Source organism: Shewanella sp. AC91-MNA-CIBAN-0169 (genome assembly GCF_040310165.1).
GTDB lineage: Bacteria > Pseudomonadota > Gammaproteobacteria > Enterobacterales > Shewanellaceae > Shewanella.
In genome coordinates this window covers 1-57,671 of record NZ_JBEOPM010000014.1, presented here as the reverse complement: position 1 = coordinate 57,671, position 57,671 = coordinate 1, and the positions used below count along the sequence as shown (strand labels likewise).

Annotated in this window: 54 protein-coding genes and 4 tRNA genes (1 of these 58 running past the window's edge); 29 read left to right on the top strand and 29 right to left on the bottom strand. The window is 41.3% G+C overall.

What is annotated here, in order from left to right; genetic code table 11:
• The 6 genes from surA to AAEY98_RS13175 form a co-directional block, all read left to right on the top strand.
• On the top strand, positions 1-84 hold the end of the coding sequence (gene surA / locus AAEY98_RS13200) for a peptidylprolyl isomerase SurA (RefSeq protein WP_101088757.1). The gene continues 1,221 nt to the left of window position 1, outside the view; only the last 84 of its 1,305 coding nucleotides appear in the window; its start codon lies beyond the left edge, outside the window; its stop codon occupies positions 82-84.
• A gap of 9 nt (positions 85-93) precedes the next feature.
• Complete coding sequence (gene pdxA, locus AAEY98_RS13195) at positions 94-1,077, top strand: 4-hydroxythreonine-4-phosphate dehydrogenase PdxA (RefSeq protein ID WP_162023751.1); 984 nt, start codon at positions 94-96, stop codon at positions 1,075-1,077.
• Positions 1,078-1,086: 9 nt separating this feature from the next.
• Entirely contained in the window at positions 1,087-1,893 is an 807-nt protein-coding gene (gene rsmA, locus AAEY98_RS13190) for a 16S rRNA (adenine(1518)-N(6)/adenine(1519)-N(6))-dimethyltransferase RsmA (RefSeq protein WP_182744170.1), read from the top strand.
• Positions 1,894-1,941: 48 nt separating this feature from the next.
• Positions 1,942-2,322, top strand: a complete 381-nt coding sequence (apaG, locus tag AAEY98_RS13185; protein ID WP_101088754.1) for a Co2+/Mg2+ efflux facilitator ApaG/CorD — start codon at positions 1,942-1,944, stop codon at positions 2,320-2,322.
• 3 nt (positions 2,323-2,325) lie between these two features.
• Positions 2,326-3,144, top strand: a complete 819-nt coding sequence (locus AAEY98_RS13180) for a symmetrical bis(5'-nucleosyl)-tetraphosphatase (RefSeq protein WP_351017463.1) — start codon at positions 2,326-2,328, stop codon at positions 3,142-3,144.
• A 153-nt stretch (positions 3,145-3,297) separates the two neighbouring features.
• Entirely contained in the window at positions 3,298-5,319 is a 2,022-nt protein-coding gene (locus AAEY98_RS13175; RefSeq protein ID WP_351017460.1) for a methyl-accepting chemotaxis protein, read from the top strand.
• A 481-nt stretch (positions 5,320-5,800) separates the two neighbouring features.
• Here the strand turns inward: AAEY98_RS13175 and AAEY98_RS13170 are convergent, their stop codons facing one another.
• The 7 genes from AAEY98_RS13170 to rplU all read right to left on the bottom strand — a co-directional run bounded on the left by AAEY98_RS13170 (position 5,801) and on the right by rplU (position 9,985).
• Positions 5,801-6,187 (bottom strand): DUF3718 domain-containing protein, encoded by a 387-nt coding sequence (locus tag AAEY98_RS13170; protein ID WP_101088751.1) that lies wholly within the window; start codon positions 6,185-6,187, stop codon positions 5,801-5,803.
• A 97-nt stretch (positions 6,188-6,284) separates the two neighbouring features.
• On the bottom strand, positions 6,285-6,767 hold the full coding sequence (gene folA, locus AAEY98_RS13165; protein ID WP_101088750.1) for a type 3 dihydrofolate reductase: 483 nt from the start codon (positions 6,765-6,767) through the stop codon (positions 6,285-6,287).
• 19 nt (positions 6,768-6,786) lie between these two features.
• Positions 6,787-7,257, bottom strand: coding sequence for a threonine/serine exporter family protein (locus tag AAEY98_RS13160; protein WP_101088749.1), 471 nt, complete (start codon positions 7,255-7,257; stop codon positions 6,787-6,789).
• Positions 7,257-8,015: a threonine/serine exporter family protein gene (locus AAEY98_RS13155; protein ID WP_101088748.1), complete on the bottom strand. Its 759-nt coding sequence runs from the start codon at positions 8,013-8,015 to the stop codon at positions 7,257-7,259. The genes AAEY98_RS13160 and AAEY98_RS13155 overlap by 1 nt, the downstream gene beginning before the upstream one ends.
• A gap of 20 nt (positions 8,016-8,035) precedes the next feature.
• Entirely contained in the window at positions 8,036-9,202 is a 1,167-nt protein-coding gene (gene cgtA / locus AAEY98_RS13150) for an Obg family GTPase CgtA (RefSeq protein ID WP_011638530.1), read from the bottom strand.
• Between the two features lie 200 nt (positions 9,203-9,402).
• Complete coding sequence (gene rpmA / locus AAEY98_RS13145; protein WP_011638531.1) at positions 9,403-9,657, bottom strand: 50S ribosomal protein L27; 255 nt, start codon at positions 9,655-9,657, stop codon at positions 9,403-9,405.
• A gap of 16 nt (positions 9,658-9,673) precedes the next feature.
• A complete protein-coding gene (gene rplU, locus AAEY98_RS13140) occupies positions 9,674-9,985 on the bottom strand; it encodes a 50S ribosomal protein L21 (RefSeq protein ID WP_101088747.1) in 312 nt (103 codons plus the stop codon).
• A 403-nt stretch (positions 9,986-10,388) separates the two neighbouring features.
• On the opposite strand from rplU, the gene ispB reads away from it, so the two are divergent.
• On the top strand, positions 10,389-11,360 hold the full coding sequence (gene ispB / locus AAEY98_RS13135; RefSeq protein WP_162023753.1) for an octaprenyl diphosphate synthase: 972 nt from the start codon (positions 10,389-10,391) through the stop codon (positions 11,358-11,360).
• A gap of 133 nt (positions 11,361-11,493) precedes the next feature.
• On the opposite strand, the gene ung is transcribed toward ispB, so the two are convergent.
• Positions 11,494-12,156, bottom strand: a complete 663-nt coding sequence (ung, locus tag AAEY98_RS13130) for a uracil-DNA glycosylase (RefSeq protein ID WP_351017456.1) — start codon at positions 12,154-12,156, stop codon at positions 11,494-11,496.
• 89 nt (positions 12,157-12,245) lie between these two features.
• Here ung and AAEY98_RS13125 point away from each other — a divergent pair, with 89 nt between their 5' ends.
• A complete protein-coding gene (locus AAEY98_RS13125) occupies positions 12,246-12,797 on the top strand; it encodes a prepilin-type N-terminal cleavage/methylation domain-containing protein (protein WP_392342428.1) in 552 nt (183 codons plus the stop codon).
• Positions 12,798-12,868: 71 nt separating this feature from the next.
• Positions 12,869-13,195: a DUF3144 domain-containing protein gene (locus AAEY98_RS13120; protein WP_101088743.1), complete on the top strand. Its 327-nt coding sequence runs from the start codon at positions 12,869-12,871 to the stop codon at positions 13,193-13,195.
• A gap of 195 nt (positions 13,196-13,390) precedes the next feature.
• Here AAEY98_RS13120 and AAEY98_RS13115 read toward each other — a convergent pair whose 3' ends face one another.
• A complete protein-coding gene (locus tag AAEY98_RS13115; RefSeq protein WP_351017453.1) occupies positions 13,391-14,008 on the bottom strand; it encodes a LysE family translocator in 618 nt (205 codons plus the stop codon).
• 134 nt (positions 14,009-14,142) lie between these two features.
• Here AAEY98_RS13115 and AAEY98_RS13110 point away from each other — a divergent pair, with 134 nt between their 5' ends.
• On the top strand, positions 14,143-14,676 hold the full coding sequence (locus AAEY98_RS13110; RefSeq protein WP_101088741.1) for a thioredoxin family protein: 534 nt from the start codon (positions 14,143-14,145) through the stop codon (positions 14,674-14,676).
• Positions 14,677-14,813: 137 nt separating this feature from the next.
• Here the strand turns inward: AAEY98_RS13110 and AAEY98_RS13105 are convergent, their stop codons facing one another.
• Positions 14,814-17,420 carry a TonB-dependent receptor plug domain-containing protein gene (locus AAEY98_RS13105; protein WP_162023757.1) on the bottom strand — a complete coding sequence of 869 codons (2,607 nt, stop codon included), beginning with the start codon at positions 17,418-17,420 and terminating at the stop codon, positions 14,814-14,816.
• Between the two features lie 459 nt (positions 17,421-17,879).
• Here AAEY98_RS13105 and AAEY98_RS13100 point away from each other — a divergent pair, with 459 nt between their 5' ends.
• Entirely contained in the window at positions 17,880-19,478 is a 1,599-nt protein-coding gene (locus tag AAEY98_RS13100; RefSeq protein ID WP_351017450.1) for an AMP-binding protein, read from the top strand.
• Between the two features lie 239 nt (positions 19,479-19,717).
• On the opposite strand, the gene AAEY98_RS13095 is transcribed toward AAEY98_RS13100, so the two are convergent.
• The gene (locus tag AAEY98_RS13095; RefSeq protein ID WP_351017447.1) at positions 19,718-21,538 is read right to left on the bottom strand and encodes an ABC transporter transmembrane domain-containing protein; all 1,821 of its coding nucleotides are present in this window, start codon (positions 21,536-21,538) and stop codon (positions 19,718-19,720) included.
• Positions 21,539-21,698: 160 nt separating this feature from the next.
• Here AAEY98_RS13095 and AAEY98_RS13090 point away from each other — a divergent pair, with 160 nt between their 5' ends.
• Entirely contained in the window at positions 21,699-22,181 is a 483-nt protein-coding gene (locus AAEY98_RS13090; RefSeq protein ID WP_351017445.1) for a prepilin-type N-terminal cleavage/methylation domain-containing protein, read from the top strand.
• Between the two features lie 28 nt (positions 22,182-22,209).
• Here AAEY98_RS13090 and AAEY98_RS13085 read toward each other — a convergent pair whose 3' ends face one another.
• A complete protein-coding gene (locus AAEY98_RS13085) occupies positions 22,210-22,620 on the bottom strand; it encodes a hypothetical protein (protein ID WP_101088737.1) in 411 nt (136 codons plus the stop codon).
• 331 nt (positions 22,621-22,951) lie between these two features.
• Here AAEY98_RS13085 and AAEY98_RS13080 point away from each other — a divergent pair, with 331 nt between their 5' ends.
• On the top strand, positions 22,952-24,130 hold the full coding sequence (locus AAEY98_RS13080) for a methyltransferase (RefSeq protein ID WP_351017443.1): 1,179 nt from the start codon (positions 22,952-22,954) through the stop codon (positions 24,128-24,130).
• A 993-nt stretch (positions 24,131-25,123) separates the two neighbouring features.
• Here AAEY98_RS13080 and AAEY98_RS13075 read toward each other — a convergent pair.
• Positions 25,124-25,864, bottom strand: a complete 741-nt coding sequence (locus tag AAEY98_RS13075; RefSeq protein WP_101088735.1) for a FadR/GntR family transcriptional regulator — start codon at positions 25,862-25,864, stop codon at positions 25,124-25,126.
• 847 nt (positions 25,865-26,711) lie between these two features.
• Between AAEY98_RS13075 and AAEY98_RS13070 the strand changes: the two genes are divergently transcribed.
• The 6 genes from AAEY98_RS13070 to AAEY98_RS13045 all read left to right on the top strand — a co-directional run bounded on the left by AAEY98_RS13070 (position 26,712) and on the right by AAEY98_RS13045 (position 34,849).
• A complete protein-coding gene (locus tag AAEY98_RS13070) occupies positions 26,712-29,003 on the top strand; it encodes a chondroitinase-B domain-containing protein (protein ID WP_351017441.1) in 2,292 nt (763 codons plus the stop codon).
• A gap of 32 nt (positions 29,004-29,035) precedes the next feature.
• Positions 29,036-31,282: a heparinase II/III domain-containing protein gene (locus tag AAEY98_RS13065; RefSeq protein ID WP_351017543.1), complete on the top strand. Its 2,247-nt coding sequence runs from the start codon at positions 29,036-29,038 to the stop codon at positions 31,280-31,282.
• 31 nt (positions 31,283-31,313) lie between these two features.
• Positions 31,314-31,661: a cupin domain-containing protein gene (locus AAEY98_RS13060; RefSeq protein WP_162023764.1), complete on the top strand. Its 348-nt coding sequence runs from the start codon at positions 31,314-31,316 to the stop codon at positions 31,659-31,661.
• A complete protein-coding gene (locus AAEY98_RS13055) occupies positions 31,658-32,944 on the top strand; it encodes an MFS transporter (RefSeq protein WP_101088732.1) in 1,287 nt (428 codons plus the stop codon). The genes AAEY98_RS13060 and AAEY98_RS13055 overlap by 4 nt, the downstream gene beginning before the upstream one ends.
• 2 nt (positions 32,945-32,946) lie before the next feature.
• Positions 32,947-33,888, top strand: coding sequence for a sugar kinase (locus AAEY98_RS13050; RefSeq protein WP_351017439.1), 942 nt, complete (start codon positions 32,947-32,949; stop codon positions 33,886-33,888).
• A gap of 187 nt (positions 33,889-34,075) precedes the next feature.
• Positions 34,076-34,849: a class I SAM-dependent methyltransferase gene (locus AAEY98_RS13045; RefSeq protein ID WP_351017437.1), complete on the top strand. Its 774-nt coding sequence runs from the start codon at positions 34,076-34,078 to the stop codon at positions 34,847-34,849.
• A 30-nt stretch (positions 34,850-34,879) separates the two neighbouring features.
• Here the strand turns inward: AAEY98_RS13045 and AAEY98_RS13040 are convergent, their stop codons facing one another.
• Entirely contained in the window at positions 34,880-35,758 is an 879-nt protein-coding gene (locus AAEY98_RS13040; protein ID WP_351017435.1) for a sterol desaturase family protein, read from the bottom strand.
• A 223-nt stretch (positions 35,759-35,981) separates the two neighbouring features.
• Positions 35,982-37,007 carry a DUF2804 domain-containing protein gene (locus AAEY98_RS13035; RefSeq protein ID WP_350979180.1) on the bottom strand — a complete coding sequence of 342 codons (1,026 nt, stop codon included), beginning with the start codon at positions 37,005-37,007 and terminating at the stop codon, positions 35,982-35,984.
• Positions 37,008-37,288: 281 nt separating this feature from the next.
• On the opposite strand from AAEY98_RS13035, the gene AAEY98_RS13030 reads away from it, so the two are divergent.
• The 5 genes from AAEY98_RS13030 to AAEY98_RS13010 all read left to right on the top strand — a co-directional run bounded on the left by AAEY98_RS13030 (position 37,289) and on the right by AAEY98_RS13010 (position 42,400).
• The gene (locus AAEY98_RS13030; protein WP_011638554.1) at positions 37,289-37,855 is read left to right on the top strand and encodes a YajG family lipoprotein; all 567 of its coding nucleotides are present in this window, start codon (positions 37,289-37,291) and stop codon (positions 37,853-37,855) included.
• A 60-nt stretch (positions 37,856-37,915) separates the two neighbouring features.
• Positions 37,916-38,500: a peptidylprolyl isomerase gene (locus tag AAEY98_RS13025; RefSeq protein ID WP_182744290.1), complete on the top strand. Its 585-nt coding sequence runs from the start codon at positions 37,916-37,918 to the stop codon at positions 38,498-38,500.
• Between the two features lie 390 nt (positions 38,501-38,890).
• Complete coding sequence (locus tag AAEY98_RS13020; protein ID WP_180957210.1) at positions 38,891-39,223, top strand: hypothetical protein; 333 nt, start codon at positions 38,891-38,893, stop codon at positions 39,221-39,223.
• A 128-nt stretch (positions 39,224-39,351) separates the two neighbouring features.
• Positions 39,352-40,716, top strand: a complete 1,365-nt coding sequence (locus AAEY98_RS13015) for an AmpG family muropeptide MFS transporter (RefSeq protein ID WP_101088725.1) — start codon at positions 39,352-39,354, stop codon at positions 40,714-40,716.
• 412 nt (positions 40,717-41,128) lie between these two features.
• Positions 41,129-42,400, top strand: a complete 1,272-nt coding sequence (locus AAEY98_RS13010) for a GGDEF domain-containing protein (RefSeq protein ID WP_192114334.1) — start codon at positions 41,129-41,131, stop codon at positions 42,398-42,400.
• A gap of 271 nt (positions 42,401-42,671) precedes the next feature.
• Here AAEY98_RS13010 and AAEY98_RS13005 read toward each other — a convergent pair whose 3' ends face one another.
• On the bottom strand, positions 42,672-43,157 hold the full coding sequence (locus AAEY98_RS13005) for a YajQ family cyclic di-GMP-binding protein (RefSeq protein WP_101088723.1): 486 nt from the start codon (positions 43,155-43,157) through the stop codon (positions 42,672-42,674).
• A gap of 337 nt (positions 43,158-43,494) precedes the next feature.
• On the opposite strand from AAEY98_RS13005, the gene AAEY98_RS13000 reads away from it, so the two are divergent.
• On the top strand, positions 43,495-43,851 hold the full coding sequence (locus AAEY98_RS13000) for a VanZ family protein (protein ID WP_101088722.1): 357 nt from the start codon (positions 43,495-43,497) through the stop codon (positions 43,849-43,851).
• A 6-nt stretch (positions 43,852-43,857) separates the two neighbouring features.
• Positions 43,858-44,835 carry a ketopantoate reductase family protein gene (locus tag AAEY98_RS12995; protein WP_351017431.1) on the top strand — a complete coding sequence of 326 codons (978 nt, stop codon included), beginning with the start codon at positions 43,858-43,860 and terminating at the stop codon, positions 44,833-44,835.
• Positions 44,836-44,929: 94 nt separating this feature from the next.
• Here AAEY98_RS12995 and AAEY98_RS12990 read toward each other — a convergent pair whose 3' ends face one another.
• The 8 genes from AAEY98_RS12990 to hemA all read right to left on the bottom strand — a co-directional run bounded on the left by AAEY98_RS12990 (position 44,930) and on the right by hemA (position 52,815).
• A complete protein-coding gene (locus tag AAEY98_RS12990; RefSeq protein ID WP_162023772.1) occupies positions 44,930-45,802 on the bottom strand; it encodes a DMT family transporter in 873 nt (290 codons plus the stop codon).
• A 169-nt stretch (positions 45,803-45,971) separates the two neighbouring features.
• A complete protein-coding gene (kdsA, locus tag AAEY98_RS12985) occupies positions 45,972-46,823 on the bottom strand; it encodes a 3-deoxy-8-phosphooctulonate synthase (RefSeq protein WP_011636211.1) in 852 nt (283 codons plus the stop codon).
• Between the two features lie 17 nt (positions 46,824-46,840).
• The gene (locus tag AAEY98_RS12980) at positions 46,841-48,088 is read right to left on the bottom strand and encodes a DUF819 family protein (RefSeq protein ID WP_101088719.1); all 1,248 of its coding nucleotides are present in this window, start codon (positions 48,086-48,088) and stop codon (positions 46,841-46,843) included.
• A 193-nt stretch (positions 48,089-48,281) separates the two neighbouring features.
• Positions 48,282-49,070, bottom strand: a complete 789-nt coding sequence (locus AAEY98_RS12975) for a transglutaminase family protein (RefSeq protein WP_101088718.1) — start codon at positions 49,068-49,070, stop codon at positions 48,282-48,284.
• A 10-nt stretch (positions 49,071-49,080) separates the two neighbouring features.
• Positions 49,081-49,476, bottom strand: a complete 396-nt coding sequence (locus AAEY98_RS12970) for a SirB2 family protein (protein ID WP_011636208.1) — start codon at positions 49,474-49,476, stop codon at positions 49,081-49,083.
• Positions 49,477-49,600: 124 nt separating this feature from the next.
• Positions 49,601-50,455 (bottom strand): peptide chain release factor N(5)-glutamine methyltransferase, encoded by an 855-nt coding sequence (prmC, locus tag AAEY98_RS12965; protein WP_059744790.1) that lies wholly within the window; start codon positions 50,453-50,455, stop codon positions 49,601-49,603.
• Positions 50,456-50,464: 9 nt separating this feature from the next.
• On the bottom strand, positions 50,465-51,550 hold the full coding sequence (gene prfA, locus AAEY98_RS12960) for a peptide chain release factor 1 (protein WP_101088717.1): 1,086 nt from the start codon (positions 51,548-51,550) through the stop codon (positions 50,465-50,467).
• Between the two features lie 14 nt (positions 51,551-51,564).
• Positions 51,565-52,815 (bottom strand): glutamyl-tRNA reductase, encoded by a 1,251-nt coding sequence (gene hemA / locus AAEY98_RS12955; RefSeq protein ID WP_182744293.1) that lies wholly within the window; start codon positions 52,813-52,815, stop codon positions 51,565-51,567.
• Between the two features lie 237 nt (positions 52,816-53,052).
• Between hemA and lolB the strand changes: the two genes are divergently transcribed.
• From lolB to AAEY98_RS12940, 3 genes are all read left to right on the top strand, one after another.
• Positions 53,053-53,664, top strand: a complete 612-nt coding sequence (gene lolB, locus AAEY98_RS12950; RefSeq protein ID WP_162023774.1) for a lipoprotein insertase outer membrane protein LolB — start codon at positions 53,053-53,055, stop codon at positions 53,662-53,664.
• 46 nt (positions 53,665-53,710) lie between these two features.
• A complete protein-coding gene (gene ispE, locus AAEY98_RS12945; protein ID WP_351017428.1) occupies positions 53,711-54,583 on the top strand; it encodes a 4-(cytidine 5'-diphospho)-2-C-methyl-D-erythritol kinase in 873 nt (290 codons plus the stop codon).
• A 90-nt stretch (positions 54,584-54,673) separates the two neighbouring features.
• Positions 54,674-55,621: a ribose-phosphate pyrophosphokinase gene (locus AAEY98_RS12940; protein WP_011636202.1), complete on the top strand. Its 948-nt coding sequence runs from the start codon at positions 54,674-54,676 to the stop codon at positions 55,619-55,621.
• 266 nt (positions 55,622-55,887) lie between these two features.
• Here the strand turns inward: AAEY98_RS12940 and AAEY98_RS12935 are convergent, their stop codons facing one another.
• The 5 genes from AAEY98_RS12935 to AAEY98_RS12915 all read right to left on the bottom strand — a co-directional run bounded on the left by AAEY98_RS12935 (position 55,888) and on the right by AAEY98_RS12915 (position 57,670).
• Positions 55,888-56,913, bottom strand: a complete 1,026-nt coding sequence (locus AAEY98_RS12935; RefSeq protein WP_351017425.1) for a patatin-like phospholipase family protein — start codon at positions 56,911-56,913, stop codon at positions 55,888-55,890.
• A 299-nt stretch (positions 56,914-57,212) separates the two neighbouring features.
• Positions 57,213-57,287: transfer RNA gene (locus AAEY98_RS12930), tRNA-Gln, on the bottom strand.
• A 48-nt stretch (positions 57,288-57,335) separates the two neighbouring features.
• Positions 57,336-57,420 (bottom strand) — tRNA-Leu (locus AAEY98_RS12925).
• A gap of 93 nt (positions 57,421-57,513) precedes the next feature.
• A tRNA-Met gene (locus tag AAEY98_RS12920) sits at positions 57,514-57,590 on the bottom strand.
• Between the two features lie 5 nt (positions 57,591-57,595).
• Positions 57,596-57,670: transfer RNA gene (locus AAEY98_RS12915), tRNA-Gln, on the bottom strand.
• Position 57,671: the final 1 nt, after the last annotated feature.

The window sequence follows — 57,671 nt, the reverse complement described above, 5'->3', positions numbered from 1 at the left end:
AATGAAGAGCTACAAAACTGGTTAGACGAAATGCGTTCAGAAGCGTATATCGAAATCGTTGAGCCAGAAAGCAAACGAGGCTAAGCAAAATTAATGACTAAACGTATTGCCATCACTCCCGGCGAACCAGCAAGTATTGGTCCCGACTTAGTCATCAAACTCGCTCAACAGGCCTGGCCTGTTGAGTTAGTTGTTTGTGCCGACCAAAATTTGCTCATGACACGAGCAAAAATGCTTGGACTGCCTTTACAACTCAGGCCTTATCAACCATCGCAACCACCGAAGCCGCAAACAGCAGGCACATTAACCATTGCTCCTTTTGCAGTAGCAGAAGAAGTTGAGTGTGGTGTACTGAATGAAGCTAACAGCGCTTATGTAGTAGAAACTTTGCGCTACGCCGGTGAAAAAAATATGTCGAATGAATTCGACGCGGTCGTTACCGGTCCTGTGCACAAAGGCATTATTAACCAAGCAGGTATTCCATTTAGCGGTCATACCGAATTTTTTGCACTACAAGCTAATTGTGCAGATGTCGTCATGATGCTTGCAGCTCCAGGGTTACAAGTGGCACTAATGACCACACATATTCCATTAGCTTACGTTGCAAAAGCCATTACCCGCGACAGACTACATCACATTATTAGCATTTTGCATCGTGAATTGGTCAGTAAATTTGGTTTAGGCTCACCCAAAATTTATGTGTGTGGACTCAATCCACACGCAGGAGAAGACGGCCATTTAGGCCGTGAAGAAATCGATACCATCATACCTGCGCTCAACGAGTTACGAGAACAAGGCATGGATATTGTTGGCCCGTTGCCAGCCGATACCTTATTCCAGCCTAAGTATCTCGAACAAGCTGACGTGGTATTAGCTATGTATCATGACCAAGGATTACCTGTGCTTAAATCATTAGGTTTTGGCAAGTCGGTCAATATCACCTTAGGTTTACCTTATATTCGCACCTCAGTCGATCACGGCACCGCGCTAGAATTGGCCGGCAGTGGTAAAGCGGATTGCGGCAGTTTTACCTGTGCATTAAACAAAGCCATCGAATTGGCCTCAAAAAGTAAGTAACCCATTTTAATGAGTAATAAAGTACATTTAGGCCACACGGCCAGAAAGCGTTTTGGACAAAACTTCTTAACCGACCAAGGCGTGATTAGCAGCATCGTAGGCGCTATTGCACCTGATAATGATCATGTAATGGTTGAAATTGGACCTGGTTTAGGTGCATTAACTGAACCTGTTGCAGATATGATTGATAACTTAACCGTTGTTGAATTAGATCGTGACTTGGTGAAACGCTTACAATATCACCCAATACTTAAAGACAAACTGACCATTCACCAAGGTGATGCATTACAGTTTGATTTTGGTCAGTTGCAACAGCCTGGCAAGAAAATGAAAGTGTTTGGTAACCTTCCTTACAATATTTCAACGCCACTGATGTTCCATTTGTTTGAGTTTGCTGAACAAATAGAAACGATGCATTTTATGTTGCAAAAAGAAGTGGTTTTGCGCTTATCAGCAAGTCCTGGCACCAAAGCTTATGGCCGTTTAACGGTGATGGCACAATATTATTGCCAAGTGGTACCCGTTTTAGAAGTGCCACCAACAAGCTTTACTCCTGCTCCGAAAGTCGATTCTGCAGTGATAAGATTATTGCCTTTTGAAGTCAAACCTTGGCCGTGTAAAAATGTCGATGTATTAAGACACTTAGTCACGACAGCATTTAATATGCGCCGTAAGACTTTGCGTAATAATTTAAAAACCTTAATCTCAGACGAAGATTTTGCAACACTGCAAATTGACGCAAGTCTGCGGCCAGAACAAATTAGTGTCCCACAATATGTGGCAATGGCTAATATGCTGTGTGATAAAAAAGATTAATTATAAGGGCATGCATATTGAGCATGCCCTTTTGCTTTAGGACATAACATGACCCAAGTTGAATCGCCTATTAAGATTAAAGTCGACACCCAATATTTAGAACAACAATCCGATGCTGCCGATAATAAATACCTTTTTAGCTATACCATTACCATCATCAACTTAGGTGATAATAAGGTGACTCTTAAAGACCGTCATTGGATCATCACCGATGCTGACGGCGAACAGAATGAAGTAAAAGGCCCTGGCGTTGTTGGTGAAACCCCCACTATTGCACCCAATACTGCTTACCAGTATACCAGTGGCACTGTGATGGAAACGCCGGTGGGCTTTATGCAAGGATCTTATGGTATGGAAAATCATAAAGGCGAGCGCTTTTTAGCGACCATTCCACCTTTTCGCCTTGCTGTTCCTGGGATATTTCAATAACCCATGGCACACTATTTTGTCGGCGATGTTCAGGGATGTAACTCCGAGTTACAACTATTGCTACAAAAGGTGGCCTTTAACCCATCCAAAGATCAACTTTGGGCGGTTGGCGATCTTGTGGCCAGAGGTACTGAATCGTTAGCAACACTTCGCTTCTTCCAATCATTACAAGATTCAGCAAAAGTGGTACTGGGCAATCACGACTTACATCTTTTGGCTCTGCACGGGAAGCTAAAACGAGCCAATCCACATGATCATCTTGATGAATTACTCAACGCTCCTGATATTGATAATTTAGTCAATTGGCTCCGCCAACAGCCTTTAGTCAGAACCTTACCTGAACATAATATCATCATGACCCATGCGGGAGTGCCTCCACAATGGGATATAGCAACCCTTGAACATGAAGCAGAGCAAGTCAGCTTTGCATTACAGCAAAATGATTATCTAAGTGCATTAATTGCCAAAATGTACACAGAAGATTCTGAGCACTGGTCTCCATCTTTGCACGGTATTGACAGACTACGTTATTGTATCAATGCATTAACACGTATGCGTTTTTTACACCTTGATGGCCGTCTTGATTTTAAATGTAAATCACCACCCAGCGAACAGCATTCTGCCGAGTTACGTCCATGGTTTGAATTTGAATCAAAAACAGTACCGCAAAACACCATCATATTTGGGCACTGGGCGGCCTTAATGGGCCAAACTAGTAATCCGCACGTTCTCGCATTAGATACTGGCTGCTGCTGGGGAGAGCATTTAACACTATGGCATCTTGAAAAGAATGAAAAAATTACCCAAAAAAAGTTAATTTAACGTTAAACTAAAGTACCATTTAGCCGATAGCTAAATGTAGAATTTATTACGCTTGCCTGAGAAACAATCGCCCTTTAATAAATTCATATCGTGGTATGCGATAGCACATACAAGATAAAAATCAGGATCAAATAATAATAGCCGGAGTACTGTATGAAAATTAATGTAGCGACCAGGGTCATTGGCGGTTTTACCGTGGTGACACTGTTATTGATGGTCCTCGGTGGCGTGACCATGCTGAGCAACAACAGTATTAAAGACGGGACGACTATTCTTAAGACGATCAGCCTACCGGCACTTGAATCGACGAGTATTTTAAGTGAAAACTTAAGCACCCAGCAAATTGAAGCGTTACTCGCTTATTACAGTGCTCATTCATCAAAGATTCCAGCGATAGAAAAGAAGCTCACTGATTTAGATAACGCATTCGAAAAAGATCTTACACGCTTAAATAATTTAGTAAGCAAACAGAATCAGCTTACTGCGCCATTAGCTGCGTTAACGAAAAGCTACACAGTGTATGAAACGAGTGCAAAAAAAATGATCGTAGAGCGTGAGAGTGCTCTTAGCTTGCAAGAGAAGTTACTCAAAATGCGCAGTAACCTGGAAAATGCAGCAGATGACTCTTCATCTATTTTATTAGACATCATCGATCTAGAAACCAGCGAAGATGAAACTGAACGCAGTTTGGCTGCGTCAGCCAGCTTAGTTGATGGTACATTCATCAATATCATTACCACAATTTATGATTTGGTGGCCTCAACCGAACAAAGTAAATATGACCTGATCATTAAAGAACTCGATTACATGGTCAGCGAAGCTTCATCAAAATTAGATCATATTGGTCGTCAGGGCAGTGGTATTGTCAGCAGTTCAGTTTTAGAAGATTTAACCGCTGAAAGTGCAAAAGTATTTAAGTTGCTAAAAGGCAGCGGTTCAATTATCGAGCTAAAACAACAACAATTAAATCACGAGTTTACGGCCGCTAAACAGTTAATCGATACACAAAGCGAAGCAAAAGACGTCAACAAGAAAATGACTGTTTTGGCAAAAGCCATCGACACTTTCGCGAGTGATATCAGCACCACAGCCTTAGAAATCATTGATTCAGCAGCCATTAAAACGTTACTGGTAGTATTAACTGCCATTATCGTTGCCATTATTGTCAGTATTGCTGTTGTTAAACCATTGACCCGCTCGTTAGAGAAAGTCAATAAAGCGTTAAATGTGCTAGCTTCAGGTGATTTAACCCATAAATTAGATGACACTGGCCATGATGAATTCGCAGAATTAGCCAAAAACTGCAACCGGTTAGTCGACAGCCTACGAAGTCTTATTATTGGAATAGTTGATCGCTCAAATCAGTTAGCTGCTGCAGCAGAAGAAACCTCTGCAATTACCTCGCAAACCACTATCGGTATTCAAGAGCAAAAGAGCCAAGTGGACCAAGTTGCTGCTGCAACCACGGAACTGAGCTCGAGTGCACAACAGGTATCAATGAGCGCAGATCAAGCACTGAATGAGATTAAACAAGCTGACCAAGAAACACAGCATATGCGTACGCTTGCAGAAGAAAGCAAAAATACCATCATTGCCCTTGCTGAAGAAGTCGCTAAAGCCGGTATTGTTATTAATAAAGTCCATTCCGATAGTGCGTCAATCGGCTCTATTTTAGATGTGATCCGTGGGATTGCAGATCAAACTAACTTACTTGCGCTAAACGCGGCTATTGAAGCTGCAAGAGCTGGAGAACAAGGACGAGGCTTTGCTGTTGTGGCTGATGAGGTGCGTAACTTAGCATCACGTACCCAACACTCAACCAGTGAAATTCAGCAAATGATTGAAGTATTGCAACTTGGTACGCAAGAAGCCGTTGCAGTGATGGAATTGGGTCGTACTCAAGCACAGAGCTGTGTTGAAAAGAATGAACAATCAAATCTTGCCTTAGAGACCATTAGTAAGTCAGTTCACAGAGCCTTTGATTCTGGTAACCATATTGCCCAAGCAGCCCAAGAGCAAAATATCGTTAGCCAACAAGTTTCAGAAAAGCTCGAACATATTGCCTCTATTTCAGAAGAAACCTCAATAGGTGCGGATCAAACGGCACAATCAAGTCAGCAAGTTGCGATGCTTGCTGAAGAACTACAAGCGTCGGTACGCGAGTTCAAGGTTTAATCTATACAATATAAGTTAGTATTCACAAAAGGCCCTTAGTGGGCCTTTTTTATTGCCTGTAATATTTGATTACGAGTAACTGACACTCTGATGGTAAATGAAATAAATCGATTTATAACAAGCAAAATATTATGCCTAAACTAGTCGCTGAACAGCCACAGAGCACGCTTTCAACTATCAACTCATGCGTGTGGTAACCTTGATTGTAATTGGTAACGCCAGCCAGAAACCAATGGCTTGTCTGGCATTAATAGAACATGGATTTTAGACTCAAATTGATGTGCAGATAGGTCGCCGTAAGTAGCAAGTTATCAGTAAGCAGGCTGAAAGTTGAAAGCAAACAACAAATAAATATAAGGCGAATGTAATCCGTCATTGCTAATCAACCTAATGGGTAAATTATCGACATAAAAAATGCCGATAATTACTTATCGGCATTTCTAATTACATTGACTGACTCAACGATGACACATCGCCAGAATTAGCCACCAACTCGGTCTTTAATCGCGGCAGTAATCGGGCTACCGTCATGACCATTAGCAGCTGCCCAATCTAGAATGGTTTTGCCATCAGCCTCAGGAATAGCTAAATCACTTGAAGGTAGACGCTTTGCGATAAACTCACCGACATCATTAGCATTTGAATTGTAGGCAGTACGCAATAAACTGCTGCCATCACAAGAAATGCCTGAATAAACATTACGTAATTTAACACGACTTTCTTTCATCTTCTTACGTAAACGGCTTTTGTCGTCTGATTTCACATAATCACAAATATTTGCAACTAATTGATCTGTATCGGCGATAGCAGGGGCTGACACAAAAGATGCTGCAATCAGGGCTGCAATAGCTACAGGCAATAGACGCATCTGACACTCCTTTATATTTTATAGTTATATAACTATGTATAGAGATCATGCTTTAGATCACTTTTACATATTAATTTCAGGGGTAAACCCGACTAATTTAACACTTTTTAACTAAAGTGTTAAAGCTATATTGCAATCCTTTGTCGTTTGTTGCAGTTACTGAGTTCTGTAAATCCCAAGAACCATCATCCCAGGCAGGAAATACCGTGTCACCCTCTACATCGACATCAATTAACGTTAGATATAATACGTCAGCTTGAGGCAATAGTTGTTGATAAAGTTGACCACCACCAATCACCACCATTTCTTCACAATCACCCGCGGCAGTGATAGCTTCATCGAAACTTTTTACACAGGTAACACCTTCAATACTCAACTGACTATTACGGCTAATCACTATATTGTGGCGCCCCGGCAATGGTCGACCAATTGACTCATAGGTTTTGCGCCCCATAACAACAGGTTTTGACAAGGTCATCGCTTTAAAGTGACGTAAATCTTCAGGTAAATGCCAAGGCATTTTATTGTCTTTACCTATAACTCTATTGTTGGCCATTGCGGCAATCATTGCGATACGCATTGAAGCAAAATCCTTATGGTTAAATAATTGGTCTGTTTCGGTAGTAAAGCAAACTTGGTAACGCTAACCCTACCGCCAGCGCACCTAAGATAAATACTGTTTTTAAACCGTTGACGATGACCTGAGCTGTGAGTTCGGGACTAACCTGACTCTGTGCTGTGAGTTGAATTAATGCGATGACAGTATTGAATGCATACGTTCCTGGTACCATTGGAATAATGGCAGCAACAGCGTACATCAATGGTGGAGCAAGGTGACGTTTAGCAAACTGAATAGTAATCAAACCAACAATAGCTGCGGCGATAAATGTCGCCCATTCAATTGGCATTGAAAAATGTAATAAGAAAGTTCTTGAGCTGTGGCCAATAGCACCTGCGATGGCACAATAAATTAAATAGCGTTTAGGGACATTAAACACCATCGCAAAACCGACCGCAGGTATCGCCGAAAAAAAGGCATCATGAAGCAATAAACTTAGAAAGGATAACATTAAAATATCCCTCCCATTTGCATCGCAATGGTAATACCAATAACCGATGCTAAAGTTAATAGGGTTGCATGACCCCAGCGGGAAATACCCACATTCATGTGACCTTTGACCATATCCGAAATTGCATTAATCAACGGAAACCCTGGTACTAGCATCAACACGCTTGCCGCCATTGCTGCTTGAGGAGTTTCGGAGATAGATCCAAGATAGCCGATTTGAGCTATAGCCGTGATCACAAATGCAGTCAGTGAGAAGTTAACCAATAAATTGAAATGTCGAGATGCCAGAAAAAGCCGTACTATCATTCCAACCGCTGAGGCAAAAAATGTGATCAAGCATGCCATCATGTCGCCATCAAATAAGTGACAGAAACTTGCGCACGACAAACCTATCATAGGAACTACGGCAATTGCGGGGTATGTTTTAGGAGAAATATGAGCGAGGCGTCTACGAACTTCATTGGCACCATAAATACCTTTTTCGGCTAGTATGCAAATTCGTTGAAGCTCACAAATCACCATCATATTAATGCCATGAGCACGAATACGACGGGTTGTGGTAATGCATCTACCGTGTACCAAGCTAGTTAATACTAATGCATTGGATGATATTGATAATTCAATGCTAGCAATACCGAGTGCTTTACCAAGGCGCTGACTAATCTCTTCAACGAGATCAGACTCAGCACCATATGCCAGTAGTAGCTGCGCACAGCGTACTACAAGGCGGGTAATTTCATTTTGGCTATCTTCGTACACGACGTCCTCAAATGAGCTCTTTAACGTTGATAGATAACTTCTACATCATAGTCATCATCATCAAAATCTTCGTCAAAGTCATCATCATAATTTTCATTAGCGTTTTCATCTTCAGCGCTATGGTAATTATCCCATTTAAACTCAACGTCAGCATCAGCGGTAATTTCTTCCACAATAGCCGGTAAACTTCTAATGTAGTCAAGCATCTTAATGCTTAGCTCTTCAGTACCAGTTCGATTGTAAGCTGACATAGTATAAACATCACCCTGCCAATCTAACTCTTTGACAATACGATCGATTTTAGCTTGTATCTCTTCATCTAGCAGTAAATCAGTTTTATTAAACACTAACCAACGCGGTTTTGCCGCTAGTTTTGGAGAGTATTTTTCAAGTTCACCGACAATTGCACGAGCAGAATAAACTGGGTCTACGCCATCAATAGGTTCGATGTCGATAATGTGTAACAACATACGGCAACGTTCAAGATGCTTTAAGAAACGAATACCTAAGCCGGCACCTTCAGCAGCACCTTCAATTAGACCTGGGATATCGGCAATTACAAAGCTTTGGCCTGGACGCGGATTAACCACACCAAGGTTTGGCACTAAAGTCGTAAACGGATAATCCGCAACTTTAGGTGTCGCACGTGATACCGAACGGATAAAGGTTGATTTACCTGCGTTTGGCATCCCTAGTAAACCCACATCAGCAAGTAACAATAACTCAAGTTTAATTGAGCGTACTTCACCAGGGGTACCTAATGTCTTTTGGCGCGGAGCACGGTTAGTACTACTTTTAAAACGGGTGTTACCTAAACCGTGGAAACCACCTTTAGCAACAAGCAGCTTTTGTCCATTTACAGTAAGATCGCCAAGTGACTCTTCTGTTTCTTGATCGATAGCACGAGTACCTACTGGTACTTGCAGAACCAAATCACTACCACCATGTCCGGTACAATCACGGCCACGACCATTGGTGCCACGTTCAGCCATATGAAAACGAGTAAAACGATAATCAATCAGCGTGTTCAAGTTTTCGTTAGCTTGCAGATATACACTGCCGCCATCGCCACCGTCACCACCATCTGGACCACCATCTGGAACATATTTTTCGCGTCTAAAACTCACGCAACCGCTTCCGCCGTCACCTGCTTCTACGCGAATATTCGCTTCATCAACAAACTTCATACTGACTCCTGACGCCACTTAATCTGTAATTATAATCCCAAATCACTGGAATTTGCAGGAAAGCGCTGAAGATAGCATTCATCACGATATCGCCTACTGCATATAAACAAAATCATTAAACTATCAATAACAGTTTAATGATATAAAAAACACAAAAGCCCCACCATAGGCAGGGCTTTCGAGATCTAGCTTAGAAAGAATTAAGCTTCGATGCTAATAAACTTACGGTTATTAGGACCTTTAACTTGAAACTTTACTTTACCGTCTGTTAATGCAAACAAAGTATGGTCACGACCAATACCTACGTTTACACCAGCGTGGAACTTAGTACCACGTTGACGAACGATAATGTTACCAGCTAGAACTGATTCACCACCAAAACGCTTAACACCAAGACGTTTACTTTCCGAATCGCGGCCGTTACGAGTACTACCGCCAGCTTTTTTATGTGCCATGAGTTAGACTCCTAAATTATGCGCTAATCGCAGTGATTTTAACTTCGGTGAACCACTGACGGTGGCCCATCTTCTTATCGTGATGCTTACGACGACGGAACTTGATAATAGTTACCTTTTCGCCGCGACCGTGGCCAACTACTTCAGCTACGACTTTACCGCCAGCAACTAAAGGAGCTCCAACGTGTACTGTTTCACCATCAGCGATCAACAAAACTTGATCGAATTCTATGGTTTCACCAGTAGCAACTTCTAATTTTTCTAAACGAACTGTATGACCTTCAGCAACACGGTGTTGCTTTCCGCCACTTTGAAAAACAGCATACATGGCTATTTTACTCCAAATGACTAACACACTAACTCATATTATTGACGAGACTAGGTGCTAAAAAACTTTTAATGACAATGGGCGCGGATTCTACGCGAAGAATTATCATCAGGCAAGTCTTAATTCACTATCAAATAAAAAAGACCTCATCACTGCACACTATTCATTAATAGCTAATGTGCCTTCTTTAAAATTTAGTTAACATGACCATGTTAATTTATACCTAAGTTTTATAATTAAATTGGTCAGAATCCTACTAACTATCGTAAAATCAGGATTCTGTATGTTCAATTGTGGAAATACATACTTTGAAAAATAGCACTGATATCCTGTAAGATATGCGCTCTAATTCGATATGACTAATTAAGGGTGCAAGCCTGTCGCCCAACAACCAGAGACTATTATGGATTTAAACGCCATTCGTCAACTGGCTGACACTGATATGCAAGCAGTCAATCAGCTGATATATAAACAACTTGAATCTGATGTAGCCCTAATTAATCAATTAGGCTTTTACATTATCAATGGCGGTGGTAAGCGTTTACGTCCGTTATTATCAGTATTAGCCGCACGAACCGTTGACTACCAAGGTGAACATCACCTTAAACTCGCGGCGATCATCGAGTTTATCCATACTGCGTCTTTGTTACATGATGATGTTGTTGATGAGTCGACATTGCGTCGCGGCCGTGAAACCGCCAATGCCTTATTTGGTAATAGTGCTAGCGTACTAGTAGGTGACTTTTTGTATACTCGTTCATTTCAAATGATGACCGAGCTCGATAACATGAAAGTACTGCAAGTCCTTGCTCATACCACTAACGTACTTGCCGAAGGTGAAGTTTTACAGTTGATGAACTGTAATGACCCTGATACCACCGAAGCAAACTACATGCGGGTGATCTACTGTAAAACCGCAAAATTGTTTGAAGCGGCAACTCAGTTAGCCGGTGTTTTAGCCAATGTGAGCGCTGAGCAAGAACAAGCATTAGCTGATTACGGTAAATACCTCGGCACAGCTTTTCAATTAACGGATGATTTACTGGATTACACTGCTAACGCTGACGAACTAGGTAAAAACATCGGTGATGACCTTGCTGAAGGCAAACCAACATTACCGCTAATTTATGCCATGGAAAACGGATCTGACACGGCCAGAAAACTCATTCGTGATGCAATTGAGCAAAGTGATGGCACCAAAGCAATTGATGACATTTTGGTGGCGTTAGAGGAGTCTGGCGCATTAGTTTATACTCAGGATAAAGCTCAAGCAGAAGCACAGAAGGCCATAGATGCACTCAGTGTTTTTCCTGACAGTAACTACAAGCAAGCACTCATTTCGTTAGCTCATTTGTCAGTTAATCGCAGCAGTTAATAGTAATTAACAGTAGTGAGTAACAATTAGTTAGTAACAATTAGTTAGTAACTACCACAATCAATCATGAATTCATTTTTTGATGTTGATGCATAAAAAGGTGTGAATACTCAATTCACACCTTTTTTTATGATCAAACTTGCCAATTTATGGCTGGATTGCCTTGTTCAATTAATAATTGATTAATACTTGAAAAGTGACCGCAACCAAAAAAACCTCGGTAAGCAGATAATGGCGATGGATGTGGGCCGTTCAATACATGGTGATGCGCAGCCGTAATCAGACGGCCTTTCTTGATAGCATGATTACCCCAACACACAAATATAATCGGCGAAGATTGTTGGTTTAATCGCTGCAATACATTATTAGTAAATGTCTCCCAGCCAGATTTAGCATGTGAATGAGCCACCCCCTGCTCTACCGTCAATACCGTATTCAATAATAAAACGCCTTGCTTAGCCCAAGAGGTTAAATTGCCATGTTCGGGAGTCACAAAGCCTTCAATATCATTGGTTAATTCTTTATAGATATTCGCTAGTGATGGTGGCGGTTTAATGCCATTTTTAACCGAAAAAGAAAGCCCATGAGCTTGATTGGGCCCATGGTAAGGGTCTTGCCCCAGTATCACGACTTTAACCTCTGACAGCGGTGTTAAATCAAAAGCCGCGAATACTTCATCATCAGGCGGATAAACGGTTTTATTATCGGCTCTTTGTGAGGCTATAAAGTGTTGCAAATGTTGATAATATGCCTGCGATTGTTGTTGCTCAAACAGCTCTTGCCAATGGGAAGTCATTCGATGTATTCCTTAAATGAAAACGACAAATTTGTGAACTGCTTAGTCTTTGGTTTACTATTAACAGATTAATCACCCTTATGAATAATATGATGCCATTACATAATAACAAAAGCACTGCTAATAACGGTTTTACCCTTATTGAACTTGTCGTTGTTATTATCATACTTGGGATCATCGCAATTATCGCTTTGCCTAAGTTCATCGATTTAGGCCAAGACGCTAAAATAGCCAGTGTAAAAGCAACTGGCGGGGCATTTTCTTCAGCAATAACCTTGGCTCATTTGAAATGGGCCGCGATGGGGTATTCAGGCCCAGCAGATAATTTAGCAATTTTCAGTCAAGCCGGAACCGATGGCGAACTGGATATGAACCAATGGGGCTATCCTGCGCAAAATTATCCACCTTACGAAGCCTCTCCAAGACTGAATAATGTTAATGACTGCCTTTCCGTCTGGCCGACTCTGTTGCAGGATGGTCCAAGCGTTTCTATCAGTACCGATAAAGGTTCATCTGATTACCAAGCCGAATATATCAATCCAGATCAATGCCGATATAACTACAACTTGCTATCACTTATGTCGATATATTATGACTCACGTAACGGCCAAGTCTTGGTAGATTCAGATCCCAATAGCTAATTTTTTACCTGATATTTTCCAATAAAGACGTTACACTCAATGGAAAATTAACTCACAAAAAAGTGGATCTGATGTCTGAAGCCAAAACAGAATTAACAATGTATCAAATAGCTGACCAATTTATTGCCCTAGCCAATCAACTAAGCCAACAAGAAAATGATATTGGTAAAGTGGGTACGGCAATGAGATTTGCTTCAGCACGCTTTAATGCGTTCGAAGCCTCAATTAAATCAGCTGATCTTGCTGCAGAAAAAGATCATGCATTAGCTTGGTTTTCTGATGAATTTAAAGCCATGTTAAAAGAAAACTTAGAAGATCATATTGCTAATCCTCCTGTAGCAGCACCGCAACAAGAGCAGAAAAGCGATGATAGCGTACAAATGTTCAAAGGTGCCTAGCATTCGCTAACAACGTCACTGATAATTAGCCGTTAATCAATAATCCCTACCGCACATCTGGTGGGGATTACTTTTTAAAATAAAACACATTTAACACTCCCTGTTCACCGCATACTATTGTCGCTGTTCGCTTTAACAACTAGACCTATGCATAAACAACATAATTAATCACGGTTAACCGAGTAGATGCCAGTACTATAACAACGTGTAAATAACCCTAATAGAAAGCAAAATCAATACAATACCTGAGAGCCTATTAATCAGTTTTGCCTTTTCTCGTAACTTAGGTAATACAGCCGAATGTGATAACACAAATGCAATAACGGTATACCACAAGCCATCAATAATTAGCGGGGTAAATACAATCAATGCTTGGCCAGTGGTCGTTTGTGCTGCCAAGACAAACTGACTAAATAAGGCTAGAAAAAATAATAATATTTTAGGGTTAAGCAGTGAAATAGCGAGTCCATCACGAGCTGCAATCCATAAACTAGTGGCTTCCCCAGCGGCTAATTTTTGCTGCATCCCGCCTTTGGAACCAAGCGCTTGAATACCCATCCAAGCTAAGTAAATTGCTCCGATTATCGCAATGGCATTAAACATTAATGGTGATGCTTTTAATATTGCAGCCAAACCCAATAGAGTCACCAGCGCATACACACCGATACCAATTGAATGCGCCCAAGCACATACTATGCCGTGTAATCTTCCACCACTGAGTGTATGCCTCACTACCATGGCTAAACTCGGGCCTGGAGACATGGCACCCAAACAGCATATCGCTAATAATCCCAGCCAAGCACTTAACGTCATAACACTCCTTTATTTGCAACTATCCAGTTATTAATATTTTGCAAAAATACATTTTAACAACCAGTTAAGTATGCGTTGTTAATGTATCGTCACTTATATGGATGAGTATAATAACGTATTTACAGAGGAAACCTATGACGACATTAATGCTGATATTACTCTTGGTTATTTTTATTGCCGTAGTAATATTGATTTGGGCTAAAATAAAAGGTAAATCGATTCCGACCTTAGTGATAGTCATGCTCATTTTGATGGGGATCTGTTTTGCGGGGATCATTGCATTTGTTAATAAAGGTGAAAACTATCAAGCATATCAAACATTGAATTGGCAACCACTTGAACCTGAAAAAATTGCCGCCTATGTTAAACAAGGCAATATTGTGTTTGTTGATATTACAGCCGACTGGTGTGTTCCCTGCCAAACAAATAAAGCCAACGTACTTCATCGCGAACAAGTCGTAAATAAATTAAACCAACCACACATTATTCTCATGCAAGGTAATTGGACTCAAGCCGATACCGTCATTGAACAGTATATGGGGCAACAGGCAGTTGCTGGCACGCCGTTTAATAAAATCTATGCCCCGTCTTACCCAGAAGGCATTGAGTTGCCCAAAGCGCTGATTATCGACGATGTGTATCGAGCATTAGCTTTAGTCGTCAAGTAAGACACTTAATCTTCAAAACAGAATATGTAATCTTCAAGCAAAAAGCCTAGAAAACTTTCACAATAAAAAAGACTGCCGAAGCAGTCTTTTTAGTTATTGATTTAGTTATTGATTTAGATATTGAATGTCGCTAACGCTTAGAAGCGATAATTAACACGGCCGTAGTAGAAACCACCGTTGTAATCAAATGGACCACTTTCGTAGTACACCGCACCTAATTCACCCAGAGTGCCATCTTTTAGCTTCTGCGCTTCTTGATCGAAGATATTGTTTGCGCCAACTGATACCGTTAAGTTATCAAGTACCGCATAGCTCACTTCAAGATCGATAGTCACAGCAGCATCTGCCACCTCAGAACCCCAATCAGAAGTATCATCAGCGTGTGTAGCGTAGTACTCACCAAACATATTACCACGAACTGACATGCTTAAATCATCCCAGCTTTGGCCCCAAGTAAGGGTTGCACGGTGTGCAGGAATACCATCTTCTAAACGACGAACTTTACCTGCATCAGTTGTTTCAGGGTCATATTTATCAACACTGGTATCAGTCCAACCGTAGGCTAAACTGAATTTCGCATCACCTGATAACATTTCTGTAGTATAAGACGCTACAACATCAACACCTTGAGTCGTTGTGTCAAAATCATTAGTGTAGAAGGTTACCGCAGAAATCAACTCAGGGAACTCAACACCAGCGGCACGTAATGCATCGTAGTCACTAGCTTCAACCGAAATTTGGCTAGATTGTGCAATACGACCAGTTACTTCAATGTTGTAGTAATCAACAGTTAAGAACAAGTTATCATATTGGTATACAAAACCTGCTGCATAGCTAACAGACTCTTCAGGATTAAGTACTTCACCACCATAGAAAGCCGCTAATGGATTTGTTGGTGGAGCAATGAAGGTTTGAATCAAGTCACCGTTAACAATCGATGTTTGAGTGTTAACTACGTTTTCTTGACCAACGGTTGGCGCACGGAAACCAGTACTGTGCGATGCACGGAATGATAATTCATCGGTTGCAACATACTGCGCTGTTAACTTGTAGTTTAATGTGTCACCAAAAGTAGAGAAATTTTCATAACGAAGTGCAAAGCCTAATAATAAGTCTTCGGTTAAATACGCTTCAATATCGGTATAAACACCAATGTTGCTTCGGTCATTTTTACCGGCTGATTCTGGACCAAAACCTTTAAAGCCGTGTGAGCCAATGTTGAAGCCTTGATCAGCATAAGGACCTGCAATCCATGAAGCTTCATCACCTTGACCAATCTCAAATGACTCTTCACGCCATTCAAAACCAGTAGCAAAGCTAATGTCTTCTAAGCTACCAATAGTAACGAATCGACTAAAATCAGCATTAAAAGTTGTTTCTACTTGCTCGTATGAACCAGTATCAAAGTCAGTTGGTGTATCTAAACCCATTGATGGGTTTAATGAGTTCTTTAAACCAAAGCTGGCTTTGTTACTGCCCGTACCTGCGCTCACATCATACATCCACTCGCCAGACTCGCCTTTTACACCAGCGAAGAAAGACATATCTTCAATTTTACCGGTGAACTGAGGTGTATATCCGCCTGGACGAATTTGGTTCATAGAGAAACAGTTAGGATCGGCAACCATTGCTTGATAAGCGTCAGTACCCAACACGTTTCCGTCTTGATCTGGAATGCCATCACCATCGATATCTATTTTAGGAATAGGGACATTCATGTTGTTACATGTTGCTACCCCATCGGTAGCCAAACCAACATCCCCGACTAATAAACTTTCGCCGCCATCTACAGAATAAACGTTACCGCGGTTATGCGGGTTACGATAATAGAAACCACCAGTTGCTTCACGTGATGACACGTTACCGAACGCATACAAATGGGTATTGTCGTTAATATCAAAACCTGAGTTTACGAATACAGTAAAATCATCATTGATCTCAGGGTTACCCCAAGTTTGTGCTGGATTAAGAATTGAGGTATTACCCGCATCAGCGATAGCTGCTGCATCTGGACGCTGTACACTGCGGCTAGTCGCATCTGCCGTTTTATATTGTGCACTGATGTTAACAAAGCCATCATCAGTCAAAGGTAAACCAATGTTACCGTCAATTGTGGTTGCTGCGCCGTCACCTTCGTAGTATTCACCTTGGCTGACAGTGATAGAACCACCTTCAGAAGCATCTTTTAATACGAAGTTCATTACACCAGCAATCGCATCCGAACCATACTGAGCAGCCGCTCCGTCACGTAATACTTCAACTTGCTTTAATGCCACACCAGGAATAACAGATATATCTGGACCTTGTGCACCATCGTTAATGCCACCACCTTGGAAAGCAATAACTGACGCACGATGACGGCGTTTACCGTTAACCAAAATAAGCGTACTGTCAGACGGTAAACCACGTAAGTTAACCGGACGAACTAGCGTTGCTGCATCACTAATCGGTTGTGCACGAGAGTTAAAAGAAGGCACTGATGTCACTAACATGTCGATCATGTCGGTCGAACCGTTTTTCTTTAAATCATCACTGCTGATGATATCAATTGGAACTGGTGAGTCACCAATTGAACGAGGTGCCGCACGAGAACCCACGACTGCGATTTTTTCAACGTTTTCTTTCTTTGCAACTTCTTCATCGGCTGCGAATGCTTGAGTGCTAACTACAGATCCGGCAAGTGCAAATGAAATGGCTAAGCTCAAAGAGCTGATACCAAATTTAGATTTTTTTGATTGCATCATTATTATGTTCTCAACTGCTTATTATTGTTGTTTGTCGACGATGTTTCTCACAAAATGAATGAAAAACACGTCTATCCCTATCGAAATACTCCCTATCTCAACTACATTTTTATAACAATTGAAAAACAATTGCTAACACTTTTTGGGATAAATAAGTAAGCGCTAAATAGCAATTTACAAAAAAATACTCTAAGCAGTTGATTTTTAGTGATATAGATCACATATCGAATTATTTACTAGAAGTAAACTTTTTTAACTAAATCAACACAAAACACAAGTGTAACCATTAGTTTACACAAAAAATCGTGTTTTGATGGTGATGTATTAAACGAGTAATCTAATATTGATTCAATTTCAGTGAACCTTTGCCAATTGATATTGACCCGTGTAGGTTAGTAAAAATAATCTAAACGGACGTTTGATTTATAATAATAACCAAAAATATCTAAGGTGGTATGCATGGCTTATGATGCAGATTCAGTACTTGATTTACACCAATACACATCCATAGTTGATTTGATCGAAAAAGCTTGTGACAAGTATGCAGACAATATTGCATATGCATGTCTTGGGAAAAGCACTAGTTTTCGTGAAATAGAACAAGGCTCGCGCCATTTTGCCAGTTATTTGCAACACAGCACTCTATTGCAACCTGGCGACAGAGTAGCGATACAGTTGCCTAATATTACTCAGTTTGTGATTGCGGCTTATGGGGTAATTCGAGCCGGTATGGTGCTAGTCAATACCAATCCGATGTACACCGAGCGTGAACTCATTCACCAATTTAACGACTCAGGGGCAAAAGCCTTAGTCGTATTGTCGGATTTACTACCCACATTAACTAACGTGATCGACAAAACAACAGTAGAGTTGGTGATTTCGACCCACGCAATGGATCTTATCCAACCGCAACCTCAACCAGAAACCCCTTTTAACAAAGTGGCATTTACCTCTGTGCTCGTTGAAGGTGCTAAGCATCCTTATCAGTCAATAAAACCTAACCATGATGATTTAATTGCTCTGCAATACACTGGCGGCACAACCGGTTTATCAAAAGGCGCTATGCTCAATCATGGCAACCTTTTGGCTAATTCTGGTCAAGTAAAATCACGAATTGCTAGCACCATGACCGAAGGACATGATGTATTTGTCGCGCCATTACCGATTTACCATATCTATGCATTTATGGTTAATTTGGTACTGTATTTTGAGTCAGGTAGTTGCTCAGTATTAATTCCTAATCCTCGTGATATTGCAGGGCTAATCAATACCATGAAAGCCTATCCATTTACTGGGTTTGCGGGTTTAAACACTCTATTTGTTGGCTTATGTCATCAGCCGGAATTTAAAGCCTTAGATTTCAGTAAAATGAAAATAACCATTTCGGGTGGTACCGCATTAACGAGTGCAGCAGCTAACTTATGGCAACAAACCACCCAATGTATGATTTCAGAAGGCTATGGCTTGTCTGAAACATCTCCTGTTGTCAGCCTTAATGCACCAGGGTATCAACGCCTTGGTACTATTGGTAAACCGGTATTGGGCACTGAAGTTCATGTGCTCGATATGGATGATAATGAAGTGGCTATCGGTCAAGCTGGTGAACTTGCCGTGCGCGGTCCGCAAGTTATGCAAGGGTATTGGAATAAACCAGAAGAAACCGCTAACGTCATGACAAAAGACGGATTCTTTAAAACTGGCGATATTGGCATTGCCAGCGAAGATGGTTATCACACCATTGTCGATCGTAAAAAAGACATGATTATTGTTTCTGGTTTTAACGTCTATCCTAATGAAGTTGAAGACGTACTTTCAACTAATGAGTTAGTTTTAGAGTGTGCTGTTGTCGGGGTTGAAGATGAACGTTCTGGCGAAGCAGTAAAAGCCGTGATTGTATTAAAACAGCCGCCAGCGGATATCGAGGCGGTCAAACAGGCGATTAATGATTACTGCCGCAGCCAACTGACGGCTTATAAAGTGCCACGCATTATTGAGTTTACTGAACAGTTACCGAAAAGTGCTGTAGGGAAAATTTTGCGTCGAGAACTACGTAAATAGAGCTACGTTATAAGAGCTACGTAAGTAAGAACTTCACAAGCAAGAAAAAAACTGCGCTAGTAGAGTAGATATTATCTTGCTTAAAACGCTATGCAACTAACCTCAATGCAGAACAATAACGGCTTATCAAACTGCGATTAACATCATTTGAAACAGTTAATTGATTCGAAAATAAAAAAGATGCTTCGGCATCTTTTTTTATTTCTCAACGACACACTCACTGCACCAAGCAGTAACCTTTATGACGGCTCGTTATCCATCAATAACTGTAAACTAGCAAATTCGCGATATAGCTCATTACTTGCCATTAATTCGTTGTGAGTACCACTGGCAATAAGTTGTCCTTTATCTATCACGAAAATCCGGTCTGCATTGATCACGGTAGCTAAACGATGGGCAATAATCACAGTGGTACGTTTGGCCATAAGTGAATCGAGGGCCTGTTTTACTTTGATTTCGCTTATCGCATCTAACGCACTCGTCGCTTCATCAAGTAGTAATATTGGTCTGTCAGCAAGAATCGCTCTTGCGATTGCAATACGTTGCTTTTGCCCACCCGACAAACGCACACCACGTTCACCTAAGTAAGTCGAATAACCATCAGTAAATTCGCGAATAAACTCATCCGCTTTAGCCGCAATACAAGCCTGCTTCACCTCTTCATCGCTGGCATCTAAGCGACCATAACGCACATTATCGAGTACGTTCATGGCAAAAATCACCGACTCTTGCGGCACAAGAGCATACTGTTGGCGTAAATCTGCCAACGACAGCGTCGAAATATCAATACCATCTAATAATATCCGCCCCTGTTTAGGCTGGTAAAAACGCATCATCAGTTCAAATAAGGTGCTTTTGCCTGCACCGCTTGGGCCCACTAACGCGACTCGCTCTCCCGGTGCAATGTCCATCGACAATTGGCGGATCACGTCTTGACCCAGATCAGATGGATAAGCAAAGCACACATTATCAAAACTGAGCAAGCCATTAACAGGCAACAATAACTTATTTGGTACAACTTGCTGAGGTATATCAACGGGCGTTTTGACTAATTCAACTAAACGTTCAGCCGCACCAGAGGCGCGTTGTATTTCGCTAAACACTTCACTGATGGTCGCTACAGCACCTGCAACCATCACAGCATAAAACATAAATGCAGACAGCTCACCACCGGTGATAATGCCAGACATCACATCTTGCGCCCCAATCCATGTAACAAAAGCAATTGCTGCAATGCTTAAAAACATTACCGTTGAAATAAGCAGCGCACGATACATAATACGGCCTTTAGCCACATCCATTACCGCCTCGACTCTGTCAGCAAATAGCTGGCGGTCTTTAGCCTCGTGGGTATACGCTTGCACGGTATGAATTTCATGTAAGGTTTCATCAATATAAGCACCAAGATCGCCTACCCTATCTTGACTTTTACGCGACAAGGTTCTGACTTTTCGGCCAAAAAAGATCACCGGGCCTAATACCAAAGGAACGGCTAACAACACTAATGCTGTCAACTTAACACTGGTAAACGCCATCATAACGATGCCACCAATCACGGTCACACTTGAACGCAACGCCATAGATAAACTTGATCCGACAACGCTTTGTAACAAAGTACTGTCTGCCGTAAAACGTGAAATAACCTCACCGGTACGCTGAGTCGCAAAAAAAGCTGGCGATAACGATAATAAATGATTGTAAACCTGTAACCGAATATCAGCACTGACCCGCTCGCCAAGCCAAGTCATCAGATAAAAACGACAGAAAACCGCAGTTCCACTGATTGCTGTAATAGCAATAATAAACAACATGATCTCATTCAATCGCCCTGCATTATCGGCAATAAATCCTTCATCGACCATTAACCGAACACCTTGGCCAAGCGATAACCATGCCAGCGATCCAATAAACAGAAATACAATCGCCGCCACTACTTTCATACGATAAGGAGACAGAAATTGTAAAATCCAAGGTAGAACAGAATGTTTTAAAGGAGGTTTAGCAGAAGATATTGACTCAGTTGAAGTCGTCGTTGGATTCGTCACAGTATTAACCAGCATATATAACTAAGATATTCTGATAGTACCAATAAAACACAACATTGTAGATGCCTTAACAATAAGGCGCCGGCCAGCAGGATTACGACCGCCGAAAAAATGATGCTAGTATCGACTAAAAAATAACATGAAAAATAGCATGAGCAATAAGATGAGAAATAGTATGAGAAATAATATGAGACCATCGCACGGTTTTACATTAATAGAGTTGGTTATTGTGATTATTATTTTGGCCTTATTGGCCGTTGTCGCGAGCAGTAAATTCATTAGCTTACGCAAAGATGCAATTGTATCTACCATGGTAGGAATGGAAACAGCAATGCAATCAGCTGCAACGTTAACCTATTCAAAAGCCGCTATTGCTGGTGTAGAAAGACTTGCGACTACGACGCTTAATATTGATGGGGTCAATGTTAACTTAGCTTATGGCTATCCCGATGGAACAGCCGCTGGTATTGCAATGCTAATGAATATTCCCGAAGGTGATTGGCAACAACGCAAAAGTACATTGTCTATAACTGCATGGGTATATTGGCATGGTGTCATTAAAGAGGATGCGGGCGTTGCTGCATGTTATTTACGTTACAGGCAAGTAACATCAGCTACCGCACGACCTGTTATAGATGTTCAAACAAGCGGATGTTAGACATCAATGGGTTTAAAAAACCATAACATTAAGACTCAGGATAACGTTTTTCAATCGCTTTTAGCGAACGTAAAAACAACCCTATCCCCCCCACACAAAGTACCAATATAACGATTAAATCAAATGCACTCATGTAAGAAAATCTAAAATTAATCGAGCTTATCACGCCAAAAATCAATGCCACTAACGAGCCAAATGTCAGTAACCACCCAAGTATGTTTCTGCCATTATAAAACATCAGTCCAACACCAAACATAAAGGGTATCATCACCATTCCACTGGTAAGCCCAAAGCCGCCCAGCTGATATAAATGGCTGCTAAAGCCAAATGAGCTTGTCACTTTAATGGCATTTAATAGCATATAAAAGCCACCGCACATCATCACTAGCCCAATAAAGAACTGACCCATTCCACCTGACGTTCCACCAGCACCTTTCATCAATATCCCTTGAAACCATTATCTTAAGTCAGTATATTGATGTTACTGAACCGTACAATTAATAGCAATCATCTCTGCAGTACAATCATGTTCGTGATATTAGGTTTTAGTTTCAAAGTTAACAATCAATATCATCTTGTTCTGTATCCTACATTCAACATGTCGTTTAACACGAGTTAAACAGAGAAACTTTGATATTCAATAAAACTAGCGCCACTCCACAAAATTCCCCTTATCAACTTGTTTAAGCCTAAGCCTCGCGCTGGTAAGTGATATCTGAGATAATATCGGGCTATTTTATCGATATTCTTTTTTATTAGGTAACACCGTTATGACAACCCAATTTGCTTGTTCAGGTATAGAGCTTGAGCTTTTTCGTTATCCAAGCCAACAAGCATCAAACTTACAAGCATGGGATGCCGCTGATGAACACCTAGTAAAGTATTTAATCGACACCGAAATAACAGCAACCACAACCGCCATTCTTAATGACAACTTTGGGGCACTCACGTGTGCATTAACCATGCAACATCCACACAGTGAATTGCTTGTCGAAACGGATGCTAAAACCAGCTTATTAGGTTATCAGCAAAATTTATTACACAACAAACTCGCACCAACCAACATACATTGGCTAAATAGCCGCGAAACGCTGCCACAAAATATTCAATTAGTGCTGATGAAGTTACCAAAAAATCTACACTATTTTGGCCAGCAGCTTGCGCGTTTATCAACGGTGCTTCCTGCGGGAACCCAAATACTGATTGGTGCTAAAGCCAAGTCAATCAATCCAGCATTATTGGCCAGTATTGAAAAAAATCTAGGTCCCGCATCCGCCAGTTTAGCGTGGAAAAAAACACGAGTAATTAGCTGTATTAGCGATGGTAAAAAACGGCCATTAGCAAAAGCCGTGAATTGGAATGTCGATGAGCTGAAACTCACTATCAGTAACCTTGCGAATGTATTTGCTGCCAATAAGCTCGATATTGGCGCAAGGATTATGCTCGACAACATGCCCAAAGGTGAATTCAACCACATTATAGACTTAGGCTGTGGTAACGGTATTTTAGGATTACACGCCAAGCAATGTTATCCCAATGCGCAAATCCACTTTGTGGATGATTCTGATATGGCCATCGCCTCGGCAAAGCATAATTGGCAAGCGAACGCGCTAGATACTCCATCTCAAGATCTTCAATCCCAAGATCCTCAAACTGAACAAATGCCACAAGCTTTTTTCCATTGGGACGATTGCCTGAGTAATTTACCAGCTGATGTTGAACCAGATTTAGTGATATGTAACCCTCCGTTTCATCAAGGTGAAGCCATTACCGACCATATCGCTTGGCAAATGTTTGTTGATGCACATAAGCGCCTAAAAAAAGGCGGTTTATTACATATCGTTGGTAATCGACATTTAGCCTACCACGTTAAAATAAACCGTATTTTTAAAAACTGCACCACTGTTGCCTCTAATGGTAAGTTTGTCATTTTACAAGCGATAAAATAATGCCATGAATGAGGCACCAAGGTCATGTTCCCCTAAATGGCCCTGCATGGCCCTGCATATAAAACTAAACCAATATTGATAGTAACGAGCGAGGGCCGACACAATTTATGTGCAGCCCTTCACTCGTATGTATTTGCTACTCGCTACACCTTGTTTATCTCGAACACTCACATTAACGGACACCAATAACCACTGAACATTCATCAGTGTAAACGGCGATACAGGTCTGGTTTGTTGTGACCAAAAGCAAATCGCTTTGTGATGTGCATATCCCTTGAATAAATAACTATATGCCGCATTGATTTGAGCACTCGTTGGCAATAACGAGGCATTAATAGCCTCTATGATAAATGAACACAATGATAAATAGACACAATGACCTTATGACGAACGCCAATCTGTGCCTTAACAATCCACATCAGGCATTACCAAGAAAACATAATTGGTTAACACGAAAGCATAAAATACACCTCTAATAACATTACCAAACTGGGTATAAGTGGCGTTAACAATAGAACTCAATCATATTTCCCTAGGCAGAATAGCCGCTGCAATAAACAATCAAGCTAATTTTCTGCAATAATATTAAAGTTAATAGTGGTTTTTTATGTTTTTTGAAAGACCAATTTAACAGCCTCTTTTCTTTGTAAGTTGACCATGAAGATCAGCGGCCCCTAACCAAGTTGCTTTAATTAGTCGCCATTTATGTGGAATGTTGCAACTCCATTAGCGCAAGAAACAAGTCACGTAACAAAATAGCTAAAGTGGCCGCTGAAAATACGACACATCATTGCATTGGGGATAGGATTATTGATGGCGTTAACTAAATGGCTTGTTATCTCAAGCTGGCAGTTGAAATCATGAAGTCATCGTTACCGATATTATGGTCAACATCCCTCATAACATTACTCATAAAAAACCATAAAAAACGCGCCAACACTTAAGTGTCGGCGCGTTAATTTTATCGCGATGAGCTAATACGCTTAAAAAGCATTAACCTTTTGTTTTTACTAAACTCTCAATTGAATATAAGTCACGATTAGCACTATTTTTGCGGCGTACTTCTTCTAATGCCTGCTGTTCTAATTTATCAAACAATACATTGATTAAGCGATTAAAATGCTTATGCATTGCTAAACGAGCCTCAGCGGCATCGTGCAGTGATAATGCCTGATAAATTGCGGTATGCTCTGCTAAGGTTTTATTATTATCTGTGCTACAAACAATATTATAATCTTCAATGATTTCATTACTTGATGAACGCAGCGCCCACATGTTTTCAAACAAATTTATCAACGCGCCGTTACGAGTAGAATATGCGATGATCTGATGAAACAGCTCGTCTGCCTCTTCGACATTTTGCATATCTTTCATCATTACTAATGTGTCATGGAGTTTTTCAAGCTCTTCTGCAGTAATGGTTTTTGCTGCTAAGGCAGCTATTTCACCTTCAACTAAAGCACGTGCTTGGGTTAATTCAAATGCGTTAACATTATTCACCGCTACCGGTTTTTGCTGATGGTCAACCACGTACACGCCAGAACCCGTTTTCACTTCCACTTTTTCACGCACTTCTAGTGCAATAATAGCTTCACGAATGGTTGGCCTGCTTACTTCAAACTTTTCAGCAAGCTCACGCTCTGGGGGTAAACGACTGCCTACCGGATACTCGCCACTGGCGATAGCGGCTTCAATCGTATCGACTATTCGCCAAAATAAACGACGGTTTTTCATATACCTTCCTTCGAAAAGTAAAACCAATTTACTGGTTAATGCTGACATATTATCGGTTAATACCTTAGCAGCAAACAACTAAATTACATGTTATGTTAATCTCAATATAGAAATAATAGCACATTGTCATACCTTTAAAAATATTGGTAATATACTAAAAATGTAAAATCATAGTAATTGGTAAAACAATTTATTGACATAATCTTAATGATTGGTTAGTTTCTATTCAAGCACAAATAATCCATTAACAGAATAATTTAGACTTTGTGTGTGTACGTAAAGAAAAGGAAATCAACTAATCTGGGGAGGTTAACGTGAAATTTATCAAGACAAGCAATACTTTGAGATTAACAGGATTAAAGTCGCAATCAAGATCAGCAATTTACGACGCGACACTAATATCTCTATTAAGCAATCATGAACGTGCAACAGAGACAAACGAGTCAAAACAAAAACAGCACGTCACAGTCTCTTAAATGCTAGGTAATTGGACTAGGCTACGCTTAATTACGGTTACGCTTACTTAGCAATACCGTGAGAGTGACACCCAGCCAAATAACTTACCATTTCCAGACAGCTCTTATCACGATGCGCATGACAGTGGGCGACCTCAATTTGTTGGCTAACGTTACAGTGGCAGATTATTGGTCACGATGTTTCAAAGCCCTGAACATGTTGGGTAAACTCAAAATAATTCCCCGTGAAAACAACACCACAGTTGCTGATTATTCACGTTATGGCGCTAACGAATTCTAAGGTGAAAAAGTAATTTTGAGCCTTTCCCCCTTGATAACTACTTAATGTAGCCATGGGGATATCATTTTAACAGTATTAAACGAGAGACTAGATGAATCATTCAAATAACAATACGTCATCGTCAAGGCATTGGTTATTCACGCAGTTGTTAGTCTTATTAATGCTTTGCACCCCATCAATCTATGTGCAGGCAAAAGATCGCTTAGTGACTACCCAGGCTGAGTACAAAAAAGCACTAAAGCTGGTTGAGCCTGGCGATAAAATCATTTTAAAAAATGGTACATGGCAAAATTTTGAAGTGTTGTTTATGGCGACAGGCACCGCCAATGCGCCTATTGAATTAACTGCCGAAACTAAAGGTAAAGTGATCCTGTCTGGCCAATCGAACCTTAAACTGGCTGGTGAATATTTACAGGTATCGGGGCTAGTATTTAAAAATGGCTCTACGCCAAGTAATGAAGTTATTGCTTTTCGTAAAAGTAAAACTCAGTTAGCCAATCACTCACGAGTAACCGAAGTGGTTATCGATAACTACAGCAATCTAGATCGCCAAGAGTCTGATTATTGGGTCAGCTTATATGGACAAAATAACCGACTTGATCACAACCACTTTGTTGGTAAACGCAATGTTGGCGTAACTGTTGCGGTGCGTTTAGACAGTGAGAACAGCCAGCAAAACCATCACCGAATTGATCATAACTATTTTGGTCCTCGCCCAATCTTAGGCTCTAATGGTGGCGAAACCCTCAGAATTGGCACCAGCCATTACTCACTAACGGATTCTTTTACCGTGGTTGAAAATAATTATTTTGATCGCTGCGATGGCGAAGTCGAAATTATTTCAGTCAAATCGGGTAAAAACCGTATTCAAAATAACGTATTTTATGAATCAAGAGGCACATTAACCTTAAGGCACGGTAACGGTAATATTATCGATAGTAATGTGTTTTTGGGTAATGGCGTTGAACATACCGGCGGGATCCGCGTGATTAACCGCGATCAAACCATTACTAACAACTATCTAGAAGGCTTAACCGGCAATCGATTTGGCAGTGGTTTTACTATTATGAATGGCGTGCCAAATTCATCAATTAATCGCTATCATCAGGTGGTTAACGCCAATGTTAATAACAACAGCTTTATTAATCTTGACCATATTGAGCTGGCCGCGGGCAGTGACAGCGAACGTTCAGCAGTGCCACTAGACAGTAAATTAAACCACAATCTGTTTATTAGCCCAACCGCGCCATTTACTTTATACGATGATATTAGCGGACTTAGCTTTAACGACAACCTGAGTAATTTTGCGACCAAAACGTTAAGCCCATTCATGGCTAAAGGTATTCGTTCACAAGATATCACCATGAAACGCGCTGCTAATGGCTTGTTATACCCAAGTGATGAAAATTTTGCAGCATATGGTGCCAGTAAAAAACTGACCCCTACATTAAAGCAAGATACCGGCACATCTTGGTATCCAAAAGCAGAGCCTACTGTCGCATTTCAATCTGGCAACACCATCAAGGTTAGCGCCAGTGACGATGAATTAGCAAGCGCAGTTGAACGAGCTCAACCAGGCGATATTTTATTACTCAGTGATGGCAAATATAACATCAGCAGAATACTGGCGATCAACAAAACGTTAAGCTTTAAAGCCGCTAATGCTCACCAAGCAATAATCAGCTTTGAACGCCCTAGTCTATTTGAAATTCAAGACAATGGTAGTTTGCAACTCGATGGTCTAGTCATTACGGGTTTAAATAGCCCTGACGCTGCCGGTAATAGCGTGGTAAGAACCCGCAAATGGGGCATGTTAACGAATTATCGTTTTGAAATGACAAACAGCATTGTTGAGCAACTCAATGTGAATCATTCATTTCACTTTTTCGATTCGGGCAGTCGCGCCTTTGCAGATAGTATTAATGTCAGCAATAGCCAGTTCCGCCATATTAGCGGGGATTTATTTCGCCTCGACAAAGAAACCGACGACCTAGGAATTTATAACACCGAATACCTCATATTGGACAATAACCAGTTTGACGATATTGAAGGTGCTATTGCCTCGGTATACCGCGGTGGAACGGATGAGAGTACCTTTGGTCCCCATGTATCGGTAACCAACAATATGTTCACTAAAGTCGGTCAAGGTAAGCGCAATAAAACAGGCGCGTCACTGAAGTTACATGGGGTTCAAATGAGCCAAATAGAGCACAATAAATTTAACGACAGTGCCGCTATTATTGTTGTTCACACCGTCGGTGAACCACAAACCCGCATTACGCATAATCAGTTTACTAATACACCTAACCCACAAGTAACGGAGTTAGTTGCAATAGGTAAACACACTGCAGATATCAACAATAATAAAGTGCAAAAATTATGAATAACTTCAAAATAGCCGCAGGCGTAAGCCCGATGACGCTTGTCATTAAGCAAGTAGGAAAAATAGCGCTATTGGCATCAATGACGTGCGCTATTTCATTACCCGTTATGGCTGCGCAACATCCAAACTTAGTCATAAACCAGCAAGATGTGGCCGCAATGAAACAGGCCATCACTCTACCTGGGACATTTCAAAATGCTTTCAATGCCACACAGAATAGTGTCGATAAAGGACTGGTTCAGCCAATTGAAGTACCAGTACCCAAAGATGCCGGTGGTGGTTATACCCACGAAAAACATAAAAGTAATTACCAACAAATGTATGACACGGGCATTATTTATCAGCTGACTGGCGATAAAAAATATGCCGAATACGTTAAAGACATGCTGTTGCAATATGCCACACTTTACCCAACGCTACCTTTGCACCCTATGCGTAAAAGTAACAATGAAGGTAAACTTTTCTGGCAAGGACTCAATGAAGCAGTTTGGTTGGTACACACCATTCAGGCGTACGACTTTATCTATGATGCGTTAACACCTGCAGAACGTAATACCATCGAAACGGGTGCAATAATACCCGCTGCACTCTTTTTGTCAGAACAATCGCCGCACACCTTTAATAAAGTTCATAACCACGGCACTTGGGCCACTGCTGCGGTTGGCATGAGCGGATATGTACTCGATAAGCCACTTTGGGTTGAACGTGCTTTATACGACTTAAATCTCGCCAAAAAAGGCGGTTTTATGCGTCAGTTGGACGAATTGTTTTCACCAGACGGTTATTACAATGAAGGGCCATATTATCAACGTTATGCATTAATGCCATTTGTGACGTTTGCTAAAGCTATTGAGCAAAACGAACCGCAGCGTAAGATTTTTCAATACCGTGACGGTATTTTACTTAAAGCCATTACCAGCACAGTTGAACTCAGTTATAACCAGCTGTTTTTTCCGCTTAACGATGCGATTAAAAGCAAAGGCATCGACACTATTGAACTCGTCAACGGCGTCGCCATTGCTTATGGTCTCAACGGCGATCCACGTTTATTAGATATTGCACAGCAACAACACAATATTTTATTAACGGGTGATGGGCTTAAAGTTGCACAAGGGTTAGACAATAAACTACAACAGCCCTTTCCATTCGTTTCGACATTATTCCGTGATGGCCAACAAGGTGATGACGGTGCATTAGTGGTTATGCGTCAAGGTAAAGCAACCGACCAAGCCATTGTATTTAAAGCGACTGCGCAAGGTTTAGGTCATGGCCATTTTGATAAGTTAACCTGGCAGTTTTACGATGCTGGTAATGAAATCGTATCCGATTATGGCGCTGCACGTTTTCTAAATGTTGAGGCAAAATTTGGTGGCCGTTATTTACCTGAAAATGAATCATGGGCTAAACAAACCATTGCCCATAACACTTTAATTGTTGACGAGAAAAGTCATTTTAATGGCAAGCTTAAAGCGGCTAACAAAAATAACCCTACATTACACTTCTACTCAGCAAAGCAAGACCTCACCATCGCGTCGGCTTCTATCGATACCGCTTATGATGATGTCGCATTTAAGCGCACTCTCGCCTTAGTCAACATCAAGCAACGTGATGCGGTAATTGGCATCGATATAATGCGTGTTACAGCTAACAAGCCACATCAATACGACTTACCCGTGCATTATCAAGGGCAATTAATCGATACCAACTTTGACAGACAGGCATCCTTGACTCAATTGTCTGCTTTGGGTACCGAAAATGGTTATCAACATCTATGGTTGTTAGCAACTGCTAACCTAGCCAAAGACAAAGCCGCTAATAAACTGGCTAAAGTCACTTGGTTAAATGATAACGGCCATTTTTATACCCTTAGCACGTTAGTTAATACTAACTTTAACAACGCCACTGACGAACAAATGTTATTCACCCAATTGGGTGCCAACGATCCGGATATGAACTTACGCCAACAGCAGTCGTTCATTCACCGAGTGAATGCCACTAATCATACTTATGTCAGCGTGATGGAGCCACACGGCGAGTACAACCCATCAAAAGAATACACCTTAGAAGCCACCAGCAGTATTGCTGAGCTGATTCATCATCAACAAGCTGATCTAGAAGCGGTGCAAATACGCTTTACCGATGGACAACAATATCTATTAGCAATCAACCACGCAGATATCGCTGTGACTCAAGAAACTCAAAGTGTCATTAGCGTCAATGGGGTGCAATACCCATTTAGCGGACGCGCCGAATTATTAGACATTAAAGAATTCAAGTAACACAAAATTAAAATAAAAAGGAATAAACACCATGCAGCAAAGTGAACATTTTTCATTTGGGGAACAAACAGAAATCGAAGATATTGGCGGAGGGTTAAAGCGCCAAATGCTTGGATTTAATCATGAACTCATGGCAGTAAAGATTTGGTTTGATAAGGGAGCAGAAGGCTATGTGCATGCTCATCGCCATTCACAAGTATCTTATGTGGTAGAAGGTGAGTTTCATGTCAATGTCGATGGCGTGATTAAGGTGCTAACGGCTGGAGACAGTTTCTTTGTGCCACCTCATGTAGACCATGGTGCAGTTTGCCCAACTGGCGGCATTTTAATTGATACCTTTAGCCCGGCTAGAGAAGACTTTGTTGAGGGTTTAGCATGAAAAAAGTCCCCCTTAAATTGAAGCACCTACGTTGGCTTGTTGTCAGCTTAGTGGCACTCGCTACTGTCATTAACTATATCGACCGATCTGCCCTTGCCATTATGTGGCCAGGCATTGCAGAAGATTTAGGTTTAGATAAAAGTGATTATGCCAACATTATTACCGTGTTCATGATCTCATACGCAATTGGTCAGTCTCTATTTGGTAAGATATTTGATGCTATTGGCACGCGCCTAGGTTTTTTACTATCCATTGTAGTGTGGTCGGTCTCAATCGCCCTGCATGCTGTTGCAGCAAGCGTTACCTCGTTTGCTATTTTTAGAGCCATGCTCGGGCTAGGTGAAGCGGGTAACTGGCCTGGCGCAACCAAAGCGAATGCTGAATGGTTTCCGATTAAAGAACGCGCTCTAGCACAAGGCATCTTCAATGCTGGTGCGTCTTTAGGCTCGATTATCGCCCCACCATTAATTGCTTTTTTGTATGCCTTTTTAGGATGGCAGGCAACCTTTATCGTCATTGGTAGTTTGGGTATTCTTTGGATTTTACCTTGGTTGATTGTTTATAAATCATCACCAGACTCACATCCATGGATCACTGAAGAAGAACGCCAACATATCTTAACCGGACAACGATGCACTTCAGAAAAACAACAGGACAAAGAATACGTGCCCACTATGGGACAGTTATTACGCCACCGTCAAACTTGGGGAGTGATTGCAGCACGTTTCTTTATCGACCCTATCTGGTGGTTATTTGTTGCTTGGCTACCATTGTATTTAAACGAAAAATTTGGCTTTGATGTTAAACAAATTGGCGCATTTGCTTGGTTACCTTATGTCGGAGCTGCCATCGGAGCATTATTTGGTGGCTGGTTTAGTGGCCACTTGATGAGCCGAGGCTGGTCGGTGAATAAAGCCCGTCGTAGTGCAATTGTCTTAGGTTGTATGGTTATGCTGCCAGCACTGTTACTGACATCTCTTGCTGCAACGCCTTGGATGGCAATGGGCCTTATAGCGCTTATCTTATTTGGTTTTCAAACAGCTATAGGCAACGTTCAAACATTACCAAGTGATTACTTCTCCGGTAAAACTGTCGGAACCTTAGCTGGTATTAGTGGTACATCGGCAGTATTAAGTGTAATTATCACCATCCAATTAGTGCCAATGATGACCAAAGGCGGTGACTATACGCCATTCTTTATTTTAGGTGCGGCGTTAGTTCCACTAGCATTAATTTCGTTGTGGTTAGGCGGAAAAATTGAACCGGTAAAAAGGAAGGCATAACCGTGAAGAGTCTGTATTTATTTGGTGAGTGTATGGTCGAATTACAGCGTGTAACGGCCACCAGTTTACAGCAATCTTTTGCTGGTGACGTGTATAACACTGGGGTTTACCTTAAACGCACCTTTAGTGATATTAATACCCACCTAGTCACAGCCATTGGCCAAGATAGTTTTAGCCAGGCCATGTTGCAACGCTTTGACGATGAAAGAATTAATACTGATATGGTCTTTCAAAGCACTGACAAAATTGCCGGCCTGTATGCAATACAAACCGACAGTAAAGGCGAGCGCAGCTTTACATACTGGCGCAACGATTCAGCCGCCAAGCAAATCATGCAATTTATTGATGATGCAGCCATCAGTAAAATATCTCAGGCAGATATGGTGTTTTTTTCAGGCATTTCTTTAGCGGTTATTAATGAAGAAGATCGCGACGCATTTTGGTTACTGATTAAACAATGTAAGCAAGCAGGTGTCAGTATTGTATTTGACCCTAACTACCGCGCAAGAATGTGGCACAGTCCAGACCAAGCAAAGGCGCAGTTTGATATTGCGTTTAGTGTGGCCGATGTCGTACTGCCAGGTGTTGATGACTTTAATCAACTTTACGGTATTAGCTCCGTTGAAGACATTATTGCGTTCTGCCAGCCTTACGACATTAATGAACTGGTGATAAAAAATGGTGAAAACGGCATTAATTATGTAATTAATGGTCAGCAACAGCATTTCTCAATCACACCAGTAACGAATGTTGTCGACACCACATCAGCGGGGGACTCGTTTAACGGGGTGTATTTAGGCGCACGCTTAACTGGGGCAGATATCAGCACAGCGATAAAATTAGCCTCCCAAGCAGCAGGATTTGTGATCCAACATAAAGGTGCCATAGCACCTAAAATTGAGTTTCATCAATTTATTGAACGTCAAAAATTAATCATGCAATAACAGCTAAAGAATCATCTTTTGTCGCTTTTAAAAAGGCTTGATAACACTGAGTTATCAAGCCTTTTTATTTGTTAAGCAAAAGTAACACATCGCCTATTGAGCCATTCGTGTTTTAGCTTCAAACCAAGTAACATTACTGAATTATTTCGATGATTTACCCCATTAAAGCAATAAGAAGACATTGAACATGGACTATTTAGCCATCAATAAACACGCATGGAACCAGCGAACTCAAATCCACCTCGATTCAACATTTTACGATTTAGAGGCATTTATCCAAGGTAAGTCATCATTAAACCCCATTGAACTTGAACAAGTCGGCGATGTGCACCACAAAAGCCTGTTGCACCTACAATGTCACTTTGGACAAGACAGCTTATCGTGGGCAAGGCTTGGCGCCAATGTCACTGGCGTAGATTTATCAAGCGAGTCGATTGCAACTGCAAAAAAACTGGCTGCTCAATTACACTTACCAGCAACATTCATCAATAATGACATCTATCAATTTGGTGACCACAATGTCGAGCAATATGACATCGTATTCACCTCTTATGGGGTGTTAGCTTGGTTACCCGATTTAACTCGCTGGGCGCAAACCATTGCTGGCGCATTACGTCCAGGCGGTGAATTTCATTTGGTTGAGTTCCACCCTTTTAATGATGTGTTGTGTGGTTATGGCTACTTTCCACAGTCGCAACCGGATATCGAAGATGAAGTCACTTACACCGAAAACCACAATGACCAAATTGAAACAGTAGTCACTTGGCCACATCCGATAAGCGAAGTCATTAGCGCACTCATTAGCGCAGGACTCTGTATCGAAGCGTTTAACGAACACCCTTACTGTCCCTACAACTGCGTCGAAGGTTTGGAGTTTGTGGTAGGCAAAGGTTACCAGCTGAAACATCAAGACCACCTCATCCCACTTATTTACTCTATTAAAGCAAGCAAAGTGGGATAAGTACTAGCCTGAAGCCTGTTTACAGCGGGCTCAAATATCGGATTTAGTGGATGACTGTTGATGTGTTGAAGGCGGTGCAAATAATATCCGTAAACGTTGTGTTAGCGATAATTGCGCTTGGGTAACATCACCCCACATCTCGCGCCATTCGCTAAATGTCACCACTATCGGGTTAAAACTGTTTACCGGTTTAGTAATACCGTATACCACGGTTTCAATCTCAGGCTTGAACGTACCAAACATTTTGTCCCATATAATCAGCACACCGGCATAATTTTTGTCGATATATTGTGGGTTGCGCCCATGATGAACACGATGATGGGACGGTGTATTGAAAATCAATTCTAACGGTCCTAACGATTTAATCGCTTGGGTGTGAACAAAGAACTGCAATCCAAGGTTGAGCAACACCGCAAACACCACCCAGTTAGGATCAAAGCCAATCACCACCAGCGGTAACCAAAACAACCACATGCCTGCCAACGGGTACATTAAGCTTTGTCTAAAGGCGGTGCTGAAGTTCATGTTTTCTGAGCTGTGATGCACCACATGTGCAGCCCACATCCAACGGATACGATGGCTAGCGCGATGAAACCAGTAATAACAAAAGTCTTGCGCAATGAGCAATAAACCAAAAGTGAATAATGTCATTTCGATATCAAATAAGCGCCAGCCAAAAAAGTGTAAGTAGATAGTTGCAATCAATAAGCCCGCGATAATATCCGCCACTTGATGCATGCCAGCCAATACAAAATTACACAATACTTCGGCAGGACGATATTGAGCATTACTCGGTAATCGCTGGGCACGAACACCAAACCACCATTCCAGTAAAATGCAGCCAAAAAAAATCGGCGCTAACACCAGTAATAACCACTCTGGGTGAGCTATCAGTAAATCCATGTCCATATGTTATCCATTTCTATTTATTGTTATGTTAACAACGTTTGTAATAACGCTTCGCTACTTCGCATTCCTAATCAAATCGCTCTTCCGGCACAACCCATTTTAGTAAACCGCTTTAATAATCCGTTTTTAATAATCCGTTTTTAATAATCCGTTTTTAATAGGCCGTTTTTAATAGGCCATAGACTAAAAAGGTCACTAATCTAGTCGACACCGTTAATCGTCATCACCATTTGGCAAAATGATCTTCTGTTAATCCTAGCTGGTTAGTTAACTTATATTGATTACCATTGTTGTCGCAAATCACTCCGCTAAAGTAGCCAATGTATTGTCTAAAGTTGTTTTTTAACCAGATTAAATTGAGCTTTTCGCTGCGTTGATTTAACGGCCTAAAATGCAAATCGACATTGCCATCATTAGTGGTGATATGCCACACATCTTGTTGTGAGTGTCGATTAAAATCAAACTGTGCCCCGCCCAGTATATGGCGTTGGCCATTTATCCACATCACATTTTCTGTTTGACCGGTTTCATTAACGCCAGCGGCTAAATTCAACCCAATAATCCCGGCGTCAGTTTTGGCATTCATTGAAGCCCAGCGCCAACTGGTTTCGCGGCGCATAAACCCAGCCGAAAAGTCATAACCTGCAAGCGCATATTGTAAAGGCTGCGGTTCATGATGAATAGTTAATTGCCCTGTTACGGCTAAGCCATTGTGCTTTTGAGTATAGGTCCAACCGTTATAACCCGTAGGGGTACACAAGCTGATGGGTAAACTCAACGGCGCAGGTTGAATACGTAAATTGGCTTGTATGTCTGCAAGGTTAATCTCGACTTGCCATTGTCCGTCGACAATATTGATAACAATACCTTTGTGTTTACGGCCAATTTCGGCGCGCCCACGCTTAGGAGAGTCACTTAGCTGGCAGCCAAACCCGAATGGCGTTAGCCATTGCGTTTGGGTCAGCTTGTTAGTTTTAATGTCATAAAGGTAGCAAAAACCATTGGCGACATAACGAATATCGGCAATCGCCAGGGCGATAATATAATGAGGAGTGATAATACTAACGAATTGGAATTGTTTAAAATCAAAGTACTTAGCCATTGCCGATGCAGGCTTGTCCATTACCGTCGAATAAGCAAACTGATTAACATTGAGTGAATCAACAATCCCATCAAATATGCCAAACACAGGCTGGCCGTTGACATTAATCAATTTATCAGGAGCCAATTGCGGCTGTTTATGTTGCATTACATTACCTACATCATGTTGTTTATCAAACTTAAGTTACATATCACTAACCTGAATTGATCAGTCATTAATGTCAATAACCAAGTATATGGTTGCCGTATAATCCCGTTAAAATGACGTTAAAATGACGTTAAAACCAGATATTAATAAGTGATGACGCCTGCATAACTTGTAATGGGCATCACTCTAGTTCTCTTTATAACAACATAACCTTAGCGATACTGGAAACCCAGACAAATTCTGGTATCATTTATCTACCTTTTACTGGTTATTGTTGTCTCATGAAGTTATTGATCCCTATTTTACTGTCCACATTATTGTTGTCGGCTTGCGCAAGTTATGAACCGACTCATGTTGGTCTTAATCCCACGCTGGGTCCGATTCAGTTACAAACTGAAGTCGATTTCCCTGTACTGGTCGACACCATCGATACTCGCGAAGCAAGCTTTGTGGTGCGCTTTAATGAAGAAGGCAAATCACCAAGATTAGTCAGCGCCAGTGAGCCCATCCGTCAACAGTTGGATACACTGTTCCGTAATGGCATGAACAAAGCCGGTTATGTTATTGACCCTGCCGCACGCAATTCAGTGCAGTTTCAGCTAAATTACTTGTTAGCTGACGTCACGGATACCACGTTCAGTTACGAATCAAAAACACGTTTAGTTATCAATGTATTGGCTAAAAACTCACAACAAGAGTTCACCAAATCCTATAACGCTAATGGCTATTTAAAAGGCCCGTTAAGCCCAGATTTTGCCACTCTTGAATTAGATATCACCAAACTCGTTGATAAGCTCACCACTGAAATTCTTAACGATGAAGAGTTACACCAATTTATTCAACGTTAATCCAACCCGCTTTATCAGGTATTGGCATCGAGAGATGCCAATAAAAAAGGACGTCACATTATGTTGAAATGGTTATCCACTTGCCTACTGTTATTGACCAGCTTAAGTTCCAACGCTGCGGTCGACATTCAAAAAGACACTTTATATCCGCAAGTAGAGTTGGACACCTCTATGGGGAAAATAGTGGTTGAGTTAGATCGCACTCGTGCACCGCTTACCGTAGATAACTTTTTAACCTATGTGGTTAAAGGCGAATATGACAATACTATTTTTCATCGTGTGATTGCCGAATTTGTGGTGCAAGGTGGCGGGTTAACCACTAAATTAGAAGAACGCCCTTCGCTAGAGCCGGTTGTAAATGAGTCCGGTAATGGTTTATCAAACTCCCTTGGCACAATTGCCATGGCTCGAGATAACGATCCTCATTCAGCAACACGTCAGTTTTACTTCAACCTAGGTGACAATAAAAAATTAGACCCTTCTAAACGTCGTTGGGGCTATACCGTTTTTGGTGAAGTGACTCAGGGGATGGATGTATTAGAAGCCATTTCATTGGTACCAACTGAACATAACACCACCCTAAATTGGCCCGATTTTCCGGTTAATACTGTCATGTTGAAAAAAGCGACTCTACTGCCTCGCTAATATCCCACTAATCGCCTATACCTACCGATGGTCATGTTAATGCATGCCATCGGCATTTATGTTGTCTCCAACAATGTCATATTGGCCAGTCTTATCTCAGTCAGTCTTATCTCGGTCAGTCTTATCTCGGTCAATATTATCTCAACCAGTTTTAGCTCGATTAATTGGTCCAAACTTGCTCAATATTGTGACGTCATAAATTGTTACCCTATACATTTTTACTAGCTGATAAATCAACTAAATAGCACTATTGAATGACTGAATCGACACTTTTTTAAGCTTTTGACTATCGACAGCTAAATTAACGTCTATACTCTATTTGACCCATTCACCTAGTTAGCTGCGCAATTCTTCGCAACCGCATTTCGAATATTCAAGGACGCAATTATGATGACGGCTAATGATTTTATTGAAACCAAAGCACCACAACTTGCCTATTTTGGTAAAGCTTTTTTAAATAATCAATTAGATTACAAAGAGATACAGCTCTATATGTGGGATGTACTAGAAGAGTGGCAATTTATATCAAATAATCCCATCCAATTAGCCGAACAACCTAGCGATACCGAGAAAGTGTTTTGGCACTTATTGTATTGCTTCGATCATTGGTCTGGTTGGGCAATTAAAGGCAATCAATACTTACGCCAGCAAGTTCATGAATGTTGCGACTACATTAATATTGGCGGCAATGTGCCACAAAGTTGTATTGGTATCAGACCTTAAGGCGATTATCTTAAATCTGCTCTGAATGCTAATTTAACCTCAAACTGACTGAATAATCTTTTAGAATGGCTTGAACCTAAACCCCTTGCAACATAAGCTAGAGCCATTCTCCTTTATCCAGTTGTCTTATGTCGGTTTTCTTGTCTCGTACCCGTGAAGCGTTATCGGTTTACTACCACAAACGAGTATTTATTTTACTCTTGCTGGGGTTTTCTGCCGGCTTACCATTAATGTTAGTCTTTTCGACCTTAAGTTTTTGGTTACGTGAAGCTGGCATCGACCGAGCGGCGATTGGTTATTTTAGCTGGATAGCACTAACGTATGCATTTAAATGGGCGTGGTCGCCATTAGTCGATCGTATGTCATTGCCCTTTTTTACCCGTTTTTTAGGACGACGACGCGGATGGATGCTGTTCGCACAACTGTGCTTAGTCGGCGCCATACTCGGTATGTCTGTTAGCGATCCAGTGGTCAATCTTGAACGTTTGGCCTTATGCGCCCTACTTTTGGCATTTGCCTCCGCCACCCAAGACATTGTCATTGATGCTTTTCGGATTGAATCCGCCCCTGAAAAAATGCAAGCAGCGCTTGCTGCAGCGTACCAAGTCGGTTATCGCAGTGCGATGATCATCGCAACAGCAGGCGCATTAACCATTGCAGCTTGGGTTTCTCCTGGCGATGATGCTTACAACTTAGAAGCTTGGCAAACAGCTTACTTTGCCATGGCGATGTTAATGGGCATTGGTATCATTACCACGTTATGTGCCAAAGAACCGCAAGTCGATACCAAACAGGCTGACGATAAAGAACGCCTATTAAGAGCCGAGTTTGCTGCCAAATACCCTGCTAAAGTCGCTGGGGCATTAGCCTGGTTATACAGCGCTAGCGTATTGCCTTTTATTGACTTTTTTAAGCGTTATGGCAAAAGCGCTATTCTGATTTTGTTGTTAATCTCGTGCTATCGCATTTCCGATATTGTCATGGGTATTATGGCAAATGTGTTTTATGTTGATATCGGGTTTAGCAAAGAAGAAATCGCTTTTATCAGTAAAGTCTATGGTTTGATCATGACCTTAGTCGGCGCCGCTTTTGGTGGTGTGTTGCTTATGCGTTATGGCACCATGAAAATTCTATTCTTAGGTGCCTTGTTAGTCGCGGTCACTAACCTGTTGTTTGCTTGGCAAGCGTATATTGGCTACAACGTGCCATTTTTAACCTTAGCCATATCGGTAGATAATTTTAGTGCAGGTATCGCAACCGCAGCGTTTATCGCTTATTTGTCCAGTTTAACCAGCAGTGGTTATAGCGCGACACAATATGCGTTATTGTCTTCGATAATGTTACTATTTCCTAAATTTATCGCAGGATTTTCGGGCTTGTATGTTGATGCTTTTGGTTACATCAATTTCTTTATTGCAGCGAGTTTGATTGGCTTTCCGGTGTTGCTATTAGTGGTGTTGGTGAATCGATCGCAAAACCAAAATTTAAAATAAAAGTGAGGTAATAGAAAAATTACTGATGTGGCAAAATCATCTTTTTAGCTAACCTAACTTGATTAAAATTAGCATAGCGACACCAACACAACCTTGTAATACTTTATCTGATGGCATTTTTAAATCACAGTTTTTATTAATCAAAAAGTGTTTCATCACAAAGCCGAAATGATAAACAGACTTGACAGTACTCTCTTCAAATCGGTCTTATCACTAAGCCTCACCCAACTGGCTGAAATGAAAAATATGTTTACCTTAAGACTATTTGTTGTATGGTAATATTCAGCAGATAAATATGTGTAGGGTTAAGAGATTTTTGACTGACTTGTGGAGGGCGTTCTACTAGGACACCAGCTTGGTTCAGACGATAAAACAACAAAGCGCTGCATCATAGTGTTTGAACGGATAAATAATGATTCAACTTTACTCCTTACCTTTAATTGTCTGCTCTAGCATCAGCTTTATTCTAAGCTTGTTTTTCATGCTGCTATATCATCGTCTGAAATCACGTCACGAAGAACAAGTGTACTATTACTTGATTTTTTCGCTATCAGCATTGTTAAGTAGTGTCTTTTTAGCAGCCTTTGCGATCCTCATTAATTCTTCTGAAAATCTCGATTATCTCAATATATCCAACCGAGTGACCATCATTACTGCAATGTTCACCATTGTGATTGGCCTGCATTTCTTTGTCGCATTCTTTGAATATAAAGCCCCTGTGCTACTCAAATTATGCTATGCCATATGTGGCGTCTTTTCTTTACTAGCCTTGGTACCAAATCAATATTTTCTAGCCAAAGAGTATTATGCCACCTCAACATATTACACCGGCCTGGTATTTGGTCCTTTATTCCAGCTGTGGGGGATCTGGATACTGTTATTAGCAGGATACTGTATCGTTATTCTTACTCGGATCTATGTGCGTCAATACAAAAAGAAAAATAATTCTCTTGGCACAGTGCAATTACTTTTAGGGGCTACGAGCATATGGATGGTAACTGGCGTAGCTGATACCTTAACAGGAATACAAGTTATTGATCTGCCGCCCTTAACATGGGTTGGTTCTTTTTTAGTAACATGCTGCAATGCTTGGATTCTAGTCCTTCATATTGACGATCTTTATGAGCAAAGGCGACAGTTAAATAATCGTCTTATGTATGATCATCTTACTCAGGCTTTCTCACGCAGCTACTTTGAATTCCGTTTGACCGAAGCCATTAATAAAATGTCGAGAAACCATTCAATTAAATTACACCTATGTATATTTGATATAGACAATTTTAAAACCATTAATGATAGTTATGGACATATAAACGGAGATGAATTACTCAAAGCAATCGCAACTATTGTCAAAGAGAACATTCGCCCCATTGATTGCTTTGCTCGTTTGGGCGGAGATGAATTCGTTCTTCTACTTATTGACTTAGATGATCAGCACGCTTATGAGATCGTTGCACGGATCAAAAAGAGTATATTTGAAACCACATTTGGGCTAAGCACACTGCAATTTAGTGCTTCATGTTCTTTTGGGATGGTGAGCTCAGGGGCTGAAAACTTAGTAAGTAAAAATCTATCAAAACAACTATTATCTAAAGCAGATGAAGCCCTCTATATCGCCAAAAATCAAGGAAAGAATACAATTAGAGTGTTAAATCTATCGGCATCAGAAGCACTAATGACCTAGCGTGCTGGCGCAAGAAACGATTGATAATATTTATTATGTATCTATTTAGTCATGGACTACTATCAATGCTAAGAAGCTATACAGAATCTGTTACAGAGTCGAACACATTGTCATTCATGATGTTGTCCCCCATACAATGTACGCTAATCAAAATTGAATATAAGCAAAACAAACTAACGCAAACATTACTTCCCAAAAAAGCCGATAGGGTTTCCCTTATCGGCTTTTTGTCTCTACAGAACTTGCCTGTGGAGAATTTATCACTTCAGGATTAGTCTCTGAAGTTGTCGAACTGGAATGGTTGTCCGAGTTCTGATTCTTTGGCTAGACGCATGACCGCTTGTAGGTCATCGCGCTTTTTGCCAGTGATGCGTACTGAGTCGCCTTGAATAGCGGCTTGCACTTTAAGCTTGCTGTCTTTGATGGCTTTAACTAGCTTTTTAGCAATCAGTGAATCGATACCTTGCTTAAAATTAACTTTTAAACTGAAGGTTTTGCCACTGTGAACCGCTTTATCATCGACTTCCATTGACGACGGATCGACGTTGCGTTTACTCAACTGAATACGCAAAATATCAACCAGCTGCTTACAAATAAAATCATCTTCCGCTTTTAGCGTGACAACGTTGTCTTTGTATTCAATTTCAATTTCTTTACCACGTAAATCAAATCGGCTAGCCACTTCACGGCGAGAGTTTTCTACCGCGTTACGTAATTCTTCTTCATCAACTTCCGACACAATATCCATAGATGGCATGTTGCTTTCCTCTTTGATTCATCACATTTATATACGGCTATTTTACACTAGGAGTCATTAACAGGATAGTGGAGTACAACTTAGGCTCTATTAAACCGATTATCGTGCGCTAATATCCCATTGATTAACAAAATATCATTAACCAGCTATTTTAAATGATAATGTAGTTAAAACGCCCATTCTATTGAGTTTTACGACTATGGGTTTGTCATTATCGATAGTAAAAACGGCCCTTTTTGAACAATTGTTACTTTCTATAGAGGTTAATTAGTGACAATTTTAAACAGGTTTCTTATTATTAGCGATATTCTCATTTCACAAGGCTGATGTTACGCTCGTGATCACTTATAAAAACATTTTTAAACTTGCGTTAGTTGTTGCTGTGATAGTGACTAGCTATCTTGTTTTTTCAAAACCAAGTTACCCGCAAACGTTCGCCCATATGGATAAAGTGGGCCATTTAGGCAGTTTTTTAGCCCTTTCATATCTAGCACATTACGCTTTTAAACCGCGTTGGTATTTTTTGTGTACCTCTTTGGCAGCCTATGCAGTGTTAATTGAATTGATTCAATCTCGCTTACCTTACCGCAGTGCATCAGCTGCCGATGTAATTGCCGATTTTGTCGGGATTGCATTATTTTACTTATTGCACTTTTCTATCAATAAGTACCGTAAATTAAAAGCGAATCGTTAATACCTCATGGTAAGAACATCAGCGTTGCCAGCGTCATCCACACACGACAATAATGCTCTTATTGCCGTTTTAGGTGCAGGTGCGATTGGGCAATTGATGTATCATAAATTGAGTGTTAATACCCAAGAAACTCAAGTAAACGAGGTGATGTTGATTGGCAGAGATAAGCAGACTCGCCATCAACAATTGCGTTTTATTGACCACACCCAACACACCCATGAAGCCTTAGCGACTATATTGGGAACAGATGATAACCGCTTAGCGCGAGTTGAATTACTGTTTGTGTGTGTTAAAGCCTATCAAGTCGAGCAAGCGCTTTTACCTTTATTACCGAAACTGTCGCCTCAATGCCATATTGTATTACTCCATAATGGTTTAGGGCCGCACTTACCTGTTGCTGCAGCCCTTATGCGTTATAAGGATATGGGCTTAACCTTAGGCACCACTTCACAAGCGGCGTTGAAGTTAAGCCCGTGGCAGGTGAAGTACAGTGGTTTGGGTGTGACTCAGCTAGGTCATTATTGTGGCTCTGTTATGTCGGCAGCATTAAAGACATGCTTAACTCGTCTACATAGTGACAACCAACCGATTGAGTGGCATCAACCTGTATTACCAGTCTTGTGGCAAAAGCTGGCCATTAATGCAGTAATAAACCCGTTAACCGCGTTAAATCAGTGTGCGAATGGCCAATTGGCAGCAACAGAATATCAATCACAGATCAGTGCCATTATCGATGAGCTAGTAGAAGTGGCTAAATATGATGGCATCATATTAGATAAGGCGGCTGTCAAAGTGCGGGTTTATCAGGTGATTGAGTTAACCTCGGCAAACTTCTCATCTATGTATCAAGATGTCGCCCACAGCAGACCGACTGAAATTAATGAGATAAATGGCTACATTTGCCAGCAAGCCAAGGCGCTTCATCTTAATGTGCCCAATAATCAATATCTCGTCGACAAGGTTTTGCAATTGAGTAAATCTTGAATGCGATGCTATCACTCGCCTCAACTCAATTTAAATCATCGGGTAAGTCAGCCCAAATCAAAATATTTGAACTGATAATTATTTGCTACTGGATTTAGCTCCACATGACCAAAACAGCTGCTATCGCGATTAAAATCAAACCCGCTACATCGTTAATTTTAACTTTATCTTTAAGCCAAAAAACAGCGATCATCAAGGTAAAAAACACCTCAATCTGGCCGAGTGTTTTAACATAAGGCACAGCCTGCAACGACATTGCGCTAAACCAACCAATTGAACCGATACAACTGGTGATACTAATTGATAAGGTTAATGTGGGTCGTTGCCATAACGCCGCTAAAGTCGATTTATCTTTTGCCAGCAAATAACCAATGAGCACGATTGTTTGTAAGCCAATAACCCACAGTAATACCCATGCAGCACGATGCGTAAACGGCCCTTGCAGAGTTAAACTTGCTTCGCGTACCCATAGCGAGGTCAACGCAAAAGCACTGCCACATGCAAGCCCTAATAAGACTGTTTTAACTGAAAGTTGTTTAAAACCCTGTTTACTGCTTAACAACATTATTGCTAAGCCGCCAATAACAACGCCTATCCAGCCTAATAGGGATAATTGTGTGCCGAAAAATAGCACCCCAAGTATTGCAGCGACTAATGCTTCACTTTTAGCCAGCCCGGCACCAATGGCAAAGTTTTGCATTTTAAACAGTTTAACCATCAAGCCTGTTGCTAGAATTTGCATCGATGATGCACCAATAACAAAACCCCAAAATGTCCCTGTAAACTCAGGTAATGCACTAGGTTGATATTGATGTAAACCATACAGATAACACGCAGCAATGGGGCCGGCCCAAATGAATCGAGCCAAGGTAACACCTGCAACACTGACTTCTTTACTGAGTTTGCTTTGAAATGCATTGCGCCACGCCTGCATAAACGCAGCGAGGAAGGTAAACATGATCCACATAATTAACTATTGCTCATTACATAAAAAAGCCCTGAAACTTGGTAAAAAGTCAGGGCTTATACAAGGGCAATTAGATTACTGTTTACGACCATTAAAAGACACTGATTAAATGCCTAATTGATTAAAAATCAACTTACCGCTGTTTCAGTCATTCAATGTCATTGATGGCTTACTTGCTGGTATCAATAAACTCAAAAGATTTAACCAATTCATCTACCGCTTTCATCTGGGTTAGGTATTTCTCTAATAAATGCAGTGGTAGCGCACATGGGCCATCGCATTTTGCATTATCAGGATCGGGATGGGCTTCGATAAATAGACCCGCTAAACCTAATGCCATACCACTACGAGCAAGCTCGGTTGCTTGTGCACGACGTCCACCAGCAGAATCTGCTCGTCCACCAGGGCGTTGTAGTGCATGAGTGGCATCAAATATTACCGGATAACCGGTTTGTTTCATTTCGTCCATGCCTAGCATGTCTACAACGAGGTTGTTGTAACCAAAACTACTGCCACGTTCACATAAAATAATATTGTCATTACCGGCTTCGTTAAACTTGGTAATGATGTGACGCATTTCGTGTGGCGCTAGAAACTGCGGTTTTTTCACATTGATCACTGCACCGGTTTTCGCCATTGCCACTACAAGATCAGTTTGGCGTGCTAAAAATGCAGGCAACTGAATAATATCGACAACTTCTGCAACTGGCGCACACTGATGAATTTCATGCACATCGGTTATCATCGGTACGTTAAAGGTTGATTTTATTTCTTCAAAAATACGTAAACCTTCTTCCATACCAGGGCCACGGTATGAGTTAACCGATGAACGATTGGCTTTATCAAAAGACGCTTTAAACACATATGGAATGCCAAGCTTTTGGGTCACTTCCACATAATGCTCGGCAATCGACATTGCTAAATCGCGCGACTCAAGCACATTCATACCACCAAATAACACGAACGGCTTATCGTTAGCGACTTGAACGTTATTAGATAACTGAATAATTTTTTGATCCATTTGATCCTCTTAGCGCATTACGCTGCAACAATTTGTAATAACTGACCACATAGCCATGCCATGTAAGTACCTAATGCATAACCGAATACTGCCAACAACACCCCTACAGGTGCTAATGCTGGATGGAATGCAGCAGCCACCACTGGCGCCGATGCAGCTCCGCCCACGTTTGCCTGGCTGCCCACTGCCATATAAAACAATGGCGCTTTAATGAGTTTAGCAACCAATAACATTAATCCTGCATGCACTAACATCCACACGATACCGATTAAGAAATAAATCGGCGTATCCATGACTTTAGACACATCCATATGCAAACCTATGGTTGCAACGAGAATGTATAAAAATGCCGAGGCGATTTTAGATGCGCCAGAGGCTTCAAGATGACGCACAGGGCTAAATGAAAGTCCTAAGCCAATAGTAGTCACAATTACCACTAACCAGAAGAATTTAGAGGTTAAACTGTAATCTTCGGTCCACGGATAGTTGGCTTCAAAGAATGGCCCCAAGAAATCTGCCGCAAAATGGGCAAAACCTGTTACCCCAAACCCAACAGCCACAATTAACATGATGTCGCGAAGTGATGGAATACGTGAATTCTCGGCGTGGTACTTTTCTACTTTCTCTTTTAGCGCTTCAATTGCGGTGGTGTCTGCACCCGTTCTGGCATCAATCTCTTTAGCTTTTGATGCCATAAACAGCAGTACTGCCATCCAGATATTGGCCACGATGACATCTACCGTAACCATTACCGAGAATATCTCACCACCGACCGAATAAATCTCTTTCATCGCGGCTTGGTTTGCACCACCACCAATCCAACTTCCCGCTAAGGTTGTCATGCCGCGCCATACTGCGTCAGGACCATTACCACCTAGTAGTGATGGATCTATCATTGATACGCTTAAAAGCGCAATCGGTCCGCCAATAACAATACCCAGCGTGCCGGTTAAAAACATTATCACCGCTTTAGGGCCTAAACTAAGAATGGCTTTTAAATCGACACTTAAAATCAATAACACTAAACACGCAGGCAATAAATACCGCGAAGCAACAAAATACAGTTGTGACGCATGACCATCGATCACGCCAAAAGTGTTTAATAATGAAGGTAAGAAATAGCACAGTAGTAATGCTGGGATGTATTTATAGAATTTTTGCCAAAACGGATGGGTGGATGAACTAGTGTAAAAAACAAAACCTAAAATAACGGCGAGTATACCCAGTGCGGTGGCATCATTGCTCACCATTGCTGACGTTGTCATGCAGTGTTCTCCCTTACAAATACATTATATTTTTTGTTGTTATTGTGATTGTTATTGCGAAAATCAATGGTGATTAAAATCGCATGATTTCGCAGCAGAGCTTTTAAAACTGAGCTTGCTGGCGCCCGACTTGCGAACTAAAGCCACTTTGAGTTAACCCAAAGCAGCCTGTTCGGCAGGTAATATCACATCATTAATGATAAACCTGCATATGTTGACTGAGTTCCTTTAATTGAATCTTAACCAGCTCAATCACCGGATCATGCGGACTCAAATCAATGAAGTGTTGTAAATCAGACATGGCCACTTTAATGCAACCTAATTGCTGCGCAATAAACGCTCGCTCGCGATTAAGATGTACATCATCTGGATGCCATTGTAATAATAAATTACAGCATTCCATTGCCTGTTCAAATTTATGACTGACAATACAACCCGCTTTTAGCTCATGTAACATGCGGCTAATTAATCGTTTTAGCGTAGCTGTTTTTAGATGACTCGGCTTTAATTTAGCCGCATTACCCAATTCACCGCGTACAAATGCATGCAACTGATGACGGCTAAGCTCTTCACCTGTAAGCGGATCATGATATCTAATAACATCATTCACTTGGCTTTTTAATACCGTATTACCGGGTAATAAAACCGCCTCGAGTGTTAAGTCGAGTTGCTTAGCCAATAAAATGAGTAATATTGATAACGTGGTGCTGTTACCTTGACGCTTTAACACGCAATAGCTTAAATCTGCCGCCTCAACACTAAAATAGTCGTCGCGAGCACAAAAGCCTAAATCATTGTAAAACCACTTAAACAGACCTTCAAGCCGTGCTTGTTGGTCAACAACATAGTGACTCAATACCGAACCAGCCATTTCATACCATGCCCACATAGCAGGTTTAGAGGTTGAAAAGCCAAGATGTTCAGAGAGTTCAAATGCAGTTTCAGGTATCGAAACTGCATCATCAAGATGATATTTTGCCATTAAAAACCAATTAACCCATGAATACGACTTGTTTAAAATGAGCCAGTTTGGCCGCTAACACTACCCAACCTATTGCACCGATAAAAGCAAAAAACTTAAACAGTTTATTACGGTTAGATTTAAGTGCCATGATGCCTAAAGCAATGTATGCCGCAACACAGATAATTTTTTCTGTCATCCATGGATCAACAAAAGGATATTGTTTGATCATAAAGCAAAGAGTGAAGCCTGATAGTAATAAAAAGGTATCAATAACATGTGGCGCCACTTTAACAAACTTTTTTTCCATAATAGGAGACTGACGTAAATGCAAAACAAAACGCACGATAAAAAAGATCACACTCATGGCAACTAGCATCATGTGAGTATGCTTTACCGCTGGATATAAACTGTAAAATGTTTCCATTAATTAAGTCTCATTAAAAAGGTCAAAATAAAAGGTGGCTAGTCTACTCTATCAACCAGCCACATACCAATATCACGATGAGTGTTATTTACTTAGAAGGGAAACGCCGAGTAAGACAGGATTATCAATCAGCCCATTGTCCTAGCGTACATCGATCATTGCTGCCAAAGTCTCGCACTGTGGCGACATTTTGATAACCCAGCTCAATCAGTTTTTCACGAACTTTGATTGCCTGCTCATAGCCATGCTCAAGCAATAAGTAACCACCGGGAAGTAAATGAGCCCGTGCTTGCTCTGCAATGTAATACAAATCAGCATAACCTTCATTGCCTGCGGTGAGTGCACTTTGCGGTTCAAAGCGAACATCGCCTAAATGAAGATGCTCATCGGCTTCATCAATGTAAGGAGGATTAGACACAATTAAATCAAAATCGCGCTGCTCTACCGCTGAAAACCAGTCCGACTGGATAATTTCGACTTCGGTTAAATTAAGATTACCGCGATTAGCTTTAGCAAGCTCGACAGCCTCAGGCACATTATCAATGGCAGTAATTCGCCATTTTGGCCGCTCAGACGCTAGAGCCAATGCAATGGCCCCCGTTCCGGTACCTAAATCCAATACTTTGGCATTGTGACGCACAGATAAGTTCAGTGCAGTCTCTACTAAAATTTCAGTATCAGGTCGTGGAATAAGGGTGGAGTCGTTGACAATGAAGGGTAATGACCAAAACTCTCGCTCACCAATAATATGCGCAACCGGAGTGCCACTTTGACGCTTAGTAATCATCTGACTATAAGCTTTAAATTGCTCACTGGTCAGCTGCCGCTCAGGCCAAGTGTATAAAAAACTGCGATTTTTATTCATACAATGCAATAGCAATGCCTCTGCATCCACATGTGCAGATTCAGAGGTTGCAGCTAATTGTGAATAAGCCCATTGCAGGGCTTCAGCAATTGTTGAATACGAAGACTGAGTCAAGAGCACTCCTTAATCGTCAGCTAACGCTGCAAGCATGTCTGCTTGATGTTCTAGCATGATAGGTTCAAGCAAGACATTTAAATCGCCTTCCATGACTTCATTCAAGCGATATAGCGTTAAGTTGATACGATGATCACTTACGCGACCTTGTGGGTAATTGTACGTTCTAATACGTTCAGAACGATCACCACTGGCCACTAAACTACGGCGGGTTGTTTCTTCAGCGCTACGTCTTTTTTCATCTTCAACCGCTTGAATACGCGCTGCCAATACACTCATCGCTTGGGCACGGTTTTTATGTTGTGAACGCTGATCCTGACACTCAACAATAATGCCAGATGGAATATGGGTAATACGAATAGCAGAATCGGTTTTGTTAACGTGCTGACCACCCGCACCAGAGGCGCGGAATGTATCAACTTTTAAGTCTGCTGCATTAATCGAAATCGCTTCAGCCTCTGGTACTTCATGCAATACCACAACAGTACAAGCAGAAGTATGCACACGGCCTTGAGATTCGGTTTCAGGCACACGTTGAACGCGATGTCCGCCTGACTCAAACTTTAATTTGCCGTAAGCACCGTCACCACTGATTTTAACAATGATTTCTTTAAAGCCGCCATGCTCGCCTTCGTTGACATTCATCACTTCCATTTGCCAACGGTTGGCTTCACAGTAACGTGAATACATACGGTATAAGTCGCCAGCAAAAATAGCCGCTTCATCACCACCAGCACCGGCGCGAATTTCAAGAAACGCGTTGGTGTCATCGTTAGGGTCTGTTGGCAATAGTAAAACTTGTAATTCATCTTCAAGCTTTTCTAGCACTTGCTTTGACTGCTTATACTCATCTTGCGCCATTTCGCGCATTTCAAGATCGTCTTCTTCAAGCATCTCTTTGGCGTAGTCGAAATCTTTTTGAGCTTGTTGAAATGCCTTAAAGCTACTCACAACATCTTCAAGTTGAGAATATTCTTTTGATAATCCACGAAAACGGTCTTGATCCGAAATCACGGTAGCATCACTGAGTAACGCTAATACTTCTTCATTACGTTCGAGCAAGCCTTCAAGCTTGCGGATAACGGATTCTTTCATTTAGCTCGCTAACCTTAGTTTTTATCTAAACCAAGCGCAGTTCTTAATTGGCCTAACGTATTCAAATCACCTTGGCGGCTTGCTGAAGTGAGCGCTTGTGTAGGTGAATGTATCAAACGATTGGTCAGCCTGTTAGCTAACTCAAGTATCACTTGTTCACTATCACTGCCTTGAGATAATTTATTCAAGGCACGTTCAACTAATTCATCTTTAATAGCCAAGCTCTGGCTGCGATATTCGCGAATACTGTCGACTGACTCTAAAGACCTAATCCACTCCATAAATAAGTGTGATTGATCTTCAGTAATTAATTCTGCTTGCTCGGCGGCTTCTTTACGTGAAGCCATGTTCTGTTCAATTATGCTATGCAGATCGTCTACAGTATAAAGGAATGCGTCGTCTAACTCACCGACTTCTGCTTCAATATCTCTTGGAACTGCAATATCCACCAACAACATAGGTTGGTGACGACGCTGTTTTAGCGCTTTTTCGACCATACCTTTACCTAAAATAGGCAAAGGGCTGGCGGTAGAGGATATCACGATATCGGCTTTAGCGAGAAAGTCTGGTATTTGTTCTAAGGTAATTGCGGTCGCATTAAACTCTTCACACATGGCTTGAGCACGTTCAATCGTGCGATTTGCCACCACCATAGAAGCAACACCATTATCTTTAAGGTGCTTAGCGACTAATTCAATGGTTTCTCCAGCACCAATGAGTAACACCTTAGTGGTGCTCAACGATGAGAAAATATGTTTGGCCATGCTGACAGCGGCAAAGGCAACAGAAACCGCGGCAGCACCGATTTCAGTGTCAGTACGCACTTTTTTAGCCACTGAGAAAGTATTTTGAAATAAACGATCGATGGTTAATGCAATAGTGCCTGCTTCTTTGGCTTTCACAAACGCTTGTTTGACCTGTCCCAAAATTTGCGGTTCGCCTAGCACCAGAGAATCTAAACCTGACGCTACCCGCATTAAATGTTTGACAGCAACTTGTTCTTCATAGGCGTAGATACACGGCATTAAATCGCTATGATCTAAACCATGATAATCTTCTAACCATTCAATAATGTCTTCCTTTTCAGCATTATTGCAATATAGCTCAGTTCGGTTACAGGTAGACACAATAACAGCCTCACCCGTGCGGGTGCGACTGGCCAAGCTTTTCATGGCATCATGAATGCGGTCTGGAGAGAAAGCGACTTTTTCACGCAAATCTACCGTGGCGGTTTTATGGTTTATCCCGATTATTACTAGGCTCATTAGACGGTATCAAGTTCTTTTCGGTGACGTTAATTAGGCTATTCTACTGAATTGGACCAACTAAAAACACAATTGGCTTAACAAAACCGAATAAATGTCTAAATTTTTATTTATTGATCACATATCTATTGTGCAAACCATTACATTAATATCACATTAATTTTGGCAAAAGCATTTTTACATAATGGCTTAAGCCCAGTATCATAAGATCATCTTAAGCAACCGCTAGGCAATCCATTGCGTTTATCTGCATCTTTATTTCATACAGCTCTCATTACCGTGTTGCTTGTCTTAGCCGGTTGTAGTGTCACTCCATCTGATGATTTCACCCCTATCGATGTGACCAACGCAGCTCAAGCCAAAGCATGGGAACTTCAAGGCAAAATTGCCGTCAAGACATCGCAAGACAAATTCAGCACCAATTTGTATTGGCTACATCAACCTAAAGCAAATGATTTACGCCTAACAACGGTATTAGGCACTACAGTATTAACCCTTAAGACAAATCAAGGTATGGCGACACTTGAAGTTGACGGCAAAACCTATCGTGACAGTAATGCACAAGATTTACTGACAGGTATTAGCGGATGGTCAATCCCGCTTGATAGCCTTCCTTTATGGATTACCGGCCAAATTGGCAGCAATGATAAAATTGTCAGCTATAATCCTGATGGCACAATTAAACAATTAATCAGTCATGACTCTGAAGCCAATTGGGTAGTCAGTTTTCTCGGTTGGCAACAACAAAGCGGCGCGCTTGTGCCTAGGTTGTTGAAGGTTGAGCGTGAAAATGTACAAATAAAAATTCAAACTAATCAATGGACAGCGGTAGCAGCCAAAACTAAATAACGTTAAATATTCAGTGCTGGCTAATCAACAAGGTAGTGAACAAAACATGACATCGACGAAATCACGCAAATCAGCGGTATCCAAAAGTTGGCCTGCTCCTGCAAAACTGAATTTATTTTTACATGTAACTGGCCAACGAGCCGATGGCTATCACGAATTACAAACACTATTTCAATTTATTGACCATTGTGACTACCTTGATTTTCATATCACAGACACACCAGATTTAATTCTCCATTCTACGATGTCCGATTCTGTCGCTAACAGCGATAACTTAATTCTTAAGGCCGCAAAATCACTTAAGCGTTACGCCCAATATCAAGGCGGTGCGCATATTTGGTTAGAAAAATTGTTGCCTATGGGTGGTGGTTTAGGCGGCGGTTCATCTGATGCGGCAACCACATTAGTGGCGCTAAATGCCTTATGGAAAACCAATGTTTCACCCAGTAAACTGGCTGAAATTGGCTTAATGCTTGGTGCGGATGTCCCTGTTTTTATTAATGGTTTATCTGCGTTTGCCGAAGGTGTAGGTGAGAAGTTAATCACAGTACAACCACCCGAGTCATGGTATTTGGTTATTGTCCCTGATGTACATGTGTCAACCCAGGATGTTTTTCAACATCCTGATTTGCCACGTAACACACCAAAATTGGATATGAGTAGTTTAATGACTCAACAATGGAGCAATGATTGTCAGAAACTGGTCACAACTAAGCACCCTCAAGTTGCCAATGCCTTAAGCTGGCTGGTAGAATATGCGCCGTCGAGAATGACCGGAACAGGTGCATGCGTGTTCGGGGAATTTACACATTCGCAACAAGCCCTTGACGCTTTAGCCAAATTACCGGCTGATATGCGAGGTTTTGTCGCAAAAGGGATGAACAAGTCGCCATTACAAATACGACTTGAGCAGCTCTAACAACATTATTTCTTCTGGGTCAGTTTTGAGTGACAACACGTAAAATTGATCTAGCCTTTAATCGTAAAGCAAACACCTGAGGTTCATAAAGTGCCCGACATCAAGCTCTTTGCTGGTAACGCTACCCCAAATCTAGCCGCCAAGATAGCCGACCGTTTATTTTGCAAACTTGGCGACGCAGTTGTAGGCCGTTTCAGCGACGGTGAAATCAGTGTTCAAATAAACGAGAATGTACGTGGTGCGGATGTGTTCATCATCCAATCTACTTGCGCACCAACTAACGATAATCTCATGGAGCTTATTGTAATGGTTGACGCGCTACGTCGTGCATCAGCGGGTCGTATTACTGCCGTTATTCCGTACTTTGGTTATGCTCGTCAAGACCGCCGTGTACGCAGTGCACGTGTACCCATTACCGCAAAAGTTGTTGCAGATTTCTTGTCAAGCGTGGGTGTTGACCGCGTATTGACTTGTGACTTACATGCTGAGCAAATTCAAGGTTTCTTTGATGTCCCTGTTGATAACGTGTTCGGTAGCCCTGTGTTACTTGAAGACATGTTGGCAAAGAAATTAGAAAATCCTGTTGTTGTGTCTCCTGATATTGGCGGTGTAGTTCGTGCTCGTGCAGTTGCCAAGCTATTAGATGATTCTGACCTTGCGATTATCGATAAGCGTCGTCCACAAGCTAACGTTGCCCAAGTAATGCATATTATTGGTGATGTTCAAGGCCGTGATTGCATCATCGTTGATGACATGATCGACACGGGTGGCACCTTATGTAAAGCTGCTGAAGCATTAAAAGAACATGGCGCTAACCGCGTGTTCGCTTATGCTACTCATCCGGTATTCTCAGGCAATGCTGCTGAAAATATTGCTAATTCTGTTATCGATGAAGTTATCGTGACAGACACGGTGCCATTAAGCCCTGAAATGCTGAAAGTGGCTAAAGTGACCCAGCTAACGATGTCTGCAGTATTAGCTGAAGCGATTCGTCGCGTTAGCAACGAAGAGTCAATCTCTGCGATGTTCCGCCACTAATCATCTTTAGTGAGTGAAACAACTAAACGCACTCTTACGAGTGCGTTTTTGTTTGGTTAAACCTCGCAAAAATACTTTATATAAGTTACTTGAGAAATAAGCCGAACCACCATTACCAGATGTTCGTCATTATTGAATGGCTGATGTCTAACATTATCCGTCAAATCATTCTACAACCTTCAAGCATTCAACTCACAAGTGCATTTATTGATTGAATCAATAGCATCATCTCATCGTCGGCTTCCAAACCCAAAAACCAGGCTCATCTAAGCAGTCATGCTTTGCATGACTGCATTCGACTCTAGCGGATGCTGAGAATGTGCAGAATAGAATGTCTTTTGAGTGTGTAAAAAAGTATTGCCCGCAGTGATACCGGTTTGATAATCATGGCGTAAGCCCATATCTGTGCTGCCCAACAATTTGCTTTGCAGATCATCATCAGCAAAAATTTGAATGATCTCGACATCATCTGGTGGATTGGCGATAAACGCGAGCTCTTGTTCGTAAGCATGTTCATGCTGAACCAAGTAATCTATGGTTTTGGGACAATAACCTGACACACAAATCCATGATTTTAATTTATGCACCCAAGCAGACTGTGCATGAAAATCTGCATTAACAGTACGAATTACCACTATTTTTCTCGCACCACGGCGATATGCTTCACGAACCGGTAACGGCGCAGCCAGTCCACCATCAAGATAAAAGTCCGCTTGAGGGTAATCATCGTCGGTCTGAACTTGATTAGCTGCACTGGCGGTTAACCAGGGCGCAAGTTTAACCCCCTGTTTATATAGAAAGGGTAATGCACTTGAGGCTTTAAGCAATTCGCGCCAGTGGTCATTATCACCATTTGGGCGTAAGAAATAACCTTGTCGGTCGCGTGAATTAGTTGCGGTGATCAGTAACTCGCGTTGTCCCAAATATTTTGCTGCTGCGGTAAAGTCTAAGGCAAAACTACCTTGAGTCGTTTTATCAAAGTACCAGTCCAAATCGACAACATTTCCGCCAACTAACCCTCGGCCCAGTTGGTAAAATCGCTTATGTCGTGATAACCCACGGATTAATCGCTTGGCATAGCCTTTTTGGCGAGATAAATAACTCGTGAGATTTTGTGAACCAGCAGATGTGCCTATGAATAAATCAAAGGGATCAAAATCATTATCTAACCACGCATCTAAAACACCAGCAGTGAATATCCCTCGCTGACCACCGCCTTCAGCAATCAGTGCCATCTTGGGTTGTGATGCTTCATAAGGGTTCGTTAATGGTGTTGGTGTTAGGACGTTCATGATAAGCCTTTCTAAAAATATTCACTGCATAAGACAAGTCTAAACAACAGTAAGTAAAATAGATAACCGATAGAATCAATCGCGTTGATAGGAAAATACTATTGGTAAACAATACCGATTGTATTAATTATCTGCTTATTCAGAGTAACTTGATAGCAGATGGGATAAGGCTAAGGGGTGATTTTCTTTGAGCAGTATTAACATCAACAGGCTTCAATATGCTCAAAACATTTTGCTGAAAATATTTTGCTGAAAAAGAATAGCAAAAAGCCCGTCTATAAGACGGGCTTTTTAGAATTTGGCTGGGATACAAGGATTCGAACCTTGGAATGCTGAGATCAAAACCCAGTGCCTTACCGCTTGGCGATATCCCAATAGTATTTTTTAAACAGATATGAAAAAAAATTGTGACTAAAATTTGATGGTACGGAAAGAGAGACTTGAACTCTCACACCTCGCGGCACCAGAACCTAAATCTGGCGTGTCTACCAATTCCACCATTCCCGCATCAAATTTTAACTTAGAGTATACTCTTTTTATTTCAGAGTAAACTTTGCTTTACCAGCTAACGTAAGTACAACTCACTCTACCCAGTAAATATGGTAGCAATGGCGGGACTTGAACCTGCGACCCCAGCATTATGAGTGCTGTGCTCTAACCAGCTGAGCTACATTGCCAAAGATGGCTGGGATACAAGGATTCGAACCTTGGAATGCTGAGATCAAAACCCAGTGCCTTACCGCTTGGCGATATCCCAA

What these genes read in the sequence shown, in the direction of transcription:
- pdxA (WP_162023751.1), top strand. Translation starts at nt 94, where the DNA reads ATGACTAAACGTATTGCCATCACTCCCGGCGAACCAGCAAGTATTGGT.
- rsmA (WP_182744170.1), top strand. Translation starts at nt 1,087, where the DNA reads ATGAGTAATAAAGTACATTTAGGCCACACGGCCAGAAAGCGTTTTGGA.
- apaG (WP_101088754.1), top strand. Translation starts at nt 1,942, where the DNA reads ATGACCCAAGTTGAATCGCCTATTAAGATTAAAGTCGACACCCAATAT.
- AAEY98_RS13180 (WP_351017463.1), top strand. Translation starts at nt 2,326, where the DNA reads ATGGCACACTATTTTGTCGGCGATGTTCAGGGATGTAACTCCGAGTTA.
- AAEY98_RS13175 (WP_351017460.1), top strand. Translation starts at nt 3,298, where the DNA reads ATGAAAATTAATGTAGCGACCAGGGTCATTGGCGGTTTTACCGTGGTG.
- AAEY98_RS13170 (WP_101088751.1), bottom strand. Translation starts at nt 6,187, where the DNA reads ATGCGTCTATTGCCTGTAGCTATTGCAGCCCTGATTGCAGCATCTTTT.
- folA (WP_101088750.1), bottom strand. Translation starts at nt 6,767, where the DNA reads ATGCGTATCGCAATGATTGCCGCAATGGCCAACAATAGAGTTATAGGT.
- AAEY98_RS13160 (WP_101088749.1), bottom strand. Translation starts at nt 7,257, where the DNA reads ATGTTATCCTTTCTAAGTTTATTGCTTCATGATGCCTTTTTTTCGGCG.
- cgtA (WP_011638530.1), bottom strand. Translation starts at nt 9,202, where the DNA reads ATGAAGTTTGTTGATGAAGCGAATATTCGCGTAGAAGCAGGTGACGGC.
- rpmA (WP_011638531.1), bottom strand. Translation starts at nt 9,657, where the DNA reads ATGGCACATAAAAAAGCTGGCGGTAGTACTCGTAACGGCCGCGATTCG.
- rplU (WP_101088747.1), bottom strand. Translation starts at nt 9,985, where the DNA reads ATGTATGCTGTTTTTCAAAGTGGCGGAAAGCAACACCGTGTTGCTGAA.
- ispB (WP_162023753.1), top strand. Translation starts at nt 10,389, where the DNA reads ATGGATTTAAACGCCATTCGTCAACTGGCTGACACTGATATGCAAGCA.
- ung (WP_351017456.1), bottom strand. Translation starts at nt 12,156, where the DNA reads ATGACTTCCCATTGGCAAGAGCTGTTTGAGCAACAACAATCGCAGGCA.
- AAEY98_RS13125 (WP_392342428.1), top strand. Translation starts at nt 12,246, where the DNA reads ATGATGCCATTACATAATAACAAAAGCACTGCTAATAACGGTTTTACC.
- AAEY98_RS13120 (WP_101088743.1), top strand. Translation starts at nt 12,869, where the DNA reads ATGTCTGAAGCCAAAACAGAATTAACAATGTATCAAATAGCTGACCAA.
- AAEY98_RS13115 (WP_351017453.1), bottom strand. Translation starts at nt 14,008, where the DNA reads ATGACGTTAAGTGCTTGGCTGGGATTATTAGCGATATGCTGTTTGGGT.
- AAEY98_RS13110 (WP_101088741.1), top strand. Translation starts at nt 14,143, where the DNA reads ATGACGACATTAATGCTGATATTACTCTTGGTTATTTTTATTGCCGTA.
- AAEY98_RS13105 (WP_162023757.1), bottom strand. Translation starts at nt 17,420, where the DNA reads ATGATGCAATCAAAAAAATCTAAATTTGGTATCAGCTCTTTGAGCTTA.
- AAEY98_RS13100 (WP_351017450.1), top strand. Translation starts at nt 17,880, where the DNA reads ATGGCTTATGATGCAGATTCAGTACTTGATTTACACCAATACACATCC.
- AAEY98_RS13095 (WP_351017447.1), bottom strand. Translation starts at nt 21,538, where the DNA reads ATGCTGGTTAATACTGTGACGAATCCAACGACGACTTCAACTGAGTCA.
- AAEY98_RS13090 (WP_351017445.1), top strand. Translation starts at nt 21,699, where the DNA reads ATGAGAAATAATATGAGACCATCGCACGGTTTTACATTAATAGAGTTG.
- AAEY98_RS13085 (WP_101088737.1), bottom strand. Translation starts at nt 22,620, where the DNA reads ATGAAAGGTGCTGGTGGAACGTCAGGTGGAATGGGTCAGTTCTTTATT.
- AAEY98_RS13080 (WP_351017443.1), top strand. Translation starts at nt 22,952, where the DNA reads ATGACAACCCAATTTGCTTGTTCAGGTATAGAGCTTGAGCTTTTTCGT.
- AAEY98_RS13075 (WP_101088735.1), bottom strand. Translation starts at nt 25,864, where the DNA reads ATGAAAAACCGTCGTTTATTTTGGCGAATAGTCGATACGATTGAAGCC.
- AAEY98_RS13070 (WP_351017441.1), top strand. Translation starts at nt 26,712, where the DNA reads ATGAATCATTCAAATAACAATACGTCATCGTCAAGGCATTGGTTATTC.
- AAEY98_RS13065 (WP_351017543.1), top strand. Translation starts at nt 29,036, where the DNA reads ATGACGCTTGTCATTAAGCAAGTAGGAAAAATAGCGCTATTGGCATCA.
- AAEY98_RS13060 (WP_162023764.1), top strand. Translation starts at nt 31,314, where the DNA reads ATGCAGCAAAGTGAACATTTTTCATTTGGGGAACAAACAGAAATCGAA.
- AAEY98_RS13055 (WP_101088732.1), top strand. Translation starts at nt 31,658, where the DNA reads ATGAAAAAAGTCCCCCTTAAATTGAAGCACCTACGTTGGCTTGTTGTC.
- AAEY98_RS13045 (WP_351017437.1), top strand. Translation starts at nt 34,076, where the DNA reads ATGGACTATTTAGCCATCAATAAACACGCATGGAACCAGCGAACTCAA.
- AAEY98_RS13040 (WP_351017435.1), bottom strand. Translation starts at nt 35,758, where the DNA reads ATGGACATGGATTTACTGATAGCTCACCCAGAGTGGTTATTACTGGTG.
- AAEY98_RS13035 (WP_350979180.1), bottom strand. Translation starts at nt 37,007, where the DNA reads ATGCAACATAAACAGCCGCAATTGGCTCCTGATAAATTGATTAATGTC.
- AAEY98_RS13030 (WP_011638554.1), top strand. Translation starts at nt 37,289, where the DNA reads ATGAAGTTATTGATCCCTATTTTACTGTCCACATTATTGTTGTCGGCT.
- AAEY98_RS13025 (WP_182744290.1), top strand. Translation starts at nt 37,916, where the DNA reads ATGTTGAAATGGTTATCCACTTGCCTACTGTTATTGACCAGCTTAAGT.
- AAEY98_RS13020 (WP_180957210.1), top strand. Translation starts at nt 38,891, where the DNA reads ATGACGGCTAATGATTTTATTGAAACCAAAGCACCACAACTTGCCTAT.
- AAEY98_RS13015 (WP_101088725.1), top strand. Translation starts at nt 39,352, where the DNA reads ATGTCGGTTTTCTTGTCTCGTACCCGTGAAGCGTTATCGGTTTACTAC.
- AAEY98_RS13010 (WP_192114334.1), top strand. Translation starts at nt 41,129, where the DNA reads ATGATTCAACTTTACTCCTTACCTTTAATTGTCTGCTCTAGCATCAGC.
- AAEY98_RS13005 (WP_101088723.1), bottom strand. Translation starts at nt 43,157, where the DNA reads ATGCCATCTATGGATATTGTGTCGGAAGTTGATGAAGAAGAATTACGT.
- AAEY98_RS12995 (WP_351017431.1), top strand. Translation starts at nt 43,858, where the DNA reads ATGGTAAGAACATCAGCGTTGCCAGCGTCATCCACACACGACAATAAT.
- AAEY98_RS12990 (WP_162023772.1), bottom strand. Translation starts at nt 45,802, where the DNA reads ATGTGGATCATGTTTACCTTCCTCGCTGCGTTTATGCAGGCGTGGCGC.
- kdsA (WP_011636211.1), bottom strand. Translation starts at nt 46,823, where the DNA reads ATGGATCAAAAAATTATTCAGTTATCTAATAACGTTCAAGTCGCTAAC.
- AAEY98_RS12980 (WP_101088719.1), bottom strand. Translation starts at nt 48,088, where the DNA reads ATGACAACGTCAGCAATGGTGAGCAATGATGCCACCGCACTGGGTATA.
- AAEY98_RS12975 (WP_101088718.1), bottom strand. Translation starts at nt 49,070, where the DNA reads ATGGCAAAATATCATCTTGATGATGCAGTTTCGATACCTGAAACTGCA.
- AAEY98_RS12970 (WP_011636208.1), bottom strand. Translation starts at nt 49,476, where the DNA reads ATGGAAACATTTTACAGTTTATATCCAGCGGTAAAGCATACTCACATG.
- prfA (WP_101088717.1), bottom strand. Translation starts at nt 51,550, where the DNA reads ATGAAAGAATCCGTTATCCGCAAGCTTGAAGGCTTGCTCGAACGTAAT.
- hemA (WP_182744293.1), bottom strand. Translation starts at nt 52,815, where the DNA reads ATGAGCCTAGTAATAATCGGGATAAACCATAAAACCGCCACGGTAGAT.
- ispE (WP_351017428.1), top strand. Translation starts at nt 53,711, where the DNA reads ATGACATCGACGAAATCACGCAAATCAGCGGTATCCAAAAGTTGGCCT.
- AAEY98_RS12935 (WP_351017425.1), bottom strand. Translation starts at nt 56,913, where the DNA reads ATGAACGTCCTAACACCAACACCATTAACGAACCCTTATGAAGCATCA.